Source organism: Clostridioides sp. ES-S-0108-01 (assembly GCF_020662285.1).
Lineage (GTDB): Bacteria > Bacillota > Clostridia > Peptostreptococcales > Peptostreptococcaceae > Clostridioides.
Genome location: NZ_JADGMN010000018.1, coordinates 1 through 57671, shown reverse-complemented (window position 1 = coordinate 57671; position 57671 = coordinate 1). Strand labels below are relative to the sequence as shown.

Below are 57671 nucleotides of genomic sequence, written 5' to 3'. Positions count from 1 at the left end.
TAATTTGCGCCTATTAATGCTTCTTTCAAATCTGTTGTCCAGCTTGTCTTGATTTCTGGACGATGTTCTTTCATATAAATTTTATTAAATTCTCCCATATGATATACACGATCGTGTTCAATATCATGCAAACACAATTCTGTCATATTCAATTCTTCTGACTTGTTTGCAAGTGCTGCTAAAATACCTGGTGTGTGTGTTGATCCTGCTCCAATAATTACAAATTTATTACCCATGTTCGTAGTCCTCCTTTTATACTAGTTTTCTAACATTTCTTTAAATTCTCTTGCTACTTTATTTACTTCTGTTCCAATAATAATCTGAATTGATGTTTCTCCAAATCTTACAACTCCTTTGGCTCCTGTTTTCTTAATATTTTCTTCATTTACCAAAGAACCATCTTTTAATTCAAGACGTAATCTTGTAACACAGTTTTCTACTTCTTCTACATTATCTTTACCACCAATGTTTTGTAATATTTTCTTGGCCATGTACTGATAATTTGTATGCTCTAATTTAATATTAATTTCCTCAGTAGATACTTCATTCTCATCAAATTTTAATTCTTCTTCTCTTCCTGGAGTTTTTAAATCCCATTTTTCAATCATAATCTTAAATCCAAAGTAATAAATAAAGAAGAAGACGATACCAATTGGAACAATCATCCAACCATTTGTACTTAACTTAAAGTTCAAAATATAGTCAATGACACAGAAATTAACTGACATACCAAAGTGAACATTAAGTAAATATAATATTGCCCCAGCAGTACCAGTTAATAATGCATGAAATGCATAAAGTCTAGGTGCAACAAACATAAATGAGAATTCAATTGGTTCTGTGATACCTGCAACAAAGGTTGTCAATGATGCAGAACTCATTAATGACTTCGTTTTCTCTTTATTCTTTTCTTTTGCAGTTTTATACATTGCTAAACATGCACCAGGAAGTCCAAACATCATTGGAATAAAGAACATTGCTAAGAACAAACCTGCTGTAGGATCTCCTGCTAAGAATCTTGGGATTTCTCCTTTTACAATTTCTCCACTTGCGGTAGTAAAACTTCCTAATTCGTAATAGATATAGGTGTTAACTACATGATGTAATCCAATTGGTATTAACAGACGATTTGTCAATCCGAAGACAAATACCCCTAATGCACCAGCACCAGCAATCCAAATACCAAAATTATTTAAACCTGCTTGGCAAGGCACCCAAAGAAAACTGAACAAAATAGCCAAAGGAATAGCTACAAGTGGTGCTAATGTAACTACAAACTTCTCCCCAGTAAAGAACGAGAACATCGCCGGAGTTTTCCACTCTTTACTATAATTAAATACAATGGCTGTCATAACACCAACTAAAATACCAGCAAATACTCCCATATTGACTGCTTCGTTCATATAGACCAAAACAGCTTTAAATACTGATAATGAGATAATTGCACCAATAATCGGTATTGATCTGTCTTTAGCTTTTGCATATGCTATAACAGCACCGATTGCAAAAAGCACATCCATCATACCAAATACTACCCATCCAGCAGTCTCTAGTACTGGCATATTCAACATATCTGCAGCACTTAAACGAGCAAGCAAACCAGCAACTGGAGTAGCAGCAATTGGAATCAACATCGCTTTTCCAAGCTTCGATAATTGCTTTAAAACTTTGTTAAACATATTCTTTCTCTCCTTTTCTATATATCTTGATAAGTACATAATTGAAAGTTTTCATTTAAGTACTTCATCAATTCTTCATTAAGAATCGCATCAGATTCTATTAGCCTAGGGTAGGCAAAGTTTGACTGAGTAATAATTTTATAGTCCAAATAAGCTGTATGCCACATAACTTCAATAACATCACTTTCAGTCTTTGCCTGTTTAATCAACTGTATAATTTCCTTAACCAAAGCACTTGCTTTATCTTCGTATGCATCAATCTTTCCTTCGATATTAATCCAAGGATCGATCAATACATCATTACATTTAATTCCTTCACTACGTAATATGGAAACGTCATTGAAGGAATTACGAACTGGTAATCCATACTCTTTCGATAATCTAATGACAATCTCAGGATTATTCTTAAAGATGTGTGTATGATGATGAGCATCTAGATGAGTTGGTTCAATCCCCGCTGCATATACTTTCTCTATTTGTGCTTTCCATTCGGCATATACTTCATCCTCATCTACAAATGTATTTTCTTCTTTATAGAAACTAAGATTTTTAAAATCTCTTTTTTCATCAACAAGTGTCTTGTGTGTAGTAAGTAAAGGTCTCCCACATGTTAATGTTAAGTGAACACCGATTCCAAAACCAGGATTTTGTTTGGCAAGCATGACTGCGTGATCAAAGCCTGGCATTCCTGCCATTAATGTTGTAGAAGTTAATACTCCTTTTTGATAGCTATCCACGATGCCATAGTTTACCGCATTAGAATAACCAAAGTCATCTGCATTATTAATTAATTTTTTCATAGGCTTATCCTCCTCATATTAATTTTATATATAAAAGGCCCAAAATATAAATCACACTTTGATTTACATTTCAGGCCTGCCTAATCGAATAGTCACACTCCTATTTTCCTAATATTTGTGTTAAATGTATCATCAGATATACAAGTTCTGATTTTGTTACATCATAATTAAGTTCATTTTTTATATACTGACTGATATAATTGATGCATGTTTTTAAATTTGGGTTTCTTTCTAAAAGGTATTGGTATAACACTTCGTTATCGTCATCTCTACTAACTTCTGATCCTATAATACGTCCAATAAAGAATCGAAGATGAGTAACCAGTCTGATATAACTTGAAGATGTTTTATCTAGACGGATTCGGAAACATTTTTCAATAATATTTACGATATCAGTTACTATTTGAACGATTTCCATTGATTTATTTGCTCTAGGCTCTCCGGTATCATTCACAAAATAGACAGCGATATATCCAGCTTCATCAATTGACATATTGATATGCATTTTCTCTTCGATATAAGATATTATCCATAAACTAAATTCAAATTCTTTTTTCCAAATCGTTTTTATTTCCATAAGTGATAAATTAGGTAATGAAATTCCACTTTTTGCCCGATCAATAGCTGCGACTAAATGATCTGTAAACGGAATAATCAAACTTAAATTTAAGCTGATATTTAATCTCTTTTTAGCCTCTTGTAATATATACTCGCTTAATTCAAAGTATTGTGGTTCTATACGTTCTAACAATCGTTCTATCTTTGCCTTTGTTTTCGTTTCTGCGAAGAATCTTTGTTCTACTTTAGTATCATCAACATAATCGCCTGAATGTTTTTTAAATCCAACGCCAGGACCAGTAAGGATATATTCTTCTCCTTTATTGTTAATACAGCGAACTATATTATTGTTATACACCTTAAGAATTTTCATTTGAACTACCCCTTTATATCCATTCAATTTACCTTAATTAATTCAGTTTCACCAGATTGACAATTACCTGATTTCAAGAGGATGTCACAAGGCTGTTCTGCTTCATTTAATAAGATCATTGGCGTTTCTAATGTCACGTTCATTTCTTTAAAGAAATCTAAATCTACTTCAACGATAGGAGTTCTTTTCTTGACATGATCTCCGATATTTACCAGCGTTTTAAAGCCTTCTCCTTTAAAATTCACTGTATTTAATCCAATGTGAACAAGAATCTCAACACCATTGTCCAGTTTCATCCCAAACGCATGTTTACTTTCGTGAATTAGTGTGACAACCCCATCTGCTGGAGCTTTAAATACCTTTTCTGATGGTATGATTGCTATTCCATTTCCCATCATACCACTTGAGAAAACTTCATCTTTTACTTCGGTTAAGTCCAATATAGATCCTGATACAGGTGCATAAATGAAACTCTTGTTTTTTTTCAAAAAGCCGAACATGTTTTATCCCTCCTTATATAAAAAATAAGCAAAGTACATGGAACGATATATTAATATCACTCTTCAGTACTTTGCCTAATTTAATAGTCACAAATTTTTTACACTCATATCATAACAAAGCGTTTACATTCTGTCAATACTATTTTTTAATTTTTGTATCTAACCTGAAATGAAAACTTAAATTCCATTCTAAAGGGTGACAAATAGAATTTACTCTTTCATTATTGCATGATTATTTCGTGACTGATGTCTGTTTTTTATTCTTTATTCAAGGAGGTTTCCACTATGTCTCATATTTAAACTAAAAATCAATAAAAAGTTTAATTCAATTTAGCAAATTTAGTGATATAATTAAAAAAGAAAAGAAATATGGACTTATTTGGAATAATTTTGACAATCTATTTACTACACGTGTAGAGTCGTATATAATTAAATTATACATAAAATAAAAAAATAATTTAGTAATACGTTAGGAGAAAGTATTATGATAAAGTCAAGCTTATTTTGGAATATTTTCATTATGATATCCTTTATGATAGAATGGTTTTTTTGTAAGAAAATGCTAGATTATACAAGTGAGCAAAAGGTTTCTAATAGAAAAATAAATTTTTATATGGTAGGTATTATTATTTTTGCTAATATAATTTATTTTTTTGATGTATCTCCAAATATAAGAGTAATTATATCTGGGATAATTACTGTTGTATTTTACAAAACCTCCTATGATGTGAGGTTTGCGAAGTCTATATTGATATCTTTAATCTATTGGATGTTATTAATTGCTACAGATGCTTTAAGTATATCTTTCACAGTCTGGCTTAATTCTATAGATGACATGAGTAAGATGGCGACAGGAGATATATACAGAATTGAGTCTATTGTATCGGGAAAGATACTTTTGATTTTGGCTTTATTTTTATATAAAACATTAAAGATAAAATTAAATATAGAAATAAATAAAAAGACATTATCGTATATAGCTATTCCAATAGTTGCTAATATATCATCTTTTTTTATCATTTTCAAATACATGTTTAATCCAGAGTCTGGTAGCATAATACATAATTGTAAATTAGTTGCAATTTCTATTATACTGCTTATATCAAGCATCATTTTAATTTTGATTGCTAAGAAATTACAGCAATATAATACTTTAGTGGTAGAAAACAATATGATTAAAAATATTTTGAAATGTGAAAATGAGTATTATGAAGATATGGAAAGTAAATATTTAAAGACTAGATTATTAAGTCATGATATGAAAAATCACATATTGTGCATAAGTGCTATGGTTAAAAAAGGTATTGATGTTACCTCATATTTAAATAACTTACAAGTAGAAATTCAGAGTAATGACTTATTATTTAGTACTGGTAATTTCATACTAGATACTATATTAAGTGAAAAGAAAGAAATCTGTGATAAGAATAAAATAGAACTAAAAGTAAGAATAAACTTTAGTTGTTGTGAAGCTATTGAATTAATAGATGTATGTCATATATTTTCAAATATTTTAGATAATGCAATTGAAGCTTGCAATAAAATAGATGATGGGAATAGAGTGATTTGTGTTAAAGGTGATGTTATTCAAAACTTTTATTTAATAAGAGTGGAAAATACTAAGGTAAATCAGATTATTACCAAAAACGGAGATATTCTAACAGATAAAAAAGGTTCTGTTCATGGATTTGGAATCAAAAGTATAAAAAACTCTGTAAATAAGTATGGTGGTAATGTCGTAATTGAATATGATGATAAAAAATTTGTAGTTAAAATTGCTATACCACTTAGAAATGTGAAGAAAGTAGTCAATCATGTAATCTAATGTATATAATTAATCTTGTAATGACGTGTATATATTGAAATTATTTATTACATATAAGAAATTTTTACTGTCAAAGAGTTTATGCCTGTTATGAGTTATACAGAGAATTTATGTCTGTTATAAGTTATACAGAGGACTTATGTTTGTTATGAGTTATACAGAGAATTTATGTCTGTTATAAGTTATACATATTATTTGTTGTATATGTTATAAATTGTATATAATAAATTTAGAATATTAGGATTTTTAGGCAATGTAAAATATAAAAAGAAGTTGCATCAAAAGGAGAAATGCTCTTAAAGATGTAACTTCTATGGTATATGTTTCTATGGTATATGTATGAGGGGCTATATCGCCATTTCTGGGATTAAGCTTCTCATAGCTTCTATAGTTGTTTGGATAAGTTTATCAAGTTCCCATCCAAGCATTTCTGCACCACTTCTTATAACGTCTCGAGAACAGCCAGCAGCAAATGATTTATCTTTAAATTTCTTCTTAACAGATTTTAATTCTAAATCAGAAACACTCTTTGAAGGACGCATTATTGCAGCTGCACCAATTAAACCAGTAAGTTCATCTACAGCAAACAATACTTTCTCCATAAATTGCTCTGGCTTAACATCTGAACCAGTTAATCCATATCCATGACTTATTGTAGAATCAATTATTGATTTATCTAAATCAAGTTCTGTCATTAATTCTCTTTGTTTAACACAATGTTCATCAGGATACATTTCAAAATCTAAATCATGTAGAAGTCCAACGATTTCCCAAAATTCTACTCTTTCAGGGTCGTACTCCTTTGCATAGTATCTCATAACTCCAGATACAATTTGAGCATGTTTTATATGAAATTCTTCCTTATTGTATTTTCTTAATATTTCCCATGCTTGTTCTAAAGTTGGCATGTAACTCATTTTTATCACTCCTATAGCTGAATATTTTGAATTTTTATAAAGCTTATTTTCCATTGATTATACCAATCAATTTTCAATACGTCAACATATTAATACACAATTTTGTATCCAAATTCAGAAATTAATGAAAATTAAGTTTTTATGTCTGCATTTTTTATATCTAAAGTTTTTCGTTCTTCAATGTTATCTTTGATGCAAATGATATAAGTAACGCAATAAATCCAACTCCTATTATAATAATGTACACTCTATCCGATAATAAATCGAAAAGTTTACCATATATACACCTACCTATCTAAGATTATCAAAATATTTATAATAATTGCTGTATATATGAAATTGTCCATTTATAAATTTGCCAAGTGATTTACATTATGAGACTTGTATTGAAGTTTGATTTATATATAAGTTTCAAGTGAGTATGTTATTAAATAGAAGAATGTAGAAAAAACGTTAACTTAAAAAAATTTTTCTAGGTAAACGTTTATGGAAAAAAGAAATGTTTACATAACGAATAAATGGCTATAATTTAAATACACAAAGTTATATCATAGAGAGGAATAAAAATATGTTTAATGAACTTAGAACAAAAGAAAATGTATATAAAAATTTAATAAATGGAAAATGGGTAGAATCTAATTCAAGAAAACCAATAGAAATTTACTCACCAATAGATAATTCTCTTGTTGGGAAAGTACAATCTATGACAAAACATGAAGTAGATGAGGCTATAAAAAATACAAAAGAGAGTATAAGGGTATGGGCTGAAATGCCTGTATATAAGAGAGCTAATATATTTCATAAGGCTGCTGATTTGCTGTTAGAAAATATGGATGAAATAGCTAATATACTAGTACTTGAAATAGCCAAAGACATAAAATCTGCAAGGGCAGAAGTTGAAAGAACGGCAGATTTTTTAAGATACACAGCTGATGTAGGAAAAAATATGGAAGGTGAAGCTATTAGTGGCGATAATTTCCCTGGAGGAACAAGAAATAAGATGTCTTATGTTTCAAGGGTTCCATTAGGTACTGTTTTAGCTATATCTCCTTTTAATTATCCTGTAAATTTATCAATGTCAAAGATTGCACCAGCACTTATTGGTGGAAATGCAGTCGTATTAAAACCCGCCACACAAGGGGCTATTAGTGCACTTCATGTAGTAGAAATTATGAGAAAAGCTGGGATACCAGATGGAGTACTTAATACTATTACAGGTAGGGGTAGTGAGATAGGGGATTATGTTGTAACACATAAAGGAATTAATTTTATCAACTTTACTGGTAGTACTGAAGTTGGTCAGCATATATCTAAAATATCTAGAATGGTACCATTATTATTGGAGCTTGGTGGAAAAGATGCGGCTATAGTATTAGAAGATGCAGACTTAGATTTTGCAGCTAAAAATATAGTGTCTGGAGCTTATTCGTATTCTGGGCAAAGATGTACAGCAGTAAAGAGAATTCTAGTACAAGAGAGTGTAGCTGATAAATTAGTAGAAAAAATAAAGCCATTAGTAGAGAAGTTAACAATTGGAAATCCAATGGAGGAAGTAGTTATCACGCCTCTTATAGATAATAAAGCAACTGATTTTGTTCAAGGTCTAGTTGATGATGCACTACATAAGGGAGCAAAATTAATAACAGGTAATGTTAGAAAAAATAATTTATTCTATCCAACATTATTGGATAATGTAAATGTTGATATGAAGATTGCTTGGGAGGAACCATTTGGTCCAGTACTTCCAATTATAAGAGTTAAAGATATAAATCAAGCAATTGAAATTGCTAATCAGTCAGAGTATGGTCTTCAATCGTCAGTATTTACAAGTGATATTGATAGGGCGTTTTATATTGCTGATAAGCTTGAGGTTGGTACTGTTCAAATAAATAATAAGACTGAAAGAGGACCAGACCACTTCCCATTTTTAGGTGTAAAGGCATCTGGTATGGGAACTCAAGGTGTTAAGTATTCAATTGAGGCTATGACTAGACCTAAGGCAGTAGTGGTAAATGTTAGAGAGATATAAGAATAACTAAAGTATAGAAAAATAGATGAAAATAAATATATGAAAATAGCTAGAAATATAACTAGAAAAATAGATAAAAATGACCCATTTATTTTAAAAAATAATTTCTTTTATCTAAATTTGGTATCTGATTGGTAAGAGAGTGGATTATTATATTTTGCCTTATAGAGTAAGTTGATACATGCTTACGCTATAAGGTATTTTATTGACTACTTGTATATAATATATTGAATATTAAGAAAATAAATACTACTTTATGAATAAATATAGATGAATACTACTTTATAAATAAATATATATGAATGAAGTTTTTTATATAAGTCTTCTTGTTGATAGCAAGAGACTTACCTGTAAGTGATGCTTAATTAACCATAGCTTCTCCTGATATTATAACTCCATCTAATGGAATCATATTTCCTATAGTAGAATTTTATAATGAATTAGATGGATATTAGTATGTGATGGAGTTATTATAGTATTTATCATTTTTAGTTTGGAAAGAAGCTAATATAATTTAAATATGTATTAGTTATTAATTACTTAAATTAGAATCACGATATTCCTTAGGAGTAGAATTAAAATGTTCCTTAAATTTTTTATAGAAAAAGGTCTCATTTTTGTATCCTATACACTCACAAATTTCATTTATGGTCAAATCGCTATTTTTTAATAAAGAACAAGCTTTATTTAATCTCTGCTTTTGAATTATTTCTTTAAACGTAAGCCCAGTACCTTGTTTAATGTATCTACTAAGGTAATTAGGATGGAATAAAAATTCCTTTGATACAGATTCTAAAGTACAATTACTATAATTTTTTTCTATGAATTGAAGAATTTCACCGATATATATTTTATTAGAAGATTTATATGAAGAAGTTTCATTTTCTTGGTGGCTTTTAAGTAATTCTATAAAAATTAAAATCATATAAGAATCTATAGTATCTTTTATACAAAATGAAGGATTATAGTATTCACAAAGTAAGTTTTCCACTAAATTTAAAAGTAGATTACTATTTTGACAATCGAAAATGATGTACTTATCATGTTTTTGTGTATTAGAGATTGCATCTAATAAAAAATTAGAGATAATACCGTTATTTGATAAACGACTAAGCATAGTTGTATCAAAATATTTTTTTTGTATTATTAAGTTTATTAGTATATCTTGTTCACCTAAAGGTTTTATAGTGTGAGGAACATTTGTATCTAAAATACATACGTTTCCTTTTTTAAATTTAATTTCTTTTCCTAAAATTAATGCTGTAGCTTCTCCTGAGTACATAATATTCATTTCTACAAAATCGTGAACATGCAAAGGTACATTTGAAAATCGTGTTTGACGACTAATTTGAAATTGAACACTTTGAGAAAGATTAGTTATATCTTTATTGTTATCTTGTTTTTCCTTTTCTGCATCAAAGGAAAATGAATAAACTTCTCCAAATGTTTTTATATTTCTTTTTTCTAATTTATCGTAAAAAGAAGAAATATGGTTTGGATTTTTTTTATAGTAAGTTTCTTTTTCAGATAAAGATGTTAGAAAATTAATTAATTGATTTTTATTCATAAGAAACCCCTTTCATAAAGGTTAAGTTTGGATAGTAAATAAGTTAAGTATTGAGATTTTATTTTATCATAGTATGAAATAAAATACAATTATAAGAATGAGTAAACGATTATTTCAAAGGTTATAACTAATGAATTAAATTGTAAAGGTAATAGAAGCTATTTTAAATTAAGTTAAATTAGGAGGGGTGGGTTAAATATGGATTATTCTATTTTAGCAGAAAACATTATAAGTCTTGTAGGTGGTAAAGAAAATATTAATACAGTTAACCATTGTATGACAAGGTTAAGAATTGTACTTGAAGATTTGGACAAGGTCAAAACTGAAGAAATAAAGTCACAAAAAGACGTGCTTGGAGTGGCTATATCTGGAGGACAATACCAAATAATAATAGGTCCAGAAGTTAAAAAAGTTTATGCAGAAATAACAAGTAAACTTAGTATACCAAATCAAGAAAAAATTCAGATAAAGAAAGAAAAAGAAAAAACAAGTATTTTTAATCAGTTTTTTAAGGCAATATCGGGAATTATACATCCAGTCCTTGGAGTTATGACTGCAGCGGGTATAACAAAAGGAATTCTGGCAGGATTAACATCTTTTGGTATTATAGGTACAGATAGCGGAACATATCAAGTATTATTTGCTTTTGCAGATGGTTTTTATTATTTCTTACCAATTATATTAGGATTTTCGGCTGCAAAAAAACTTGGCTCTAATCCGTATATAGGAGTAACAATAGGAGCAGCTTTAGTGTATCCAGCAATAGTAACAGCTTATAATGATGGATTTGCATTATCATTTTTAAATATACCAGTCGTATTAACTAGTTATGGTAACTCGGTTTTTCCAGTGTTAATAGCAACATATGTAGCATCTATAATTGAGCTTAAGATAAAAGATAAAATATATACTGCTATAACAGCATTTATCACACCACTTATTACATTAATTGTTGTAGTTCCTCTTACTTTCTTAGTTATAGGACCTATAGCTACTATGCTTAGTGATATATTAGCTTCATCAACTCAAAACATATATGCATTTAGCCCTATAGTAACAGGTGTAATTTTAGGAGCATTCTGGCAAGTAATAGTAATTTTTGGACTACATTATGCATTTATTCCAATTCTAATGAACAATGTAGCTACATTAGGAAAAGATCCAATAAATGCAATATTAAATGTAACTGTATTTGCTTTAGCTGGTGCGGCAATAGGATTTGGTTTAAGAACTAAAAATAAAGATGAAAGAGCACTAGGACTTTCTACAGGTGTAATAGGTTTATTAGGTGTTACAGAGCCTATAATATATGGAATTGCACTTCCAAATAAAAATGTATTTGTGTTAGCATTTATTGGAGGAGGTCTAGCTGGAGCAATCACTGCATCAATGAATGCTCATATGTTTAGCTTTGGAGGAAATGCACTTTTTGCAGCACCTATGTTTATAAATCCACAGGGTATAGATAGCAACTTTACAGCTTATATAATAGCATCTATAGTTGCATTTTTCGTACCTTTAGTATTAAGTTACCTATTTGGAGTTAAAAAATTAGTTAAGGAATTAGCATAAATTATATAAGAGGAGTAAGGTAAGTTTTAAAAACATATCTTACTCCATAATATCGTTATAAGAAAGGATGAAGGTATGAATAAAATAGAGATATTGTTAAACAATCAAGAGAAAAACTACATCTTTCCTTTTCTTTGGATGCATGGAGAAGATGAGAAAACAATAAGAAGTTATATAGATAAAATATATGAAAGTGGTATTAAAGAAGTTTGTGTAGAGCCAAGACCTCACCCAGATTTTGCCGGACCAAGGTGGTGGGGAGATTTAAGGGTTGTAATTGAGTCAGCTAAAGAAAAAAATATGAGAGTTTGGTTATTTGACGATTGCCATTTTCCCACTGGATATGCTAACGGTGCTATTAAGAATAAGTATCCAGAACTTAGAGAGAAGTATTTAAAAATAAATCAATTAGATTATCATGGTCCTCAAGAAGATGCAGGAATAATTGTTAAATGGCATGCAGGTGGAGAGCGTAACTCTATAATGAATGTTGGTACAGATAAGAATAAACTTAACATAAAAAAGGAAAATGAAGAAATTATAATAGGTGTCGTTGCTGCTAAATCTACAGGGTACAGCAGTATAGATTCATCTACATTAATTGATTTAACAGATAAGCTAGAAGATGGTGTAGTATATTGGGACATACCAGAGGGACAATGGCGTATATTCGTATTAGTACAAACTTATAATGGTGGAGAAGTTTCCACAGAGAATTACCTAAATCCAATAGATTCAAAAGCTACACAGGTACTTATAGATGAGGTTTATGAAACTCATTATGAACAGTTTGGTGAGTATTTTGGAAGTACAATAGCTGGATTCTTTTCAGATGAACCTAGGTTTGGAAATGTAAAGGGTTCAAATGCATCTATAGGTAGATTTGAAATGGTTTTACCTTGGAGAGCGGACTTAATGGAACTTTTATCTAAAGAAATTGATTCGGATATATGTAAATTACTACCATTGTTGATTTCAGATGGGCAAGGCAGTCAAAGAATACGATATGGATATATGAATATAATTTCTGATTTATACTCGAAAAACTTTACAGATAAATTAGCTAACTGGTGTGTAAAACATAATTTAGAATATGTAGGTCATGTAATTGAAGATAATAATGCTCATGCTAGATTGGGCTATGGAACAGGACACTTCTTTAGAGCAATAAGTGGGCAAACTATGTCAGGAATAGATGTTGTACTTCACCAGCTTCTTCCAGGAATGGATAAAGAATACTTCCGTACTTTTACATCTATTGGATGGGACGGAGAATTTTTTCACTATACACTAGCTAAATTAGGGAGTTCACTTGGACACTTGGATTCAAAGAAAAAGGGAAGAACATTATGTGAATTATATGGTGCTTATGGATGGTCTGAAGGATTAAATTTAATGAAATGGTTGACTGACCATATGTTAGTCCGTGGAGTTAATCACTTTATTCCTCATGCATTTTCAATGGCTCCATTCCCAGATTCTGACTGTGCACCACATTTTTATGCTCACGGGAACAATCCACAGTATAGGTATCTTTCACACTTAATGAATTACTCTAACCGTGTAAGTGAACTTATAAGTGACGGGATTCATATAGCATCAGCTTTAATACTTTATCATGCAGAAGCAGAGTGGTCAGGCAACTATATGTTAACGCAAAAGCCAGCAAAAGCTCTTACTCAAAATCAAATTGATTTTGATATAATTTCAGGAGATTTATTAAAAGATGCAAAACTTAATGATAATAAAATTATAGTTAATAAGGAAGAATTTAAAACGTTAATAATACCTTATTCGGAAGGGTTGCCAAAAGAGATTTTAGAAAGCATAAAGAGGTTAGTCGATAATAATATATCTGTGATATTTATAGATGAACTACCTTCTTATATTAGTAATTCTCTAGATACAGGGGTAGAGAAATATCTAAGTATAAATAATGAAAACTTATCGGTAGTTCAATTAGATAATCTAGTATCTTATCTAAAAGAAAAACAAATATATGATATTTTACCTGAAAGGTCAGAAGAATACTTAAGATATTATCACTATAAGCAAAAAGAAATGGATGTATATCTTTTCTTTAATGAATCACCTGATAGTACTATTATTAATAAGATAGCTACTAATAGTAATGGAATAATTTATCAGTATGATGCAATGGAAAATAAACTTATAAAGATTAAAAATAGACAAAAAGATATTGTAGTCGACTTAGTATTAGCTCCTCAAGAAGCGACCATATATATAATTAGTGACAAGGAATTTAAAGCAGATACTAAGGAACACTATTCATTATTAAAAGAAGAAATAATAAAAACAAAGTGGAATGTATCATTGACCGACAGTAATGGTTATCCCAATTTCAGCGATAAATTTGTAATGGAAAAGTTAACAAATATATCTTCACCTAAATTATATCCGGATTTCTCTGGAACTATAAAATATGAAACTGTATTTAGTATAGAAGATGAAAAACAAGAAATAGAAATTGACTTAGGTAATGTTTATGAAGTAGCAGAAGTGTTTTTAAATGGAGTTTCTCTAGGTGTTAAAATGAGTAAACCATATACATTTAAATTATATGATAAAGTAAAAAATGGAGAGAATAAGCTCACTGTAGAAGTAACTAATACACTAGGTACTTCGCAAAAGGATTTTTTGTCACAATACAGAAGTTTACAACCAAGTGGAATAATTGGGGATGTAAAAATAAAGTACTATAAGTAAAATATTAAATTGTATGTATAAGTATTAGATAAATATAGATTATCTAATACTTATTTATTTAGTAAAAAGGGAAAACAAATGAATAGATTTCTATCTGAAATCACTATTCTTTGATGTATATGATTTAATCTAATATCATTGAGTATATTGAGTATAATAAAGTAATCATGACAACAGTTTGTCATGTTTTTTATTTCTTATTTAAACAGTATGTATAAAATATAGAGTAGTCAATGTTAATTGATAGAAAAATATGTTATCTATATATGTTGGAAAAAAATGTAAAATGATATACATATATATTAGAAAAAAATGTAAAATAATGATAGAATATAGTTTATAATACAAAAGTATAATTTTATTATAATTATATGTGTTTAGTTGTATTTGTGTATTTAAGTAATGTATAATTTATGCTAATTACTGCTAAAAAGCATAATAATATTGCATTGTAAGGTTTCATAAACTTCTAGTTGAAAGGGGAGAATTCGAATGGATAAGAGATATTTAGAATCCGATGTATTTGAAGCTTTTCAAGAAAGACTTTCTTATCTTTTCAATGAATTTGATTATATCTATGTATCCTTTAGCGGAGGAAAAGATAGTGGTTTACTTCTAAACTTAATTTTGGATTTTAAGAGAAAGAATAATATAAGTTCCAAAATAGGAGTATTTCATCAAGATTTTGAGGCTCAATATAGTATGACTACTGAATATGTTGAAAAAGTGTTTGATGAGAATATTGAAGATATTGAACCATATTGGGTGTGTTTGCCAATGGCTACAAGAACTGCTGTAGGAAATTATGAAATGTTTTGGTATCCATGGGATGATGAGAAAGAAGAGTTATGGGTAAGAGAAATGCCGGTTAAAGAATACATAATAAATCAAAAAAATAATCCTTTTACTTATTATAAATATAAAATGAGACAAGAAAATTTGGCAAAACAATTTGGGAGATGGATTAGAGATATACACGAAGGTGCAAAAGTTGTTTGCTTATTGGGAACAAGAGCAGCAGAATCTCTGCAACGTTATTGTTCTATTGTAAATAAGCAGCATGGATATAAAGGAAAGTGTTGGATAACTAAGGAATTTAAAAATGTCTGGACAGCATCCCCTATATATGATTGGGAGATAGAAGATGTCTGGCTAGCTCACTATAAATTTAACTATGATTATAATAAAATTTATGATTTATTCTATAAAGCTGGAGTAGCTCCAAGAAAAATGAGAGTAGCATCTCCTTTTAATGATTCAGCTAAAGAGAGTTTAAATTTATATAGAGTATTAGACCCAGAGGTATGGATGAAATTGGTTGCTAGAGTACAAGGAGTTAATTTCACTTCTATTTATGGAAAAACAAAAGCTATGGGATATCGTAGTGTTAAGTTGCCATATGGACATACTTGGAAGAGTTTCACCTATTTTTTGCTTGATACCTTACCTGAAAATATAAGGAATAACTATATTAAAAAATTTTCAACATCTATTGATTTTTGGCATAATACAGGTGGTGGTTTGTCAGAAATCGTTATACGTGAATTGATAAGAAAGGGTTATAAAATAGAATTGAATGGAGTTTCAAATCATACAAAAGACAAAAAGAGTAGAGTCATATTTTTGGATGATATACCTGATGATACAGATGATATTAAATTCACCAAAGATATACCAAGTTGGAAAAGAATGTGCTATTGTATTTTAAAAAATGACCATATGTGTAAGTTTATGGGATTTGGTCCTACAAAAGACCAAAAAATTAGAACAGAGTATATTAAAAAAAAATATGAAAAAATTCATTAGATAGGAGTTAAGGTGCTATGGAATATAAAAGTCCTGTATATGGAATCATCGCAGTGCCAATTGAAAAGATAGAATCTAACGACTATAATCCAAATTCAGTAGCTCCACCAGAAATGCAGTTGTTGTATAGAAGTATAAAAGAAGATGGTTATACAATGCCAATTGTTTGCTATTATAATCAGGAAAAAGATAAGTATATTATTGTAGATGGTTTTCATCGTTATAGGATAATGCTTGAAAATAAGGATATATATGATAGAGAAAGTGGACTTCTTCCTGTTTCAGTAATTGATAAATCTCTTGATGAGAGAATGGCAAGTACTATTCGACATAATCGTGCAAGGGGTTCACATAATGTTGATTTAATGAGCAATATTATAACTGAACTTTGTGAAATTGGAAAATCTGATAAATGGATATCAAAGCATCTGGGTATGGAGATTGATGAAATTCTTAGATTAAAGCAAATAACTGGATTAGCTTATTTATTTAAAGATAAAGAGTTTGGTAATGCATGGATTCCCTTTAATTCTGATATAAAAGAAGAAAATTAAAGATATATATTAAAAATGAAGAGTGTTAATATTATATATAAATAAGAGAAGAGAGTAGGAAAAATGTCCTATTCTTTTTTTTATGACTATACTCTTGAATTAAATAAAATTATATAATAAAAAATATTTTAATATAAATTTATTTAATATAAAAAAGTATTAAAATGTATAATTATGTTATTTTTAATAAAATACAATCACACTTTCTTTAAAAATGAATAATATATAGTAAATAGTAATTAAATTATAAAAAATTGTATAAACTCTATATCAACTATTTAAAATAGATACTTATAAAATATTAGTTAATTAGGAAGATTTTTAAGAACAAAATAAGAACAAAAAAGATATTTATTCCTATTATTAAGGTCTATTAAAACTGCTGTTTATAATATAGAACAAGTATACAATTATTAAAAATAATACTATTTTAAGATTCTAAAAATTAAGGAGGATAATTAATGGAGTATTTAAAAAATGATAGAGAAGATTATTGTTGTGAATTTGCTAGACCATACATTAATCATCAAATTTATGATGACACATACAATCCAAAAACAGCATTAGAAAGAGGTACTTTATTTCCTGAATTGGATTTAATAGAGTCAAATAATTATAATGATTGGCTATATGCAAATCCTAAAAATAGAGTTAGAGCTAAAAAAGGGGGTAACATGTACTAATGTCATTAAATAGAAGAGAGCTTTTAGAGCGAATTTCAGAATATCAATTTGCATGTATAGAATTAAATTTATATTTAGATAACAATCCAAGAGATGAGAGAGCTCTTGATTCATATAGAAGATACTGCGACAAATTTACACAAGCTGTATGTGATTATGAATCTAGATATGGAGCATTAACTAATTTTGGATATGAATCAGGTTCATATCCTTGGTCATGGATATCTGAACCTTGGCCATGGGATAAGTCATTTTATAAATAGAATTATGCAGTTTTAAAATTAGATTTATTATTAAATATATATTAAGGAGGAGTAATATAATATGTGGATTTATCAAAAAACACTGGAACATCCAGTTAACATAAGACAGGCAGACCCAAGAATGGCAAAATATATAATGACTCAGTTGGGAGGACCTAATGGTGAGCTGGCAGCTGCAACTAGATATCTTCAACAAAGATATACTATGCCAACTGGAAAATCTCGCGCACTTTTAACTGATATAGGTACAGAAGAAATGGCTCATGTTGAGATAATTTCTTCAATGTTATATCAGTTAATAAGTAATTGTAGTCCAGAAGAGCTTAAGGATGCTGGGCTTGGAAGTAATTATGCTAATTTTGGACATGGTCTTCAGCCAGTAGATTCTAATGGAGTAAACTTTACTACAAGCTATATTAATGTCTTTGGTGATTCGGTAACTGATTTACATGAAGATATGGCTGCTGAACAAAAAGCATTGGCTACGTACTATCAATTAATAAATTTAACTGATGACCCTGATTTAAAAGATATATTGAGATTCTTAGGTCAAAGGGAAGTAGTACACTATCAAAGATTTGGTGAAGCACTAATGGATGTTTACGAATTTACAGAATGTAAACATCAGTTCTAATAAAATATTAAAAATAAGAGGTAAAGGCTTGGATTAATTTCCTTTATCTCTTATTTTTTATTGTTTAAATAGATTACCTTGCTATTTAAACATATTATTTTATCAAAGAAAATACTCTATTCTAAACGTAAGTATGCTGGAGATGTAAGAACTATGGTTATATAAAGCGATAGATACGGATTGTTGTATTATGTAAATAATTAATATATAATACCATTGTGGATAATAAGTATAAATCAAAATGAATTTTCACATCTAACAACTAAACTTACAATTTTATGGACAAATAGTTATCTTGTTTCTATTGTTGGCTAAGCACCTTTGTCAGTAATAAAGCAATACGTAGAAAGTCAAAAAACATCTCAAAGGAAGTGATAAATTTTTCTATATTTAGTAAATTAAAAGTTATCTTTGTTTATATTGTACAGAACTGTTGGGTTAAGGAGGAAAAGTATGAAAAAGGATACATCTTATATTATCAAACGGGCAGAGCATTTTCAAGTAATTTTAATTGGAGAAGGACTGATGGTAGGTGCTGTAGCTGGTTTGATTGTGCTTTTATATAGGATACTTTTGGGGCAGGCTGGTACTTGGCTTAGTCAAATTTTAAAGTTTGTAGAAGGCTCTACAATAAAAATAATAGCTTGGTTTGTAGTGCTTGCACTACTTGCTTGGATTGTATCAAAGTTGGTAGACTGGGAACCAATGATTTCTGGAAGTGGTATCCCTCAGCTTGAGGGGGAAATGACAGGAAAAATTAAGCAAGTATGGTGGCGTGTGTTGCCAGCAAAGTTTATAGGCGGATTTTTATCACTTATGGGTGGTCTTTCTTTAGGAAGAGAAGGTCCTTCTATTCAGCTTGGTGCTATGGCGGGGAAGGGTATTTCTAGAGCACTTGACCGAGGTAAGACAGAGGAAAAATTCCTGTTAACATGTGGGGCAAGTGCTGGATTATCAGCAGCCTTTCATGCACCACTAGCAGGTGTTATGTTTTCACTGGAAGAAGTACATAAAAACTTTTCAGTATCTGTTTTAATTTCTGTGATGACAGCATCTTTGACAGCAGACTATATTTCAGCTAATTTTCTAGGCTTGGAGTCTGTGTTCCAGTTTGATATTGGGAATGTATTGCCACAGGATTATTATGGGTTAATAGTGATTTTAGGTGTTATTCTTGGAGTTATGGGTGCATTTTATAATTGGTTTACTCTATATGTGCAGTCTTTATATAAGAAGATTTCTAAAATCGGTACATTTGGAAAACTGTTGATTCCATTTATAATGGCTGGTATTCTTGGGTTTGTAATGCCCGAAGTGTTGGGAAGTGGACACAATTTAGTTGAAGCACTTACAAGTCATGAATATATTTTTGGAATGGTCGTTTTGATTTTTGTTATACGTTTTATATTTTCGGCTGTTAGTTTTGGGTCAGGTGCACCAGGGGGAATCTTTTTTCCATTGCTTGTTTTAGGAGCATTTATAGGTGGAATATTTGGAATGATAGGTGTTAAAGTTTTTGGGATGAATCCAGATTATGTCAATAATTTTGTACTTTTGGCTATGGCAGGATATTTTACAGCTATTGTGCGTGCCCCTTTGACTGGAATTATATTGATTTTTGAAATGACAGGTTCTGTTAGTCAAATGCTTTCACTTTCTATAATTTCGATTGTGGCATACATTGTGGCTACTCTTATGAAGTCAAAACCTATTTATGAAAGTCTTTTGGAGCGATTACTTGAGAAAAATGGAGAACCTGTTCCTAAAGAGAGGGGAGAAAAGATATTAGACCAGTTTTCGGTTATGTTTGGCTCTCCTGTTGCAAACAAGAAAATTCAGGATATACAGTGGCCAGAGAATTGTCTTCTGGTAGCTATTCAAAGAGGTGGGGAAGAGATTATTCCTAGGGGTAAAACAGTTCTTAAACCAAGTGATATAATTGTGACCATGACAGATGAGAGAGACAGTGGTGTTGTGTATGATAAGATGGAAAGTTTGTGTAAAGAGTTTTAATACGCTAAAATATTACTATATTATGGTAAAGAAGCCAAAATAGTGAAAATCCTGTAATACTAAAAATCTACAATAATAAGAAGTTATAATAATAAAAACCACCATAACAAAGAGATTAATTTTTTACTAAAAAGGTTACTACAATTAACAGTGAAAAAGCGATTGAAAGTATTGAAAAAGTAAAGTGAGAATTCGAGTCATTATTGCGATTATTAAGTTTTATCCATAAACCACATATAATTGTACACAATAATAAAATTGCTGATATTGTTCCTATAAATGTAAAAAACATTAAAACTCCCCCTTATTTAATGTAAGTATATTTTAGTCAATGAGAATATTTTCAACCATTACCAGAGAATAACAAAGGTGTACGTGAAAAATGAATATATTATTATTTTGTAATATCTACTAAGAGTAAATCTAATTGAAAATCTATTAAACTATTTCTCTGTTCAACATTCAAAATATCAATACCACTATACTTAAAAAAAGCATCAGAACGGAGAAAAAGTAACTGAATTAATGAAGTTATTTGATATGCAATAGTTCTGTATTCAGCTTCAGTTTTTTGGTTGTTCTGATTTTCATTTTGAATTTGCTTTCATAGTTTTTCCTCTTAAAAATTTATCCATAAAAAAACTAAACGTGTTTAATACACGTTTAGATATTATCATGAAAATTTTGGGATGTCAATGGGTGTGGCTATCCCAAAATAGAGATGAGCGATTTCATGCAAAAAAGAGTATCTCATGAACTAAAAAGCTCACTTTGAGACAACCACCATTATACCTTTATAAGGGGGATTTGAATTTCTGTAAGATAATTTTCAGGATTTGTTTCATTATGTTTCCCCTTATGACTAATTTGTCTATTTATACTCGACATTTTATAATCATTATTTTTATCCAACCAATAACAGAAGGATTCATATGCACCAGCTATATTTTCGTAAGGACCATATACCATGGTACATGCCATTATATCAACTTCTTCTGTCTCACGATATATAAATCTAGATTTATTCTTTCCAATCTTCCTTACGACCATTCCAACCTCAATATCTACACCATTATCTCTAAGTTCTTCATCATAGTAAAAGGATATATTATTGTTGGATTGACGTGATACTTCTATATGTTCTTCTTTAACAAAGTTATATAATTTTTTCCAGAGTATACCTTCAGAGTAGTAATCCGGGATTACTTCTCTAAGTGATATGATTTTATAACTTGGAATTTTTTTAAATACAACATTATAATGAATTTCATCTTTATCATAGTTTATAGCTTCTATAAATTTATCAATTTTATTTATTCTCTGTTGTTCCTGCTTTATTTCATTTTGTATTTCATTCTTTTTTCGATTCAATTCCTTAATTACGAATTCATCATTCCAATTATGTACGATATTTGCTATTTCTGCGACACTAAATTTTGAATCTCTCAATAAGACAATTTTTTGTAGAGTTGAAATCTGTTCAACTGAGTATAGTCGATGACCTGTATATTTGTCTATTTCTGCGGGCTTTATAATACCAAGCTCATCATAATAACGTAACATACGAATAGAAATTTGTGTCAGTTTTGAAACCTCTCCAATTTTAAACATGAAAATATGACCTCCTTTTCACTTATAATCAGTATATATTTTGTTTTTATATACTTCAAGCGTTTAGGGAAATACCAATATTTTTCAGATGTTATTATAAACTATTAGTTACTGTATTTGAGTCATAATCGTATCAAATTACAGATTATCTTAAATTTTATAATTCATATTAAAATTGCCAGTCTAACTCAAATTCAAAATCATCCAACTTTATCTGTTCAATTTCAGAATTTACCTTCTGTTTAAATTTATTAGAAGAAATCATATATGTAAGAAATATTAGACCAAATATTATTTGTACATATTGAGCTATTATACATAATTTAATAGGGTAGTGTAAAAGTAATTGAACATTGAAGAAATTGTGTATCATATGAGTAAATCCAGCTGCTAAAATACTTCTATTCGTATTGATATATACAAAATTAATGATAAAGTTTAAAAGTATGATGCTTGGTATGAATAAAAAGGCATCAAATAGAGAGTATTGTGCTAGATTATACGGCATTTGATTAGGTGTAAAATACGACCCTAGATACCAAATTCCACAAATAAGCCCTAAAATCATTGAAGAACCTATAAATCCAAATCTGACTAACAGTTTGTCAATAGCGTACCCTCTCCATCCAGCTTCTTGACTAAGTATACTCAATATAAAACTTGCGAATAACATATAAGTTATTTGAGAAGGTCTAAATATTGCCATATATCCCCAATCTATACCAGAAGTCTTTACATTAAAGTAATTTCCGATTATTAAAGAAATAATAAAAGTTAAAGAAAAAAATAATATTGTTAATAATGACCATTTTATTCCCATTTTTTTAAAGCTGAGATACCTATAAATGAAATCTTGTTTTGCACTTTGTGGATAGATTGTAGAGATAAAAAATAGACCTACAATAGCTGGTGATGTATATGCAAGGTAAAAAATGATTTCTCCAAGTATCGTATTTGTAATTCCAAGTAATACGGGTATAAGACTAAATATCCAGTTCAATAATATAGTAAATGTAAAGAAATAGATTAAGTGTTTATTTGTGTTAAAAGGGGTGTTATATAGTTGCATTTTTTACTATCCTTTCGCTTTATAATAAACTTTAAATTTATATTAATTATTTATTTCTTTCTTATGTATTAAGTTGTCGTTTAATATTAGTTGCTGGATATAATAATATCTTATTTTTTATATTTTGGCTAATTATTTCTACACTAAATATAATCGGTTAGTACTTAATATCAAGTATATTATATTATTTTGACTATTAAATAGGTCAATAAATGTACAATTAGTGATATTAATAAAGTAATTTAGATTTTTATTAAATATTCAGTTTTTCTCTAATATTTTTTATGTAACGACGATTTATAATAACTTTTTCATTGTTTCTTAAAGTGGCTTGCATACGACTATGTGATATTATTTTTATACTTTTTATGTAGTCCATATTTAAAATCATGGACTTGGATATTCGTGAGAAGGATGTATTAGCTAATAATTTTGATAATTTATATATTTTTAAATCAATTTCAAACACATCATCTTCACAATAAGCAAAAGTTTTATTTCCAACTGTCTCAAAATATAAAATATCGCAGACATTAAGCTTATAAATCTCCCCTGATTTTTTACCTTTTATATTAAGTAACGGTGTACTTAATAATGAAATTATTTTTTCGATGTTATTATCTAGAGTAGAACATTTTATAGTTATTTCAATATCGTCGCAATTAATAGCTTGTTCGACATGTATTTTCATTAATCATCACCTCATTTTATTACTGTCATTAGAATAGCATTATATCTTATGGAGTCCAACTATATGCGTTATAAATTTCAAATTAAGTATAGTAAAATTCAAAAATAAAACAGTAAAATTCAAATTTTAGGTGGTAAAATTAAAAAAATACTATAGATATTTGGATAAATTATCCAAATATCCTAGTATTTTTTATAGAACATATCTAATTATTTTACAAATAAACCTATTTTATGATTTACATATATTGTCAAATTATTTCTTAAATAGCAAAATATTTTTGGATAGTGTATCAATACTGTTTGATAAAGTGTTTAGTTTGCTCTCGATTCTAACCAATAAATACATGGATAGAGCTATGGGAAAACCAACATTGGTTATTAACAGCTGTAAACTATCATCCATAAAATTAGCCCCCTATTCTATAACTAAGTCATAAGGAGTGGTATTTGTTTCCACAACCTTGGCTTCAACAACAGAAGCGAGGTCAAATCCTCCAACTGAAAAAATATTTTTAGATACTATCAAATCCATGACAGATTTTATATTTTCTTCAGTCAAGTCATCCTTTGGATTTTCTATAGAAAAAGAAACTTGTTTATCCTTTACATTTTTAAAACTCATGACTAATTTTTTCTTAATCTCCATACAATTACCTCCGATATAATAATTTATATTTTTAATTGTTAATATTAATTGTTTAATTGCTAATATTAATTGTTTAATTGTTGATACTAATTGTTGTTGGTATAGAAAATGCCTTGCTTTATTTCAATTAGTTTAGACTGAATGAAGTACGACAGCATTTAAAATAGCTAACATGTTTAAGTTGAAATATATCTAATATATTAATTTTTAAAGTATCAATATATCAAATTTATAATCCACATTGAAGTTATAACCTGCTAAATCTATAGCACATTAAGTGCATTATATAACTTAGTCTTTTACATAAAGAGTTAATTTATTTGTAAAGCAGATTATGTTTAAAAGACACTATTTAGATAGTGATGTACTGTCTAATTTTAAAATATCAACAATAGGTTTTTCTTGAAGACTTGCTATTGCTTCTGCAACAGCATAAACATCTTCATTTAATGCCTCTGCCTTTACATTTGCAAATGACTTGCTTTTAATAACTGCCTTACCCTTATCATCAAAACCAGCATCCAATTTTAGTTTTATACTAGATAAGTTTTTTGTTGAAACAACTTCCATAAAATTACCTCCTAAAAATTTAATTTCAAAGATTTGTCGACTTTCTTTGTTAACTATAATACTATCATCTAAAATAGTATCGGAGTTAAACAGTAATTTCTTAAGATTTTTTGTGTAAATTTCTACAGGAAAGATTTACCTGTATATAGTAAGTTTATAAGTTATTTAGGAAGATATATTTTTAGTATTTTGAAATAGTATTTATATATTTTCCTACTAGTTGAGTTATTTTATATGGAGTTTTATATATGTAGAGTTGAATATTATATGTTAAAGTTTATGTTAAAAATTTTATTAAATTTAATCTGTAAATAAAAAAGTTAAAAGTCCAATATTAACATTTTACTTTTAAACCATTAAAATCTTTATTAAAGCTAACAAAGTTACTAGGTTATGAAAAGTTTTATTAAAGTTAATACAGTTATCAGATTAAGAAAAATTATATTAGAGTTAATAAATGAATTGATTTAAAGGCTGATATATTTTTATTAGGGTCAAGAAAGGAATTGATTTAGAGTCTAATATATTTTTATTAGGGTCAAGAGAGAAATTGATTTAGAGTCTAATATATTTTTATTAGGGTCAAGAGAGAAATTGATTTTAAGATTAATATATTTTTATTAAGGTCAAGAAATGAATTGATTTAAAGGCTGATATATTTTTATTAAGGTCAAGAAATGAATTGATTTAAAGGCTAATATATTTTTATTAAGGTCAAGATAGTAATTAACTTTAAAGCTAATATATTTTTTATTAGGTCTAATAAAGCTAATAAATATAGTTTAGTTAATAATGTATTAAACAAAAACTCTGTTAAGGCTAGAAAAATATTTTAAAAGGAAGTGAAGCTTATGAAAATAAAAGTAGAAGATATACCAGTTCAGTTTCATGCAATGGTAGAAATAGTGGGAATTGATAAGTTTGTAGAGGTTACTAAGTTGTATGGAGGAACAAATACTTATATACCTACATATAAGGGGATTTTTAGATATGCTAGAAATAGGGAAATAGTAAAACAATTTAACGGAGTCAACTACAATGAATTGGCTATTAGATATAATATGTGTGTAGGCAATATTAAGCGAATACTCAATGAAAATAGTATATAAACATAATGTAAATAGTCTTATTAAATGTAAGTGTAAAGATAAAAAAGGCATTTTATAAAGTTTTTTCAGACAAATTAACTAAATTTATTACTTATTAATTTAAATACATTGTATATTCTATAAAAAAATTTGTTAGATACTGGAGATATATTTAGAATACAAAGAAAATAGTCGAAAATATTTGTTGGCTAAAAAATAGATAAAATGATACAATTGCTTGTATAAAGGGGAAAAATAAATAAATGAACTATATAAATAAAGAAATTTAAACTAATATGACATAATATATTTATAAATTTAAGAATATAAATAGATATTTTCAGAAATTAGTTATGAAATTAAAAAATATTAAAGAAAATATATATTTATATTTAAATTATTTTGTTGTTTATATAAAAATAATAATTATCTAGTTGATAGCAATTATTAGTAGAAATGGGGGAAATAGAGATGAATAATGGATTTTACAAGTTGAATTCAGTGGTATTGGGCTTTGATATAAGGAATGATATTAACAAAATAAGATTTAATCATTACATAATGAGAAAGGAAAATGTGCAAAGACTTCAAGGGACTCTGCCAAGAGGACAATTTTATATGACAGTTAGGAGAACTTCTACAGATTTACAACTTTCTATTTCTACTATAAGCAGGCTTGTAAAAGAGTTTTTGGATTTAGGGATAATAAGATTGGTATCTAAGGGTGTAAAAGGTAATCGTTCTGTATACAGTTATGTAAGTATAGAACTTAATGGAAGTCTATTTGATGATGATAGGTGTATGGAACTTGATTGTGTAGATAATGGTGATTGTGTTGACGGTAATGATATAGAAAGTGATTGTGTAGGTAACGGCGATTGTCTTGACAGTAGTGATATAGAAAGTGATTGTATAGGTAATGTCGATTGTGTTGATAGTAGTGATATAGAATTTTCTAGTATTAACACTAACCAAAACTATATCAATGAATCTTTTGATGTAAGAAAATTAAAAGAAGAAAATTCTAATCCACAATCAGAGTCAATAAATCTTAATTTTAATGATACACATAATGATATATATAAAAGAACTAATAATAGTATAGAAAATAGTCAAAATAAAAAGGTTATGAAATTAAGCAATAGCAAGGTATACAGTGATATAAGCGTTAAAAGTCAAAAGAATACTTTTAATGATACTCATGACATGCAAAAAAAGACTAAATGTGTAACAAAGAAAAAAGAGTCTTTAAATAAAATTAATAAAAAAAATATACAGCAAAGCATTATAAATATGCTAAACAAAAAATCAGGCAAGAATTTTAAAATCAATTCTCCAATAAGCATAAAACTTATCAATGAAAGGCTAAGGGAAGGTTATGTATTAGAAGATTTCTACAAAGTTATTGAGGTAAAAGTAGCTAAGTGGAAAGATACCATAATGGAAATGTATATAAGACCAGAAACCTTATTTAGTTATAAGTTTGAATCCTATGTAAATGAAAACATATCTATAAAAAGTCAAAGTAATGTTTACCAGTATAGAGAAGGCAACAATCGTGACAGTAGTAACTATATACATTCTGATTGTGCAACATATGATGATAGTGTCTGTGAGAGAAAAAAACATGAAAATGTAAGATACTGGAATCCAATATGTGAACTTTAATCAGTCCAAAGATGTATTCAAAATAAATAAGACATTCATAGTAGACAATGTATTATAACTAACAATTATTCATAGCGAATATTGTGTCATAATGGATAGTGTATTTATAACTAGTAGCATATTAAGAAGAATGATATATACACAATAACTAGTGTATCATAATAAATAGCGTATTCATGACTAGTAGTGTATCATAACTAAATAATGTATTTATAACTGATAACGTATTTAAAAATCAAAATATAAAAACTTATTGAGGAAAGAGAGATTAATTTATATGGTTAAATCAAAAGATGTTGAAATAGAACAATCTATTTTAGGTACAATTCTTTTAGACGATAAATTAAGCTATAAGCTAGATGAGTTAAATGAAAACATGTTTATGACTCCTATGTGTATTGAGATATTTAAAATTATGAAAGAACTTAAAAAAGAGAACATAGTGATTGATGTAGCCACTGTGAAATCAAAGATAGATAAAAAATCTCTAGCAATAAAAACTAGTGACTTAACTAGCATAATCACTTGGGGTAGAACTTTTGGGATTGATAGTTACATTAAAATCTTAAAAGAAAACCTAGCTAGAAGAAGTATAAATCAAAGCTGTCAAAGACTTTTACAAAGTCTAAATCTTGGAGAAAATATAGATACTTGTATTTACAAATTTGAAAGTAATATAAAAGAAATTTTGGATAAGGATACCTATGAAAATGATGATGTACATAGTATAGCAGAAAAGGTCCTCGATTTTTTAGAAAACAAAAAAGAGGTTGGATTTAAATTTGGTATAAAATTACTTGATACGACTATAGGGGGGCTTTTTAAAGGGGAGCTAACTACAATAGCAGCTAAATCAGGGGTTGGAAAAACTGCTTTGGCACTTCAAATAATGTTAAATTCATTTAAGCAAGGTAAAAAGACTTTATTTATAAGTAGAGAGATGACCAGCGAGCAAGTATTTATGAGAAATATATGTAGAGTAACTGGTGTAAGTACAAGGGATATGAAATCTAAAGAGATAAATGAAAATGATTGGAAACTTATTGTAAATGCAATAGGTGATTTAAGTGAGAATAACTTAATTTATATTAACGATAAGATAGATACAATTAGTGCAATTAGAAAGAGGATAAGACAGGTAAAGCCAGATTTATTAATAGTGGATTATGTGCAACTCCTTACATCACAGAAAAGCATGGATAAAAGAGAAAGGGAGGTAGCTACTTTTTCAAGAGAACTTAAAAATATGACTTTAGATTTTAATATACCCGTAATTCAATTAAGTCAGTTAAATGATGAAATGAAAGATTCAAGACCTTATGGAGATAGACCTATGAGGGATAGCAAAGCCATCTACCACGATAGCAACAATGTGGTTTATATACATCAATTAAAGGGGAGTGATTATGAAGAAGCAGTAAAAGATATAGGAGAAAGTGAGGAAGCAGTTAGAGAAGCAGAGTACAGGGGGATTAAGATAGTTGATTTAATAGTTGCGAAGTGTAGAGATGGACAGACTAGGCATAAGCATTTTTGTTACTTTGGGGATAAGTTACATTTTCAAGAGCTAAATTATTAGGTCAATAGGATAGCGATAACAAGTTTATTGAAAGTCAAGTAATAGCAAATATAGTATAAAATATGAGGTGAAGATATGTTAGATTTAGAAAAAGTAATAGAATTACTTGAAGAACACAATATACAAGTGAGTATTCCAAAAGAGTTGCATAAGTATAGTTTGTTGGAGTATCTTGAGTTGTGCCAACAAAGTGGGGGAACATATTTTTATATTAAGACAGTGGAGGGTGCTTTAAAAGAGGCTAGAAATGAGCTTATAATTAAATTATTTAATGGAAAAAATTATACAGAATTGGCAAGAATGTTTGATATGAGTGTTATTAATGTCAGATACATTGTTAGAAAAAAATAGATATATTGTGATTAAGTCACAGATAAAAAATAAATGCCATGATATAATTCTTATAGATTAATAATATAGGGAGGTTATTATGTCTAATAAAAAAAAGAGATATGCAAATATTTTAGAAAATGAGTGCGTAGCTTGTGGAAGCTGTATAAAGGCATGTCCAAGAGGTGCTATTTCAGTTCCATGTGGTATTAGTGCAAAAGTTGATATAGACCTATGTGTTGGATGTGGTATTTGTGAAAAGATATGTCCGGCATCTGTGATTGAGATTAGAACAATATTAAATGAGGAAGAAGGTAAGTGTCATGAATAATAAAAAACATTGGTATGACTATTTATGGATTTTTTCTTCAATATATTTGATATTGGGATTTGTAAATATTATTTTCGCTTGGATTGGATTAATTTGTTTCTTTGTGCCGCTAATTATTTCCATTGTTAAGGGAAATAAAGCGTACTGCAATAAGTATTGTGGAAGAGGGCAACTGTTTAATTTGCTTGGAAATAAATTAAAGCTATCAAGAAATAAAGATATTCCTAAATTTATTAGAAGTAAGTGGTTTAGATATGGTTTTTTGACATTTTTTATGGTGATGTTTGCCAACATGCTTTTTTCAACTTATTTGGTGTTTGAAGGGAGTAGAGGCTTTAAAGAGGTAGTGACTTTGTTGTGGACTATAAAAATGCCTTGGCAATGGGCGTATCATGGGACTTTAGTTTCTCCGTGGGTGGTACAATTTGCATTTGGTTTTTATAGTGTTATGCTTACATCTACTGTTCTTGGATTGATTACTATGATATTATTTAAGCCTCGTTCATGGTGCATTTATTGTCCTATGGGTACTATGACTCAGATGGTATGTAAGGCAAAGTGTAAGTCTGTATAGATAGAGTTTATGTTAAGATTTAAGGGGGTTAATGTTTAAAGACAAATTGTTATAAAATAAAGTTACGTGGTATTGAAATAAGATATTTAGTTGTAAGTAAGTTTGTATGAACTCAGAATTACTTGCAACTAAGTGTATTTATATTTATGTGGCTAAATTTTTTATTACTTAATATTACTAAGAATTTATAATTCTAGTAATATTTTTTTTATGAAAGCTTCTCATTTATGTATGATGATGCGTGGTGTACAAAAGCAAGGTTCAAAGACAATTACAAAATCAATAATTGGAAACGTATCTCAAGATAATATAAAAGATTTTTATAATTTATCAAGATAGTAAGCATGAGTATTTTTATTAAGAGTAAATTACATACTAGGAACTAGATGAGTACCAAAAATATTTAGATTACTAAATTTATAAACTTGTTAATATAAAGAAAACAAATATACTATGAGGAGGAACATGGCATAAATTTAAGTGCCATATGATATGAGATGATTAAATATGCAACTGTTATTTGTAACTTTGAAAGTGGTCATTTTTTAGCAATGGAAAAAAAGACGAGAGAAGAAAATAGTGATATTTATGGAAAATGTGTAAATATGCATGGGCATAATTATAAATTACATGTTACTGTAAGAGGTGACATATCAGAAGATGGAATGATAATAAATTTTTCGAAAATTAAAGAGATAATAAATAAAAAAATAGTACAAATTTTTGATCATAAAGTAATAAATGATGTGATAAATGAAATACCAACTGCAGAAAATATGTGTTATATTATTTGGAATATTCTAAATAAAGAATTTAATCTTTTAGGAATTGTTTTATCTGAGGTAATATTATTTGAAACAGATAAATCATATGTTACGTTTAAGGAGCAAATATAATGAGAACGACTCTTAATACTTTAATTGAAGACGTAAAAAAAAATTATAATAATGTTTTACTTAATCATAATGGTAATACATTGACAAATGAAGAATTAGATAAAATGTCGAATAAATTTGGCAATTTTTTATTAATGCATAATATAAAAAAGGGAGACAGGATTGGATTACTATTAGATTTGACTATTGATTCAATTATAGCTATTTTTGGAATATTAAAAATAGGAGCTATTTATGTACCAATTAATCCAAATCAATCAGTAAATAATATAAAATTCATTATTGAAGATACTGAATGTAAAATATTAATATCTGAGGAAGAATATTTGAATTCTTTATCTAGTTATAGAAACCAAATTATAGTTCATAATATATCAGACCAAGTGACAACGGATAAAATAGATTTTATGGAGTATAAGATTTCATCAACAAATAAAATTAAGCTGAAAATAATAGATAAAGATATTGTATATATTATGTATACCTCTGGAACTACAGGAACACCAAAAGGGGTAATGATAAATCATCAATGTATAATGACTTTTATGAACTATGCAGTTAATACATTTAAACATTCTACAAATACAAGGTCGTTATGCAGAACACCAATATATTTTGACCCGTTTTTAACCGAAATTATACCCAGTATAATGAGTGGTGGACAAGTATATATACAAAGCAAAAATGTGTCTATAACAAAATTATTAATGTTTATAGAGAAAAATAAAATTACTAATTTTGGGTGTGGACCTTCTTTATTATATTTGTTAGTTGATAATAGGCATATATTGAAAAAATATGATATGTCAAGCTTAGAAGAAATTTATATAGGTTATGAAAAATGTAATATAAAATTAGTTAAAAGTTTGCAAAAAATATTACCTAAGGTGGATTTTATAAATGGATATGGAACAACAGAAACATTTGCTGCAAGCACTTTTTATGTAATTCCAAATTTATTAGAAAATTCTATGACAGATATACCTATTGGTGAACCTATTGATGACGTTGATTTATTTGTAATCAATGATAATTACGAAAAAGTGGAATGTAATGAAGTAGGAGAAATAATATTAAGAGGAAAAACTTTGTTTAACGGATATTGGAATAATATTGAAGAAACGACTAAACATTTAAAGAAAAACCCATTATTTAAAGAAAGTAACGAACTTGTATACTACACTAGTGATTTAGCAAAAATAGATTCAGATGGAAATATTTTTTTTGTAGGAAGAAAAGATGATCAAATAAAAATAAGAGGTTTTAGAGTTGAATTAGGTGAAATCAAACATGTATTAGAAAATAGTTACTTTATTAAAGAGTGCTGTATATTAAAAATTAACAATAATTTAGTTTGTTTCTATAGCTCTTATATAGATATTGAAAAAAATTCAATAATTAATTTTTGTAAAGAGAGATTGGAAGATTATAAAATACCAAATAAATGGTTTATTATAGATGAACTACCAAGGAATGCAAATGGAAAAATAGATAAAAAAGAGCTAGAATCATATTATAATAAAAACATTAGTAAAATATATCAATAATAGGAGAATATTATTATGAGCAATGCTATATTGTTAAGAAATAAAGAAAATATTGATAATATATTACGTTCCATACCAGACTATAATATAGATTATGTAATTTATCTTGGTGATATTGATAGAAAAAATCTTTCTTTAAGTAATGATATAAAGTTATTTACAGCAAATATTAAGTATATAGAGAAATTAACTTTTTTTTCTCATTTTTCATTTGGTATAGGAATAGCAGAAGCTTTACAAATATCTAATTTAATTATAGATATTGAAGAGTTAGAAGTTAGTAAAATAACTTATGATGCAAATAAATATATACATAAATTACAGCAATTGGTTGATATTGGTACTATTAATAACATACATCTTTCTTTCCCACTAATTAAAAACTTTGATAATTTAGAAACAAAAATACATTGTAAAGAATATGAAAATAATAATTGTTTGATTTTATTTTCTGGAGGCATAGATTGCAGTGTTGTGTCATATATGTTAGCTGATAAATATAAAAAATTAGTTTTATTATTTATGAATTATGGACAAACAAATTACAATATTGAACATGAATGCTCTAAAAAAATTGAGAAAGAATTATTCAAGATTACAGATATATCTTATAATGAAGTATGTTTAAAAAACTATTATGAAAAAATAAATTTTTCTTCTGATTTATTAAAGCCAAATGTTAAGCTAGAGGAAATTAATAAAATATATGAATATGTTCCTTTTAGAAATACAATATTTATTGGAATATCTCTAGAATTTTGTAATATCTTTAATATAAATACAATTGCTACTGGAAGTCAAAGGGATGATAATATTTCACCAGATAATTCAATTAAGTATTATGAAATTATAAATGAAGTAATAAGTTTACAATATAGCACTTCAGAAATTAAAGTTGTTCCATTTCTTTTAAATATTGGTGGGAAAAAAGAAATTATAAAGTTAGGAAATTCATTAGGTATTAATTTTGTAAATTGTTGGACATGTCATAATGAAGAGGTTTATATTAATGGTAAGATTCATCAATGTGGAAAATGTTCTGACTGTAAAACTAGATTTTTTGCTTTTAAAGAACTCGGCTTGGAAGATCCTATTGAGTATCTAAATACACCAAACAAATATTAAGGAGATATTATAATGAGTATTGAAGAAGATTTACATGAAGACATCTTGTTATTAATGAGGGATATTTTAAATAGTCACAATCTAATAATTGAAAGTACAATTAAAATTTCAGATTATGGAATGGATTCTTTAGATTATATTAATTTGATAACAAAAATAGAAGACTGCTATTGTATTGAACTTCCAGACGAAATATTGATTGATATATATAAAATAACTATTGATGATATATCTAAAAAAGTATTGGAGTGTATTAATAATAAACTTTGATATATATATTTTCTATCTTAATATATCTATGTAAATATAGTATAATTATTTTATATAGTACACTTTAAAGTTTAACTATAAATATTAGACTATAAAAAGGGGATTTATATGATAAAACGAGATATTTACTCAGTACAGTTAGATTATATGTTAGCATAATGTACTGAGTAAAATATTAACTTGCTAACAAATAGAACTGTACTGCTAAAAATTTTAGATTTTGTTAACTTAAGATGATTAATAATCACATTAAATTTTAAAAATAAAGAAACATTTTATATATAAAATTATTCTAAGTTAATAAAGTAAAATAAATAAGGATAGGTGTACAGTTATGAAATATTTACTAGAGATAGCAAAAAAAGAGAAGTTATTAGTTATTATATATTTAGCATTAGGCATAAGTATAGAACTTTTAAATAGTTTTAGTGCCAATTATTATCAGAATCTAATAGACAGGTTTAATAATGGGACTATAAATTTTTGTATAATTTTTATTTATGGTGCTGTATTAATTACCTTATCTCTTTTAAGGTATATTGATGAATATCCAGGTAGGAAATTAGAACATAGTTTTTTTTTAGATTTGAAATTAAAAGCTTTAGAAAAAATGAGTAAAATAGATTACTTAGAATATCAAAAGCTAGGTACAGGAAAATTGATTCAAAAAATTGAAAATGGAGCTAATGCTGGCAGAAATATATTTTTTAACTTTTTATTAGCCGTTGTTAGAAAAATAATTCCATCAATTTTATTCAGTATGGTTTTTATTTATAGGATTGATAAAAAAGTTATGTTTACCATATTAATTGGATATTTTATAGTTTTTATTATTACTAATTTACTAATAAAAGCTCTATATCAAATCAAAGAGCATATATTAATTAATGAAGAGAAGATGAATCATTTTTTAGTTCGTGGATTTGTAGAAATGGTTGTATTTAGGATAAACAAAAGATTTGAGTGTGAAATTTGTCAGTCAAAATTTGCGAAAAAAGAAATTATTGATTCTAAGGTTAAAATGACACTGATTCATGAAGCTTTCTTCACGATTTTTTCATTAATAGTGACTTTTATAAAAATATTAATAATAGTTTATAGTTGGAAAACTAAAACAATAAGTATAGGTTCTATAATTGCCTTGATAACATTATTAGATAATGCATATACTCCTATAGCTATTTTTAATGTATTGTATATTCAATTTAAACTAGATAAAGCAGCATATAAGCGTTACACAGATATTTTAGAACTTAATAATGATAGTCAATTGTTATCTGGTAAAATAGTTGATTTAAAGCATGGGAATATTGATTTTAATAATATTGGATTTTTGTACAATAATAAAAGAAAGATATTCAATGAACTTACTTTAAGTATTAAAAGTGGAGAGAAAGTAGCAATTGTTGGAGAAAGTGGTTCTGGTAAATCAACTTTAATTAAACTATTAATTGGGTTATTAAAGCCGAGTGAAGGAACTATATTTATAGATGATTACAATCTGCTTGAGATGAATTTAAATAACTACTATAAGTATATTACATATATATCGCAAGATTCACCAATATTTGATGGAACTTTACGCGAGAATATTGTATTTGGAAAATCTATAAAAAGTAATGATATTATTGATGTATTAGAAAAAGTAGGTTTAAAAAAATTATATTTAAAATTAGAATATGGCTTGGATACTAAATTGGGAGAAAAGGGAACTACATTGTCGGGTGGAGAAAAACAGAGACTAGCATTAGCAAGAATTTGGTTTTCAGATGCTAAGATAATTATATTAGATGAAGCTACATCAGCTTTAGATAATATTACAGAAGAACAGGTTATGTTAAATGTTATGGAGTTTTTAAAATATAAAACAACTATTATGGTTGCTCATAGATTGAATTCAATTAAGAGTTTTGAAAATATAATTGTTCTTAAAGAGGGTAGCATAATAGGAAGTGGAAGTTTTAAAGAACTGTTAGATGATAACTCATATTTTAGAGAATTATACTATACAATATCATAATTATTGTGTAGATAAGCTGTAAGTAGATTTACGTAAAAGCAAATTTACCTACAGCTTTTTTAGTATAGATATCTGTGAAAGAGATATAATTGATGCTATGTCCTATGTAATTAGCTGGCATTTTTATTATTACTACTGCTATCCCAGATTTTCAACATAGACCTAAAGAAACACTACATTCTGCTATTATATAGGGTGCTATTTCAGATAAATATATGTACCTTATTTTTTTATCTTGCTGACCTCAAATACTTTTGCTATATTATTTGCTTCTCTGGATATGCTATTTATCCCATTTAGAATATTCCTATAGTCCACTGGCAAAAGATATAAAAATGGACAGGTTCTTTGAAGATATTCATATTAGAAGAGAGTATTATGAAGGAAGTTACTGGTATGGATTGTCTGTCAGTATCAAGGGTTCAATAAGTATCTTAAAATTTTGCTTACTATATGAAGATAACAATATATATTCAAAATTTTAAAGCGAACTATATCCATTGTCAAATTATTTTAATATTAAGAATGATATTAAATAATCACCTATATATTTTGATGAGAGATTGTTTCCATTTTTAGTTATACTATTAGTATTTTCTTATAACAAGAACTATAAGGGTTCAGCAAATTCCATAAACAATATAATTGATACTAATATAAAAACTATCATTGGAGGGATGAACAATTCTGGTGCAAAATCTATTGCTAAGACAATATGGAGTAAGTATGGAAAAGAGTATGTTAAAAGATTTTTATCTAATTCAACTATATTAATGGTTGTGTAAATCTATGTGTATTTTCAATACTATTGAGATAAGTGACCTATATTAGTATTATTGATTTAAAGTAATGTTTGAACAAAACTAAAATGCTAAAAATGTAAAACTATAAAAATAAAGTTAAATATAAATACAAAGAAAATATAGTATAAAGTTAAATATAAATAGTAAATAAGCAGAAGATATTCTAAAATAGAATCTTTTGTGCTTATAATGTCAAAGAACGAAGTTTATTTTTATCCAGTACTTTTATCCCACCACGAGATAAAGATACAATACTTTCACTAGCAAAATATTTTAACATCCTAGATACAACTTCTCTGGCACTACCCATATACTTAGCAATTTGCTCATGAGTTAGATTTATAGTGTTATTATCGTTTCTAGTTATCTCATCAATTAAAAAAGATGCCAAACGCTTATCAAAACTCATAAAGAGAATTTGTTGCATAGCCCACATAACATCAGAAAAACGTTCAGTAGCTAATTTATATGAGAATAACTCTGCATGAATATTTTCTGTAGATAATTTTGAAAAAACAGAGGAACTAATCTGTATAATTTCGCAGTCTGTTTCAGCATCTACATATACATCAAAAGTTATTGTTTTTAGAATACATGAAGCTGATAAAATACATACATCACCATTATCAAGACGGAAGAGTGTAACCTCACGACCTTCATCTGAAAGTATGTATGTACGTATTGTTCCAGACTTTATAATTAAAACACCAATACAGTCACTGTCTCCACAATGTATGGGATTTCCTTTTTTATAGTGGGAGATGTTTGCTGAAGTAATTAACAACTCTTTTTGTAAGTCAGTGAGTTTATCCCAAAACGGCAAACTGTGTGTAAGTATATCAATATCATTTTGTGAAATCATGTAATGACTCCTTTCTTAAAATATTATAATCCCATGATACAAGTGAATAGATAAAATGACAAGTAGTTTATTAGTAGGATTATTTAAGTGGATATTAATAGTATGATTTGTGTAGAAAAAATATGATAATATCTCTATTCTTGCCTATTAATTAGTAAATTATATAAATGGGTGAGTAGCTTACCTATAATAATATAATTATGGAATACTGTTACTATATAGAGTAAGAAATATATAAATTTAGGTATATATAGTAAGCAAAAAGGACTATATGATAATTTAATGTTTGATACAGCTAGCCAATAAATATTCTTTTAGATTTTAATGCTGTTATGGTAAATTTAAATAGTCTTACACCAGAAAAACAGAAATTATGTCTAAAAAACATTGAAGAAAAATTAAGGTTTGGATAAAGTTAGGAGAAGAATTTATGATAGAAATAAAAACTATAGAAATAAATAAAAAAGGTCATATTGACCTTTTGATGTTAGCAGACCCATGTGAAGAAATGATTGATAAATATCTTGATAAAGGTACTATGTACGCTTTGTATGATAATGAAGAACTTACTTGTATAGCAGTAGTAAATGAGATTTCCAAAGAAATATGTGAGTTAAAAAACATTGCTACATATGAGCATTTTCAAAATATGGGTTATGCATCAAAGATGATTTATCATCTTTTAGATATTTATAGTAAAAAATATTCATCAATAGTTGTTGGTACAGCTGAAAGTGGAGTTCCATTTTATGAGAAGTTTGGATTTGTTTATTCGCATAAAATCAAAAACTTTTTTGTAGATAATTACCCAGAACCAATCTTTGAGGGAGAATTACAATGTGTTGATATGCTGTATTTATCGTATAGCTTTTAGGTAGGATAATATTTTTAGGCAGATATAATTAATTTATTCATATAATTATTTGGATTATAATTCATAACTTATGTATAATAAGAGTATAACTTATTTAGAAGATGTTATATTGTTTTATACAAAATAAGATATATAATAATTTGTTTAGTTTGAATTTTGGAGGGGTAATTATGGATTCAAATAATAATGCTATAAAGTCAACTGTTAAAAAGGGTATTTCTTTTGGCTCTTGTTTAGCAATGATTATTTCTTATACTGCATGGAAATCTATCCCATGGGCTATTTTTCACGGCTTAATGAGTTGGATATATGTACTTTATTATTGGGTTAAATATGTGTAGATTAAAATAATAAATAAGTATGTAATATTGCGAAGTTTAAGAAACCAAATGTAATGGGGTGTCTCAAAATGAACTTTTTAGTTTATGGGACACTCTTTTTTATATGAGATAAAATATATTTTTATCACTTAAACAATGAAAAAGAGGATTATTTGTACTGAGACCTAAAAGTTGGCTTTATACAGGAATGGAATTTTCATTCCTGTTTTTTTACTTTGTGTAACTTTAGATTCATATTCAAATCTATATTTAACAGGGCTACGCCAATTTAATTTTTCTTTAATTATTTTGTTATTATAATAGTAAATATATTCTGTTATAGCTTTCTCTAATTTGTTGAAACTTTTATATGTTTTTCTATAATACATTTCTTGCTTCATTATTCCAAAGAAATTTTCCATAGGAGAATTATCAAGGCATGTACCCTTATGAGGCATAATTATGAAGTCAGAAGAATTTTTACAACCTAGTGCGGACCTAAATTGTGCAATATATCTGATACTAAAGCTTCTGTAATAGGTTGTATATCACTATATGTATTTCTATATCTGAGACCGGTTTTTATATATATTAATTGATTATTAAGTGTTGCAGTCCATTTGTATAACATACCCTTTGATGATGGATTTGCACCAAATGTACCATAGATGTCAAACTTTTTATTATCAATACTCAATAGTGTATATTTTTCCATAAGATAACCCTTTCTAGTATTAAAAGTATTTATTTTATTTTAACATAGAATTAAGTATGATTGCTTTCTAAAATAAAAAAGAGAAAATCTTAATTTAAAATTGTAGAATGGCTCTCTTATCTGATTATTTAATCTTCTTCATAAGAAATTACTATACCAAATATTTTTATAGATGTATTTATGCCAATGGCTGATGGATTATATGTCAAAATTTATTTATTAGCTTATAGACAAGCATGTGATGGAAACTCTAACCCTAATTTTAATAATAGCCCTATAGCTAAGAACTTAAATATACCCTTATCTGATATGTTAAATGCTTGGAAATTTTGGGAAGAAAATTATAAAAATACATAATGATAATGACGAAGACAATTTGAATTATTCAATAGAGTTTTTAGATTTAAAAAGCTTTTATCTTAATAATATATTGAATAGCAATCCTACGTCAAAACAGGAGCATACTGAAAATTTTCTTGAAACTGAGAACCAAGACATTAGAAATATGTTTATAGAAATCAACAATATTTTTAAAAAAGAAAGATATTCAAAACTCTATTGTAATCTAATTGTTTCTCTTTAAAGTTTTAAATTTAGTAATGATATATGAGTTTATCAGACTCTTATTTCAATAATGCAAATTTTTATTTAGAAGTGAAGACTTTGGTATGAAGAAATTGGTATAATAAAAAAGAGGTGTTGATATGAGAGAAAAATTAGAAGAAAAATCTAAGATTATTAAAACGTCAAAAGAGTATAAACGAACTATAGTTGAAGAAAAGGACAGAGAATGGACCAAAAAATTAAATGATATACTTAGTAGAGGTGATTTTTCTAATGAGAAGTTAGATAAAATCAAGGGTTTAATCCCAAAAGAAATATTGACTAGTGAAAATGTTGGTGAAGTTGTAACTGAAGATGGATATGCTAAGCCTGAGTATGATGAGGTATTTAAATCATTATTTACTCTAAATAATGATTACGATTTACTTGCAAATTTTATAAATGATATTCTCAAAGATGCTCCATATGCTAATAAGAATATCAAACCGTTTACTCAAATAAAAAGAATAATTAGAGTTGAAACTGACCCAACAATTAATTACATTGGAGAGAAAAGACCTAGACTTGATATTTTGGCTGAAGATGAAGAAAATAATCATATAAATATTGAAATGCAAAGAGCACTTGAAGATGATTATTTGGAAAGAGCTGAATATTATCTTAGTCGTGTACATGGTAGAAAATTAAAAGAAGGAAAAGGATATAAAGAGATTGGAAAAACTATTGGAATACATATACTAAATCATGTAAAATATAATCACATAGAAGATTATGTAAACTGTCTAAGATTAACAATGGATGGACATCCAGATATTTTTTCTAGTAAAACTGCATTATATTTTATAGAACTTCCAAAAATCCGTAAATCCAGTTGTATAGCAAACAGAGTTCTAATATGGGGTAAACTTATTGACAACCCTTCTCATATAGATATTAGAATACTATCTAAAACGGATTATGTTATTAAAAGAGCACTTGATAGATTAAAAGAGTTAGGAAGCAATGAAGAATATTTATTAAATTTAAAGAGAGGTGCATATATTATGAATAAAAGTAGAAATTTTAAAGAAGAAATTTTTAAAGAAGGCATTAAAGAAGGCATTGAAAAAGGTATCGCAAAAGGTATCGCAAAAGGTATCGCAAAAGGGAAAAGAGAAGAGAAATTTAACATCATTATAAAGTTAAAAAATAAAGGATATAATTTGAGTGAAATATGTGATATTATAGATGATTTAAATAAATCAGAGGTTGAAAAAGTCTATAATCAAAACTAATACTATAATTGAAATAGTACTAGATAAATTAATGTAATTATGTAATAATAAGGTGTTTGTATCTTTATTATAATAATTTGCCTCAAAGCTCCTTCCTTTAAGTGTCAATCAATATAAAAATTTGTTATTTAAATATGGTAAATACAAAGAGATATATAAGTAAAGGAGATGATTCAAGACAAAAATTTGAATTATCTCCTTTTTATAGAAAAAGAAAGGGTTTGACTTAATACCATATAGGGAGATATTTAATAGAATTTTCATACTTACTAGACATCAACTTCTTGAGTGTAAAAGATTCTAGTAAGTGTTTTTGACTAAGTATGGAAAGAGACATATTTTAATAATTGATATTTACATAAAAACTAAAAGTTAATATTAATTTTACTATATTTTTTGAAAGTAATTTCAATTTTAAGCATATAGATTATTTTTTGTAATAAAATATCGAAAGTTCTTTCTAATATGTCTGATTTTATTGTTTGCACATATATCGGGTGATATAATTGGCTTATTACAAAGGAGGGATACAATGTTACCAAAAGGATTGATAGTTTCATGTCAGGCACTAGATAATGAACCGCTTTATTCTTCATTTATTATGGGGAGAATGGCACTTGCAGCAAAGCAGGGAGGAGCAGTTGGGATACGTGCTAATTCTGTATCTGATATTGCCGAAATTAAACATATAGTATCATTGCCTATTATCGGGATTATTAAACGCGAAATAGATGGCAGTGATGTGTATATAACGCCAACAATGAAAGAAGTAGATTCGCTTGTAGAAGCAAATGTAGATGTGATTGCTATGGATGCAACATGTAATACACGCTATGGAGGTATGTCCATTGATAAATTTTTTAGTCTTGTTAAGAAGAAATATCCTAATCAGCAGTTTATGGCAGATTGTGCAAGTGTAGAAGAAGCATTAGTTGCTGATAAGCTTGGATTTGACTAGATTGGGACAACACTAGTAGGTTACACAAAACAAACAAGAGGTTTTAAAGTTGAAGAAAACGATTTCGAAATAATTCGTGAGATTTTATCCAAGGTTAAACATCCTGTTATAGCAGAAGGAAACATAGATACTCCAGAAAAGGCAAAACGTGTTCTTGAATTAGGATGTCATAGTGTGGTGGTAGGTTCTATAATTACTAGACCACAAGTGATAACAAAAAGATTTAGTGATGAAATTACATTGTTAGGAGGAGAATAAATTTATGGAAAAATTAGAACGATTATTACTTCCACTTGCCAATAAACTATCAGCAAATAAATATCTAGCGGTAATTCGTGACGGATTTGTTGCAATAATGCCAATTATGATTGTTGGCTCATTTTTTATACTTATTAATAATGTAATTATTGGTGAAAATGGTTTTACTAATAAATTATTTGGTATGCCTTTTACAGAACTAACAAAGTTTGGGGAAGCAATATCTCCAGCTACAATGTCAATTATGGCTATATTATTAACATTTACAACAGCTAAGGCCTTATGTGAACATTATAAAGAAGAAACAACTATTGTACCTGCCATTGCAGTTGTGTGTTTATTTATATTGATGCCTGTAACTTTTGATGCAAATCTTGGTATAGAATATATTAATACACAATATACAGGTGCTGCTGGTATGTTCATGTCTTTCATTTGTGCTATTTTTACGGTTGAAATAATAAGAAAATTATCATCAATTCGTCAATTAGTTATTAAGATGCCAGAGAGCGTTCCACCTTCAATTGCTCGCTCATTTAATAAATTAATTCCAGTAATGCTTGCAGTTATTGTTTTTGGTCTGGTTCGCATGATTACAAATTTATCAGGAGAACCATTAAATGATTTTGTATTCAAAATAATACAACAACCATTTACTAATATAGTAAGTTCTCCAGTTGGTTTAGCAATTATCTACTTCTTATATATGTTATTATGGGGTATGGGAGTACACTCTGCGTTCATTTTTAATCCAATTTTAGAACCTATTTATTTAGCAAGTCTCACAGCAAATGCAAATGCAGTTGTATCTAATCAAGCAATGACTTCTATTATGACAAAACCATTTCTTGATTCAGTTGTATTTATGGGAGGGGCAGGAAATATGCTTGCTCTTGTAGTAGCTATATTCCTTGTTAGTAAGCGGTCTGACCAAAAAGAAATTGCTAAACTTGGTTTTATTCCTGCTTTATTTAATATTTCAGAACCGATTATGTTTGGGCTTCCAGTTGTTATGAATCCTATTTTGATTATTCCGATGATTCTGACAAGTATGCTTGGTATTGGTATAGGAACGATTTCAACTATAGTTGGTTTTATGGGGCATACGTATGTTCTTATACCGTGGACAACTCCACCGATTATCAGTGCATATCTTGCTTCTGGAGCAAATATTGGTGCGATAATTACAACTTTAATAATTTTTATTATTTCTGTGTTAATTTATATACCATTTGTAAAATTATCTAATAAGCAGGTGAGTGAATGATGAATACTATATTAATGTTTGATCTTGACGGAACACTGATTGATTCTAATAATGAGGTTATTGGTGGTAAACGTACAATTAATTTGTTAAAAAAGTTACAAACATATGGTATACGCCTTATGGCGAATACAGGACGTTTGGACCATGATGCGCACTATATTGACCATAAGTATGGCTTAAAAATTGATTGTAGAATTTCTCAAAATGGAGCAGTAATTCAAAATGAACAAGAAATTCAGGCGAAACTGCTAAATAAAGAAGAAGCAAAAAAACTTTATAACGAATTACGTAATCTTAATATTCGTGTTGAATTAAATACTGTAAGTAATCGCTATTGGCATAGTGATAGAGATAAAGATTTTCCAAAAGAATACTATGATTCAAGTAAGATTGTTGAGGACTTTAAAAATATTATTGAATATCAGCCGATAGTATTATTTCTTATTATTGGTGAACTTTCTGAAATTGAAAAGTTACAAAGTCATGTTAATGAGAATTATAAGTATCTAGAGGCTGTTAAAACAAGCAATACATCATTAGAAATTTTACAAAAATATGTTAGTAAAGGTAATAAAATAAAAGAGATGTATCCAAATAGCAAAATTATATCTATTGGTGATTCAGAAAATGATTACTCTATGTTTGAAAAAAGCGATTTGGCTTATTATGTAGGGAATGAGAGTTATAGTGGACCTGCTCAAAAAATGACTTCTATATTAGAAGCATTAGAAGACATAGAAAGGAGAATTTTAAAATGAGTGAAGAATTAGAAATGAATGAAGAACAACATACTGCATTTGCTATTATATCCCAAGTAGGTGCAGCAAAGTCTTTGTATATGGAAATTATACAATTATGTGAACAAAGAAAGTTTAATAATATTGATAAACTTATGGAAGAAGCTGAAAGTTATTTGATTGCAGGGCATAAAGAACATACTAAATTAGTTCAAAAAGAGGCGCAAGGAAATATTGGTCAATATTCTTTATTGCTTGTGCATGCAGAAGACCAACTTATGAATGCAGAAACATTAAAGTTCATAGCACAAAAATTCATACATTTATATAAGGAGGAATTAAAACAATGAAAAAAATATTATTAGTATGCAATGCAGGTATGTCTACGTCTATACTCGTAGAAAAAATGAAAAAAGTTGCTCAACAAAGGGAACTAGACGTTAAAATATGGGCTTTATCGAATAGTGAAGCTGCTACTTTGGATGAAGAAGTTGATTGCGTTCTTATTGGACCACAATTAAAGTTTGCTCTTAACCAAGTAAAGGAGAATTTTCCAGGAAAACCAGTGGCTGTAATTGATATGAGAGTTTATGGAACAATTAATGGAGAGAAAGCACTAAATCAAGCGCTTGAATTAATGTAATGAAGATTCTGTATGTACCACTAGATGAGCGTCCTTGTAATATAAAGTTTCCATCACTAATAACTGCTTCTAGAAAAGATGTAGAGCTTATTATTCCTCCTCAGTCATTATTGCCCAAAAAGAAAAAGCCTGCAGACATAGGAGGATTATGGGAGTTTGTATTAGAGCAGTCAAAAAACTGTCAATACGCAGTGATTTCTTTAGATATGTTACTATATGGAGGATTATTACCATCTCGTATCCATACCGAGACAAAAGAAGCAGTTTATCAGCGTATTGAAAAATTAAAACAACTTAGAAAACTATATCCACAACTTGTTATATATGCATTTCAGTGTATAATGAGATGTCCACACTATGATTCTAGTGAGGAAGAACCAGATTATTATGGACAATATGGAGAAAATTTATTTACACGAGCATGGCTTTTAAATAAAAAAGAACGTATTGGAATCAATGAAGAAGAGGAAAATAAACTTCAAGGTATAGAAATACCATCAGAATATATTCGAGACTATGAAAATAGATGTGAATTCAATCTTTCTTATAATTTACACGTAGCAGGACTCGTAAAAGACAAATTTATTGATACTTTAGTTATTCCACAAGATGATTCTAGTGAATTTGGTTATACATCAATTGCTCAAAAAAAAGTAGTTTCATTTATAAATAAAGAAAAACTAGAAAGGCATATTTATGTATATCCAGGAGCAGATGAAGTAGGTAGTTCATTGATTGCTAAAGCTTGGAATCATTATAATAATCATACATTAAAAGTATATCCATTTTTTTCTTCGACTATGGGTAAATATATTACCCCTCTATATGAAGATAGACCTATCATGGAGAGTTTAAAGCATCATGTACGTGTTATAAATGGAGAACTTGTTGAAGATGAAAAGGAAGCAGATATCATTCTTGCGTATAATACGTGTGGAAAAATCATGCAAGAGTCATTTAATCAATTGGAGAGTCAAGATTTAACTTACACAAGTCACCGTAATCTTATGGATTTTGTGCAACGCATTGAATCTTACGTAAATCGTGGTATGAAAGTAGCACTTTGTGATAGTGCATTTTCCAATGGAAGTGATTTGACATTACTTAGATATCTAGATGAGCATGGTCTTATGGATAAATTATATGGATATGCTGGATGGAATACTAACTGCAATTCTTTAGGAACTGTTTTATCTACGGCAACATTTAGTCTTGATAGTATATCTAAAGAAACTTTGTATCATTTAGCTTATAGATATATAGAGGATGGTATCTACCAAGCATATGTAAGACAAATTATAGTTAATGATATACTTCCAACTATGGGACTTTCTTATTATGATTTTAAAGATAAACAAAAGTATGTAGAACAAGAAATTCGTAAACGATGTCAACAATATTTTGAATCGTTTGAGTTTTTTAATAAATATAAGTTTAAAATAGAAAGTATTTATATGCCATGGAAAAGAATGTTTGAAATTGGCATAGAATTGAAATAAATATCGAAAAAAAAAGCTCTGTCTGTTATATTATAGACATGAGCTTTTTTAGGAGGTTATCTTTAGTTAATGGAGGTATTATGAATCAATATAATAAAAGTATTGTTCCAATATTAGAATCTGTTTATACAGATTTATCACCAACAGAAAAAAGAATTGCAGATTTTTTTATTAAGAATAAGAAAAAACAAGACTTTAAAGCAAAAACAATATCGACTAAATTATATGTTTCAGAAGCAGCTTTATCACGATTTTCAAAGAAATGTGGATTTTCAGGATATCGTCAATTTATATTTGCATATGAAAATAATATAGTTGAGTATAATGAAAATATCGCTAGTATTACAAAAGAGGTATTTACTACTTATCAGGAGTTACTAAATAAAAGTTATTCGCTAATCAAGGATGAGCAAATGAATAGGATTGCATATATGATGGTACAAGCTAAATATGTGTACATATACGGAATTGGTAGCTCTGGAATGTGTGCACGTGATTTTAAAATCAGATTTATGAGACTTGGTCTGCGTGTGGAATATGTTACAGATGAACATATAATGAAGATGAATTCCGTAATTATTAATGAGCAATCTTTACTTATATGTATTAGCGTTAGTGGTGCTAATTTACAACAATATTTGAAGATGGCAAAAGAAAAAGGTGCAAAGACGGTATTAATAACTTGTAATTATAAATATAGAATGAAGGAATATTGTGATGAAGTCTTAAAAGCTGCTGTAACAAAAAATCTTGATGTAGGAGATGTTATATCCCCTCAGTTTGTAATTTTAGTGATTATTGATGTTTTGCATTCTCATTTTCTTAACCTCGATTATTCAGTGAAATATGCACTATTGAAAGATACACTTTCATTTGTTCATGAGGATATAGAAAATAGATAAAAATGTATATTTTTAGACTTAGATATTAATGCTCGCTATTTTAATTAAAATCCTAATTTTCCAGAATTATCTAAATATAGTACAGATATATCTATAAATAGTTTTATAGATATATACGACTTATTCTAAATAGTTTATTAATTCTAGAAAGTAATACTTGTAGGGTAAATATCTAATCTTCAATAATTTTAAAAAATTTTGAAGATTAAAATGTTTTATATAAATTATTCATGTATATAGATTATTATATTATACTCTGCAAATGGTTACAATATAAAAAATGGAAAGGAGAGTATAATTATGGAGATAGACTATAACGCATTAGGAAAAAGAATTAAAATTGCAAGGATTAAAAAAAATGTGACTCAGGAAGTAATTGCAGAAAAAATAGACATAACACCATCTCATATGAGTAACATTGAAACTGGAAAAACTAAATTAAGTTTGCATGTATTAATTAATATTGCCAATGTTCTTTCTGTTACAATAGATGAATTATTATGTGATAATGTATTAAATTCTAAAGTTATATTTGAGGGAGAAGCTAAAGAAATTTTTAACGACTGTGATGAGTATGAAGTTAGAATGCTTGTTGATGTTTTAAAACATATGAAAGAGGTAATGCGTAAAGATAGAGAAATAAGAAATTTATAAACTAAAAGTTTATGTATTTTTTTTGATATGAATTCATAATACTTATCTTCTTTAATTGAGATTGTATAATATGTACATTTGCTTGTTTCTTGGATATACAGAAATCTTTTATTTGATAATTTAGATAAAGTTTTTAAGGTTGTTTTTTCTGACCAGCTATATTTATCTTTCATATAATTAATAACCTCATATGATTTTACTTTTGTATTTAAATTCCAAATAAATTTCATTACAGTTAATTCTGACTTTGATAGTTTTCTTAAACACACAATTATCGCCCCAATCATTTGTTTATTTAACTAAATATTACAACAATAATTTCATGCAATCAAATCCAATTATTTCCATATATTTTTAGAACAATAATAAGTATATACTTACAAAGTTTGTGTTAATATTTTCAATTTGTAACATAATAAAAGCAAAGAAACATACTTTACTTAACTTTGAGTGATGTTTCCTTCAACAAATTATTTCATTCATACAGGATTCCTAATTCCTATTTCTTTTAGATATTCAATTCCTACTTTTAATAAATGTTTAATACATTCTATACTATGTGGTTTTAAGGAAGATATTTTTACTTATAACTATATCTTTTTTATTATTCAATAATATTTAGATAAGTCTCAAATAAGATATCTATAATAACTAGTATAGTAGACCTTGGAGTAGTGTCGTATCCAGAAATATTAAGCTTTTGAGAACATGTATTTATAGGTATGTCTACTAGCATAGATAGCGTAGAATTAGGGCTATTTATTATAGCTGCTGTGTTTAAGTTTTTGTATCTAAACTTTTCACATGCTGTAATTAGTGTGCGTGTTTCTCCACTATTAGATACAAATATTACTAAGTCTTGTTTTTTTGTTGTTTTATCTAACAGGTCAATCATATGAGATTCATATACATAAAAACTATTTTTATTAGCCTGCATTAGTAGTTTTGAAAAGTATTCTCCAATAGGCTTTGATAGTCCTACTGCAACTATTATTATTCTATTGGCAGATTTAATATTTTTAGCTAGTTTATTTATATTTGTTAAATTAAGATTTGATAGATTTTGATTTAAGTTATCTATTATATTACTAACATGATAGTCACCAGATATAGATGTATATTCCTTATCTAAATCTTTAAGTATATGCTTTAATTCAGAGTAACCTGATAATCCTATCTTAGAACACATTCTTATTATTGTGGTAGTGCTTACGTTATTTATATCAGCTAAAGCTGTAAGTGATAAATCCTTCACTGTATGTATACTCGAGTCTATATAATAAAATATATGTTTCTCAGCATGACTAAGATTATTTAATTTATGTGAAAATTTCATTATGAAACTACTAATATTAATCACCACCTTTGTATATAGTTAAAAAGTACAAATGTACTTTTTGTGTATAAGAAAATGTTTTTTATATAATATATAATAATATTATAAGATAAATAAGCATTTAAGTAAATGTATTAATAGGAGGGTGAGATATGAATTTAGCTAAAATGACCAACAAAAATTTAATAGTATTAGATGTAAATGTAGCTACAAAGGAAGACGCTATAAAGTTATTAATAGACAAGCTTTATAAAGAGAATACTATTAGTTCAAAAGAACAATTCTTTAATACCGTAATGGAAAGAGAAAAACATTCTCCAACTGGGCTAGAAAGAGGGCTAGCTATACCACATGGTAAATGTGACTCTGTAAATAAGGCAGCTTTTGCTGTAGCTAGATTAAACAATAAAATAAATGACTGGGAAAGTATAGATGAAAGTAATGAAGTGGATTTAGTATTCTTATTGGCTATACCTAAGTCTGAACAAGAGACTACCCACTTGAAGTTATTATCTGAATTATCTGTAGCTTTAATGGATGAGAATTTCTATAATGATTTAAGAACTTCTAAAAATGCTAATGAATTTTTGAAGAATTTAAATCGTGGAGATAAAGAAGAAAAAGATACAAATAAATATAATAAAACTGTATTGGTAGTAACTGCTTGTGCAGCTGGGATAGCTCATACATATATGTCTGCTGAAGCTTTAGAAAAAGCAGGTAAAGAAATGGGCATAAAAGTAATATCAGAAAAACAAGGTGCTAGTGGTATAGAAGATAGACATACAAAAGAGCAAATACAAAAAGCAGATGGAGTAATATTTGCTTGTGATGTTGCTGTTAAAAATATAGAAAGATACCAAGGGAAGTCATTCGTCAAGGTTAGAGTAGCAGAGCCTTTAAAACATTCTAAAGATTTACTTAACAAAGTACTTCAAAATCCAGATGGGAAAGTCGAAGTTTTAGATAATGAAGTAGCTGTTACGTCTACATCTGAGTCAAAACAGGGTATATTAAAAGAAATGATGGAAGCTGTAATGACAGGTATATCATATATGATTCCTGTAATAGTTTCAGCAGGTCTTATGATGGGGATAGCTAAGCTTACTGCTATGGCTATCGGTCAAATCGACAATATGGGAACTTTTATAGAAAGTGGAAATACATTTTATGAATTGTTAGGATATTTAGATATGTTTGGAGGTATGATATTTAAGTTTATATACCCAGTATTTTCAGCTTATGTAGCATACTCTATTGCTGATAGACCAGCTTTAGTACCAGGATTTATAGGTGGTGCATTTGCTGGAGGACTTCATTTTACTTTCTGGGGTGTAGAAGGTGGAGTACCATCAGGGTTTATAGGAGCTTTAATATTAGGCTTAGTTGCAGGTTATGTTACTAGATTCTTAAATGAAAACATAAAGTTAAACAAGAATTTACAAGCTATGAAGCCCATGTTCTTATTACCAGGTATAACAATGTTAGTAATATTCTTATTAAACTTCTATGCTGTAGACCCTGCATTTGGTAGAGTAAATGCATTTATAGCAAATATAATAGAATCTTTTGGTACTGCTAGTACAATAGCATTAACTGTAGTTATAGCAGCGTGTACTGCGTTTGACTTAGGTGGACCAGTAAACAAGGCAGCAGGTGCTATAGCTATAGGTCTTTCAGCTGATGGTGTATTCCCATTAACAGCTAGAGTATTATCTATAGTAATACCACCAATAGGATTAGGCTTAGCTACTGTTTTAGATAAGATTATAGTTAAGAGAAGAGTATTTGATGATAACTTAAGAGTGGTGGGTAACTCTTCTATAATACTTGGACTAATAGCTGTGAGTGAGGGGGCGATACCTTTCATGCTGAAAAATCCTCTAATAACAATACCTATAAATATATTAGGTGCAATAATAGGTTCTCTAACAGCAGTGATGTTGGGTGCTATTCAATGGAATCCATTGCCAGCTATATGGGGGTGGCCTTTAGTAGAAAATTTATGGGCATACCTAGTAGGTTTAATAGTAGGTACGTTATTTATAGCATTAGCTAATATATTTATAAGATTCAATATTATAAAAAGACAAGAGAAAAATGATATAGATAAAACAGCATAATAATAATTGGGAATTATTCGGATAAATTTAACTAGAATAATTCCCATTTACACAAGTAGATATTTAATAAAATTATTTAAAATTATTTAAAAATAGTTAAAAAAGATGATTTTATATGGAGGAAGATATGAATAGTAGGAAAAAAGTATATGTAGTACCTCACTCTCATTGGGATAGAGAATGGTACTTTACTATAGAAGATTCAAATATATTATTAAGTGAAAATATGCCTTATTTAATGGATGTACTTGAAAAGGATATGGATTATACTTCTTACACTTTTGATGCACAGTTATCTGTTGTTGAAGAATTAGTAAAGATATATCCTGAAGAAAAAGAAAGACTTAAGAAGTTAGTAAGTGACAAAAGAATATTTATAGGTCCTTGGTACACCCAAACAGATTCCATACTTGTGAACAAGGAATCTATAATAAGAAATCTTTTATATGGCACAAGACTTGGGAACAAGTATGGGCATAGTATGAAGGTAGGATATCTTCCTGATATATTTGGACAAAATGCATATTTACCATCCATATTCAACGGATTTGATATGGAATATAGTATATTACAAAGGGGAATATACATAGATGATTTAAGGGGAAATTTAAACTTCAAGTGGGTTTCTCCTGATAATGAAAGTGTTGGAGCTAACAATATATTCTTAGGATATGGACCAGGTAAGTTCTTATCATCTGATAATCAGTATATACAAGATAAGTTAATACCTATGCTTGAAAAATTAGAAAGTTTAAATAGGGATTGTGACAACTTACTTTTGCCATGTGGTGGAGACCAAGTCTTAGTAAGAAAGCATTTCCCACAAACTATAAAAGAATTAAATGAAAAGCAAGATAAGTATGAGTTTGTATTATCAGATTACGAAACTTTTATGAAGGATACTTGGACTAACGATTTTGATAATAAGATACATGGAGAGCTAATAGCATGTGAAAAATCTAGAATACACAATACTATAAAATCTCAAAGATACGATATAAAATACTTAAACACTTTAGTAGAAAATAAGATTCTTTATGTATTAGAGCCATTATCTGTAATAGGTAAATTTTCTGGAATAAGCTATAAATCTAGATGGTTAGATATTATGTGGAAGTTACTATTTGATGCACATGTACATGATAGTATAGGTGGGTGCAACTCGGATGAGACGAATAGAGACATAGTTACAAGACTCGAAAAAGTTAATGTAATGTGTGATGATATTATAAATATTGTTAAGAAACAAATAACAATAGCTATAAGTAAATATTTAAATAGAGATAATATATTAGTTGTATTTAACACTAAAAATAAATGTATGAATGAAATAATAGAGGCTGTAGTATTTACTAAGGAAAAAGACTTTACAATAAATACTATAGACAAAGAAACTGTAGAATTCACTATAAATAACCAAGAAGTTATAAGTGGTGGAAAGCAGATATTAGTAACTGCTGAAGGTGAAAAAGAAGTAGAATTACTTGGATACTATAGAACTGAAATCAGATTAGCTAATGTAAATGTTAAACCCATGGGATTTACTACATTAGTAATTAATCAAGATAGCAAAGAAACAGCTGATATGTTAGTTGTATCTAATGATATGAGTATAGAAAATGATTTATATGAATTAATATTCGATAACAATAACTTACTATTAGTTAATAAATCTACTAATAAAAGAATAGATAATATAGTTCATTTTGAAAATTGTGGTGACTATGGAGATTCATATGATTTTTCCCCATTAGGTAACGATAAAGATATATTAGCAACTAAAGCAGAGTTATTAGAAGTATCAAAGAGCAATTTAGTACAAACTATGAAGTTAAAACATAGTATAGAATTGCCTTTTGACATAGAAGCAAGAAAATTAAATAAAAAATCAACTATATTAGAAATAATAACTAAGATAGAAGTAAGAAATGGTGAAAATTTTATAAGAGTTTCACATGATATAGAAAATACTGTAAAAGACCACAGATTAAGAGTTGTGTACAACACAAATATAAAATCAAAAGTATCATTAAGTGACCAAGGATTCTCTGCCATAACAAGACAAAACTACAATATGTACTTAGATAATTGGAAAGAAAGAAAGTTTGCTGAAAAGCCAGTATGTATATATGGTTTAGAGAACTTTGTAGCTTTAAAAGATAATAGCAATACTTTTGCTTTGGTCACAAAAGGTATAAAAGAATATGAAATATTAGAAGATAGCAAAATAGCACTTACTTTATATAGAAGTGTTGGTTTACTGGGAAGAGATAACTTGGCTTGGAGACCAGGTAGAGCCTCTGGTATAAATAACAAGGTCGTGTATACTAAAGATGCACAACTTCTTAATAATAAATTAAAGTTTGAGTATGCCATATACTATGATGAGTCAGATGAAGATGTAGCAGAGTTATTTGATGTTACTGATAAATTTATAAATAAATATACTACTTACCAAAATCAAGATTTGAATTTATTTGAAGAAAGATTAGAAAGATTTGAAATACCTAAAGATAATACTATAAACTTATCAAGCTATAGCTTATTTAATATAGATAATGATGATGTATTTATGAGTGTGTGTAAAGAATCTTACGAAGAGGATGGAGTAATAGTAAGATTATTTAATCCGACAAGTGAAGCTAAAGAAGTAAGTATAAATAGCAAATATATAAAGGATATAAAGATAACCAATTTATATGAGAGGGAGTTGGATACTTTGGATTCTAATGTACAAATAAAAGCTAAAGGATACATAACTCTTAAATTATTAGGAGGAGAATACAATGAATAAGACGATACTGTTACAAGGTATAGAACAAAAACTTAAAAAAATATATAAAGAAAAGTACAAACCAAAGTTCTTTGATATTATGAAAGATACTATTGAGAAGTTTGAAGGTAAGGATTTTGACAAGGTGGATGCTATATCTGAAAAGAATGTATATTTAATAACTTACGGAGATAGTATATATGAAGAAGGTGTACCCACTATAGATACTTTAAAGAAATTCTTAAACAATAAAGTAGGAGATACTATAACTGATGTTCATATACTTCCTATGTTTGAATACACTTCAGATGATGGATTCTCTGTTGTTGATTATATGAAAATAGATAACAATCTTGGAAATTGGGAGAATATAAACAATTTGTCTAAAGATTATAGATTAATGTATGATTTTGTTGCAAATCATATATCAAAGAGTAGTAGATGGTTTAAGGGATACTTAAGTGGAGAAGAGAAGTATCAAAATTATTTTATACCAGGAGATAAAAATTTTGATTACTCAAATGTAGTAAGACCTAGAACTTCTCCAATAATACATAAGTACCAAGGAAAAGACAGTGTGAAGACTGCTTGGACTACATTTAGTGAAGACCAAATAGATATAAATGTTAAGCATTTCCCAGTACTTATAGAGATTACTGAAGTTTTGCTTAACTATGCATTAAATGGTGCAAATTCTATAAGACTTGATGCTATAGGATTCTTATGGAAGGAGTCTGGTACTACCTGTATACATTTACCACAAACTCACATGATAATACAACTATGGAGAATAATACTTGATTACTTTAAGAAAAATACTCAAATAATAACTGAGACTAACGTACCTCATTTAGAAAATATAAGCTATTTTGGTGATACTACAAATGAAGCACATATGGTATATCAATTTACATTACCACCATTAACGCTTCATACGTTCACTACACATGATTCTACTAAGCTTACAAAATGGGCTTCGACTATAGATAAGGTATCTGATAATGCTACATTCTTTAACTTCTTAGCAAGTCATGATGGAATAGGAATGAGACCTACAGAGGGTATACTTACAGAAGAAGAATGTAAAATGTTAGTAGATAAGACTATAGTTAATGGTGGTAGAGTATCATACAAGGATAATCCAGATGGAACTAAGTCTGTATATGAGTTAAATATAAATTATTTAGATGCTTTATTAAATAAAGATGAAGATATAGAGGAAGATGTCCAAATACAAAAGATATTATCGGCACATGCATTATTATTATCATTTATAGGTGTACCAGCTATATACTATCATTCTCTATTAGGCTCTAGAAACTATTATGAAGGAGTAGAAAAATCAGGTATAAACAGAAGAATAAACAGAGAAAAGTTAGAGTATAGTAGGATTTGTTATGAATTAGAAAATAATTCTAGAAGAAATAAGATATTTACTCAACTTAAAAATATGATAGATATAAGAAAAGGAGAGAGTGCATTCTCTCCATATGCAAATCAAAATGTATTGGATTTTGGAAGAGAAATATTTGCACTAGAGCGTGAGAATAAAGAAACTAATGAGAAGGTAGTATTTGTAACTAATGTTACATCTAATGAGAAGACTATAGACTGTGGTTTTAGTGGTGTAAATATATTGGAAAATACTAATATCAAAGGTAAGCTAACTTTAGGTGCATATAAATTTGCTTGGATAAAAATTAAATAAGAGTCTCTGCCTTCAGATATTACCTAAGGTAGTTAAGATGGAGTAGTTCAAAATTAGCTAGTTCATGATAAACAATTAATTAATAAGTAGTTAGTTCGTAATGAACAATTAGTTAATAGGTAATAAATAAGCAGTTGGTTCGTGATAAACAATTAGTTAATAGGTAATAAATAAGCAGTTGGTTCATTATAACTAATTAGCTAGTCTAGGATAAATAAATACTTAGTTTGCGACAAGTAAGAAGGGGCTGTAAGTAGATTTGTGTAAAAACAAATTTACCTATAGTCTTTTTGGTATACAAAATTGGTAAATTTGGAATAATATTCATATAAAAAATTTTGGAGGTTTTGAAAATGAAAGATATAATTGTTCCAGATGTTGATTATCAAACAGAAGTTAAAAAATGCAAGACAATGGAAGATGTGGTTGGGAAAAATGGCCTTATGCAAAAACTATTCAAAGATGTTATTCAGCAACTATTAGATGCAGAAATGGAGGAGCATTTAGGTAGAAATAAATATGAAAGAAAAGATATGTGTGATAAAAATTATCGAAATGGATATAGTTCTAAAAATGTAAGTAGCAGTTTTGGAGAGGTAAATTTAGATATACCAAGAGATAGAAATGCTGAGTTTGAGCCGAAGGTTGTAAAAAAATATGAAACGGTTTGCAATGAACTAGATAAAAAAATAATTGGTCTTTATGCATGTGGCATGAGTGTAAGAGATATTCAATCAGAAATGGAAGAGCTGTATGGAATAGATGTATCACCATCAATGATATCTAAAATAACCGACAAGGTTGTGGAGGCTGCCGCCGAATGGCAAAGTAGAACTTTAGAATCAGTTTATCCAATTGTATATATGGATGCTATGCATTTTAAG

Annotated in this window: 54 protein-coding genes and 5 pseudogenes (1 of these 59 running past the window's edge); 40 read left to right on the top strand and 19 right to left on the bottom strand. The window is 28.0% G+C overall.

Features of this window, described 5'->3' with window-relative positions:
- The 5 genes from IR152_RS15205 to IR152_RS15185 form a co-directional block, all read right to left on the bottom strand.
- A protein-coding gene (locus IR152_RS15205) for a 6-phospho-alpha-glucosidase (RefSeq protein ID WP_227452775.1) crosses the window boundary here: on the bottom strand, positions 1–236 show its 5' end (the start). It extends 1099 nt beyond the left edge of the window; the window shows 236 of its 1335 coding nt (coding positions 1–236); it begins with the start codon at positions 234–236; the stop codon falls past the left edge of the window.
- A 21-nt stretch (positions 237–257) separates the two neighbouring features.
- Positions 258–1718: a PTS transporter subunit EIIC gene (locus tag IR152_RS15200; RefSeq protein ID WP_227452774.1), complete on the bottom strand. Its 1461-nt coding sequence runs from the start codon at positions 1716–1718 to the stop codon at positions 258–260.
- Positions 1697–2479, bottom strand: a complete 783-nt coding sequence (locus IR152_RS15195) for a carbohydrate deacetylase (protein ID WP_227452773.1) — start codon at positions 2477–2479, stop codon at positions 1697–1699. The genes IR152_RS15200 and IR152_RS15195 overlap by 22 nt, the downstream gene beginning before the upstream one ends.
- 100 nt (positions 2480–2579) lie before the next feature.
- Positions 2580–3410 carry a PRD domain-containing protein gene (locus IR152_RS15190; RefSeq protein ID WP_227452772.1) on the bottom strand — a complete coding sequence of 277 codons (831 nt, stop codon included), beginning with the start codon at positions 3408–3410 and terminating at the stop codon, positions 2580–2582.
- A 23-nt stretch (positions 3411–3433) separates the two neighbouring features.
- A complete protein-coding gene (locus tag IR152_RS15185) occupies positions 3434–3910 on the bottom strand; it encodes a PTS glucose transporter subunit IIA (RefSeq protein WP_227452771.1) in 477 nt (158 codons plus the stop codon).
- A gap of 484 nt (positions 3911–4394) precedes the next feature.
- Here IR152_RS15185 and IR152_RS15180 point away from each other — a divergent pair, with 484 nt between their 5' ends.
- Entirely contained in the window at positions 4395–5735 is a 1341-nt protein-coding gene (locus tag IR152_RS15180) for an ATP-binding protein (protein WP_227452770.1), read from the top strand.
- Between the two features lie 347 nt (positions 5736–6082).
- Here the strand turns inward: IR152_RS15180 and IR152_RS15175 are convergent, their stop codons facing one another.
- Entirely contained in the window at positions 6083–6652 is a 570-nt protein-coding gene (locus tag IR152_RS15175) for a hydrolase (RefSeq protein WP_227452769.1), read from the bottom strand.
- Positions 6653–7220: 568 nt separating this feature from the next.
- Between IR152_RS15175 and IR152_RS15170 the strand changes: the two genes are divergently transcribed.
- Entirely contained in the window at positions 7221–8681 is a 1461-nt protein-coding gene (locus IR152_RS15170) for an NADP-dependent glyceraldehyde-3-phosphate dehydrogenase (protein WP_227452768.1), read from the top strand.
- Positions 8682–9213: 532 nt separating this feature from the next.
- On the opposite strand, the gene IR152_RS15165 is transcribed toward IR152_RS15170, so the two are convergent.
- Positions 9214–10248, bottom strand: coding sequence for an AraC family transcriptional regulator (locus IR152_RS15165; RefSeq protein ID WP_227452767.1), 1035 nt, complete (start codon positions 10246–10248; stop codon positions 9214–9216).
- A gap of 198 nt (positions 10249–10446) precedes the next feature.
- On the opposite strand from IR152_RS15165, the gene IR152_RS15160 reads away from it, so the two are divergent.
- From IR152_RS15160 to IR152_RS15120, 9 genes and pseudogenes are all read left to right on the top strand, one after another.
- The gene (locus tag IR152_RS15160; protein WP_227452766.1) at positions 10447–11820 is read left to right on the top strand and encodes a PTS transporter subunit EIIC; all 1374 of its coding nucleotides are present in this window, start codon (positions 10447–10449) and stop codon (positions 11818–11820) included.
- Positions 11821–11895: 75 nt separating this feature from the next.
- On the top strand, positions 11896–14547 hold the full coding sequence (locus tag IR152_RS15155) for a glycosylhydrolase-like jelly roll fold domain-containing protein (protein WP_227452765.1): 2652 nt from the start codon (positions 11896–11898) through the stop codon (positions 14545–14547).
- A gap of 492 nt (positions 14548–15039) precedes the next feature.
- Positions 15040–16353: a phosphoadenosine phosphosulfate reductase gene (locus IR152_RS15150; RefSeq protein WP_227452764.1), complete on the top strand. Its 1314-nt coding sequence runs from the start codon at positions 15040–15042 to the stop codon at positions 16351–16353.
- 17 nt (positions 16354–16370) lie between these two features.
- The gene (locus IR152_RS15145; protein WP_227452763.1) at positions 16371–16907 is read left to right on the top strand and encodes an IbrB-like domain-containing protein; all 537 of its coding nucleotides are present in this window, start codon (positions 16371–16373) and stop codon (positions 16905–16907) included.
- Positions 16908–17368: 461 nt separating this feature from the next.
- Complete coding sequence (locus IR152_RS15140) at positions 17369–17590, top strand: spore coat associated protein CotJA (protein WP_227452762.1); 222 nt, start codon at positions 17369–17371, stop codon at positions 17588–17590.
- Positions 17590–17853: a spore coat protein CotJB gene (locus IR152_RS15135; protein ID WP_227452761.1), complete on the top strand. Its 264-nt coding sequence runs from the start codon at positions 17590–17592 to the stop codon at positions 17851–17853. Before IR152_RS15140 ends, IR152_RS15135 begins: the two co-directional genes overlap by 1 nt.
- 61 nt (positions 17854–17914) lie before the next feature.
- Positions 17915–18487 (top strand): manganese catalase family protein, encoded by a 573-nt coding sequence (locus IR152_RS15130; protein WP_227452760.1) that lies wholly within the window; start codon positions 17915–17917, stop codon positions 18485–18487.
- A 237-nt stretch (positions 18488–18724) separates the two neighbouring features.
- Positions 18725–18802 (top strand): annotated as a pseudogene (locus tag IR152_RS15125) (IS200/IS605 family transposase); the annotation flags it as partial.
- 138 nt (positions 18803–18940) lie between these two features.
- Positions 18941–20500, top strand: coding sequence for a ClC family H(+)/Cl(-) exchange transporter (locus tag IR152_RS15120; RefSeq protein ID WP_227452759.1), 1560 nt, complete (start codon positions 18941–18943; stop codon positions 20498–20500).
- 115 nt (positions 20501–20615) lie between these two features.
- Here IR152_RS15120 and IR152_RS15115 read toward each other — a convergent pair whose 3' ends face one another.
- The 7 genes from IR152_RS15115 to IR152_RS15085 all read right to left on the bottom strand — a co-directional run bounded on the left by IR152_RS15115 (position 20616) and on the right by IR152_RS15085 (position 25089).
- Positions 20616–20792, bottom strand: coding sequence for a hypothetical protein (locus tag IR152_RS15115; RefSeq protein WP_227452758.1), 177 nt, complete (start codon positions 20790–20792; stop codon positions 20616–20618).
- 494 nt (positions 20793–21286) lie between these two features.
- A complete protein-coding gene (locus IR152_RS15110; RefSeq protein ID WP_227452757.1) occupies positions 21287–22111 on the bottom strand; it encodes a MerR family transcriptional regulator in 825 nt (274 codons plus the stop codon).
- 169 nt (positions 22112–22280) lie between these two features.
- Entirely contained in the window at positions 22281–23111 is an 831-nt protein-coding gene (locus tag IR152_RS15105; RefSeq protein ID WP_227452756.1) for a type II CAAX prenyl endopeptidase Rce1 family protein, read from the bottom strand.
- A 322-nt stretch (positions 23112–23433) separates the two neighbouring features.
- Positions 23434–23871: a LytTR family DNA-binding domain-containing protein gene (locus tag IR152_RS15100; RefSeq protein ID WP_227452755.1), complete on the bottom strand. Its 438-nt coding sequence runs from the start codon at positions 23869–23871 to the stop codon at positions 23434–23436.
- Between the two features lie 255 nt (positions 23872–24126).
- The gene (locus IR152_RS15095; protein ID WP_227452754.1) at positions 24127–24276 is read right to left on the bottom strand and encodes a YvrJ family protein; all 150 of its coding nucleotides are present in this window, start codon (positions 24274–24276) and stop codon (positions 24127–24129) included.
- Between the two features lie 12 nt (positions 24277–24288).
- Positions 24289–24519: a DUF2922 domain-containing protein gene (locus tag IR152_RS15090; protein WP_003437662.1), complete on the bottom strand. Its 231-nt coding sequence runs from the start codon at positions 24517–24519 to the stop codon at positions 24289–24291.
- A 348-nt stretch (positions 24520–24867) separates the two neighbouring features.
- Positions 24868–25089 carry a DUF1659 domain-containing protein gene (locus IR152_RS15085; RefSeq protein WP_003429509.1) on the bottom strand — a complete coding sequence of 74 codons (222 nt, stop codon included), beginning with the start codon at positions 25087–25089 and terminating at the stop codon, positions 24868–24870.
- 851 nt (positions 25090–25940) lie between these two features.
- Between IR152_RS15085 and IR152_RS15080 the strand changes: the two genes are divergently transcribed.
- The 12 genes from IR152_RS15080 to IR152_RS15025 all read left to right on the top strand — a co-directional run bounded on the left by IR152_RS15080 (position 25941) and on the right by IR152_RS15025 (position 36517).
- A complete protein-coding gene (locus tag IR152_RS15080; protein WP_227452753.1) occupies positions 25941–26198 on the top strand; it encodes a Mor transcription activator family protein in 258 nt (85 codons plus the stop codon).
- A 450-nt stretch (positions 26199–26648) separates the two neighbouring features.
- The gene (locus IR152_RS15075) at positions 26649–27845 is read left to right on the top strand and encodes a conserved phage C-terminal domain-containing protein (protein WP_227452752.1); all 1197 of its coding nucleotides are present in this window, start codon (positions 26649–26651) and stop codon (positions 27843–27845) included.
- Positions 27846–28122: 277 nt separating this feature from the next.
- The gene (locus IR152_RS15070) at positions 28123–29424 is read left to right on the top strand and encodes a replicative DNA helicase (protein ID WP_227452751.1); all 1302 of its coding nucleotides are present in this window, start codon (positions 28123–28125) and stop codon (positions 29422–29424) included.
- Between the two features lie 75 nt (positions 29425–29499).
- Positions 29500–29775 (top strand): Mor transcription activator family protein, encoded by a 276-nt coding sequence (locus IR152_RS15065; protein ID WP_227452750.1) that lies wholly within the window; start codon positions 29500–29502, stop codon positions 29773–29775.
- Positions 29776–29854: 79 nt separating this feature from the next.
- Complete coding sequence (locus IR152_RS15060; protein WP_227452749.1) at positions 29855–30085, top strand: 4Fe-4S dicluster domain-containing protein; 231 nt, start codon at positions 29855–29857, stop codon at positions 30083–30085.
- A complete protein-coding gene (locus IR152_RS15055; RefSeq protein WP_227452748.1) occupies positions 30078–30659 on the top strand; it encodes a 4Fe-4S binding protein in 582 nt (193 codons plus the stop codon). Before IR152_RS15060 ends, IR152_RS15055 begins: the two co-directional genes overlap by 8 nt.
- Before the next feature lie 210 nt (positions 30660–30869).
- Positions 30870–30998 carry a GTP cyclohydrolase I gene (locus IR152_RS15050; RefSeq protein ID WP_227452747.1) on the top strand — a complete coding sequence of 43 codons (129 nt, stop codon included), beginning with the start codon at positions 30870–30872 and terminating at the stop codon, positions 30996–30998.
- A gap of 158 nt (positions 30999–31156) precedes the next feature.
- Entirely contained in the window at positions 31157–31555 is a 399-nt protein-coding gene (locus IR152_RS15045) for a 6-carboxytetrahydropterin synthase (protein WP_227452746.1), read from the top strand.
- Positions 31555–33102 (top strand): amino acid adenylation domain-containing protein, encoded by a 1548-nt coding sequence (locus IR152_RS15040; protein ID WP_227452745.1) that lies wholly within the window; start codon positions 31555–31557, stop codon positions 33100–33102. The genes IR152_RS15045 and IR152_RS15040 overlap by 1 nt, the downstream gene beginning before the upstream one ends.
- 15 nt (positions 33103–33117) lie before the next feature.
- Positions 33118–34227: a 7-cyano-7-deazaguanine synthase gene (locus IR152_RS15035; protein WP_227452744.1), complete on the top strand. Its 1110-nt coding sequence runs from the start codon at positions 33118–33120 to the stop codon at positions 34225–34227.
- Between the two features lie 12 nt (positions 34228–34239).
- A complete protein-coding gene (locus IR152_RS15030; RefSeq protein WP_227452743.1) occupies positions 34240–34497 on the top strand; it encodes an acyl carrier protein in 258 nt (85 codons plus the stop codon).
- Between the two features lie 334 nt (positions 34498–34831).
- A complete protein-coding gene (locus IR152_RS15025; protein ID WP_227452742.1) occupies positions 34832–36517 on the top strand; it encodes an ABC transporter ATP-binding protein in 1686 nt (561 codons plus the stop codon).
- A 987-nt stretch (positions 36518–37504) separates the two neighbouring features.
- On the opposite strand, the gene IR152_RS15020 is transcribed toward IR152_RS15025, so the two are convergent.
- Entirely contained in the window at positions 37505–38182 is a 678-nt protein-coding gene (locus tag IR152_RS15020; RefSeq protein ID WP_227452741.1) for a Crp/Fnr family transcriptional regulator, read from the bottom strand.
- Positions 38183–38481: 299 nt separating this feature from the next.
- Here IR152_RS15020 and IR152_RS20505 point away from each other — a divergent pair.
- The 3 genes and pseudogenes from IR152_RS20505 to IR152_RS15010 form a co-directional block, all read left to right on the top strand.
- Positions 38482–38586: pseudogene (locus IR152_RS20505) on the top strand (PadR family transcriptional regulator); the annotation flags it as partial.
- 26 nt (positions 38587–38612) lie between these two features.
- Positions 38613–39056 carry a GNAT family N-acetyltransferase gene (locus IR152_RS15015; protein ID WP_227452740.1) on the top strand — a complete coding sequence of 148 codons (444 nt, stop codon included), beginning with the start codon at positions 38613–38615 and terminating at the stop codon, positions 39054–39056.
- Between the two features lie 170 nt (positions 39057–39226).
- Positions 39227–39397 (top strand): hypothetical protein, encoded by a 171-nt coding sequence (locus IR152_RS15010; protein WP_227452739.1) that lies wholly within the window; start codon positions 39227–39229, stop codon positions 39395–39397.
- Positions 39398–39561: 164 nt separating this feature from the next.
- Here the strand turns inward: IR152_RS15010 and IR152_RS15005 are convergent.
- Positions 39562–39843, bottom strand: a pseudogene (locus IR152_RS15005) (IS3 family transposase); the annotation flags it as partial.
- A 20-nt stretch (positions 39844–39863) separates the two neighbouring features.
- On the bottom strand, positions 39864–40091 hold the full coding sequence (locus IR152_RS15000) for a hypothetical protein (RefSeq protein ID WP_227452738.1): 228 nt from the start codon (positions 40089–40091) through the stop codon (positions 39864–39866).
- 186 nt (positions 40092–40277) lie between these two features.
- On the opposite strand from IR152_RS15000, the gene IR152_RS14995 reads away from it, so the two are divergent.
- The 10 genes and pseudogenes from IR152_RS14995 (at position 40278) to IR152_RS14950 (ending at position 48847) form a co-directional block, all read left to right on the top strand.
- Positions 40278–40448, top strand: a complete 171-nt coding sequence (locus IR152_RS14995) for a hypothetical protein (protein WP_227452737.1) — start codon at positions 40278–40280, stop codon at positions 40446–40448.
- A 347-nt stretch (positions 40449–40795) separates the two neighbouring features.
- Positions 40796–41929, top strand: a complete 1134-nt coding sequence (locus tag IR152_RS14990) for an Rpn family recombination-promoting nuclease/putative transposase (RefSeq protein WP_227452736.1) — start codon at positions 40796–40798, stop codon at positions 41927–41929.
- A gap of 532 nt (positions 41930–42461) precedes the next feature.
- Positions 42462–43145: pseudogene (locus tag IR152_RS14985) on the top strand (N-acetylmannosamine-6-phosphate 2-epimerase).
- Between the two features lie 4 nt (positions 43146–43149).
- Positions 43150–44412 carry a PTS sugar transporter subunit IIC gene (locus IR152_RS14980; RefSeq protein WP_227452735.1) on the top strand — a complete coding sequence of 421 codons (1263 nt, stop codon included), beginning with the start codon at positions 43150–43152 and terminating at the stop codon, positions 44410–44412.
- Positions 44409–45170 carry an HAD-IIB family hydrolase gene (locus IR152_RS14975; protein WP_227452734.1) on the top strand — a complete coding sequence of 254 codons (762 nt, stop codon included), beginning with the start codon at positions 44409–44411 and terminating at the stop codon, positions 45168–45170. Before IR152_RS14980 ends, IR152_RS14975 begins: the two co-directional genes overlap by 4 nt.
- Entirely contained in the window at positions 45167–45499 is a 333-nt protein-coding gene (locus tag IR152_RS14970) for a PTS lactose/cellobiose transporter subunit IIA (protein ID WP_227452733.1), read from the top strand. The genes IR152_RS14975 and IR152_RS14970 overlap by 4 nt, the downstream gene beginning before the upstream one ends.
- Positions 45496–45792 carry a PTS sugar transporter subunit IIB gene (locus IR152_RS14965; RefSeq protein WP_227452732.1) on the top strand — a complete coding sequence of 99 codons (297 nt, stop codon included), beginning with the start codon at positions 45496–45498 and terminating at the stop codon, positions 45790–45792. Before IR152_RS14970 ends, IR152_RS14965 begins: the two co-directional genes overlap by 4 nt.
- Positions 45792–47291, top strand: a complete 1500-nt coding sequence (locus IR152_RS14960) for a DUF4127 family protein (RefSeq protein ID WP_227452731.1) — start codon at positions 45792–45794, stop codon at positions 47289–47291. Before IR152_RS14965 ends, IR152_RS14960 begins: the two co-directional genes overlap by 1 nt.
- Before the next feature lie 80 nt (positions 47292–47371).
- The gene (locus tag IR152_RS14955; RefSeq protein WP_227452730.1) at positions 47372–48193 is read left to right on the top strand and encodes a MurR/RpiR family transcriptional regulator; all 822 of its coding nucleotides are present in this window, start codon (positions 47372–47374) and stop codon (positions 48191–48193) included.
- A 300-nt stretch (positions 48194–48493) separates the two neighbouring features.
- The gene (locus IR152_RS14950; RefSeq protein WP_227452729.1) at positions 48494–48847 is read left to right on the top strand and encodes a helix-turn-helix domain-containing protein; all 354 of its coding nucleotides are present in this window, start codon (positions 48494–48496) and stop codon (positions 48845–48847) included.
- A gap of 29 nt (positions 48848–48876) precedes the next feature.
- On the opposite strand, the pseudogene IR152_RS14945 reads toward IR152_RS14950, so the two are convergent.
- Both IR152_RS14945 and IR152_RS14940 read right to left on the bottom strand, forming a co-directional pair.
- Positions 48877–49134 (bottom strand): annotated as a pseudogene (locus IR152_RS14945) (BlaI/MecI/CopY family transcriptional regulator); the annotation flags it as partial.
- 317 nt (positions 49135–49451) lie between these two features.
- Complete coding sequence (locus IR152_RS14940) at positions 49452–50183, bottom strand: MurR/RpiR family transcriptional regulator (protein WP_227452728.1); 732 nt, start codon at positions 50181–50183, stop codon at positions 49452–49454.
- A 152-nt stretch (positions 50184–50335) separates the two neighbouring features.
- Between IR152_RS14940 and IR152_RS14935 the strand changes: the two genes are divergently transcribed.
- The 4 genes from IR152_RS14935 to IR152_RS14920 form a co-directional block, all read left to right on the top strand.
- On the top strand, positions 50336–52306 hold the full coding sequence (locus IR152_RS14935) for a fructose-specific PTS transporter subunit EIIC (protein ID WP_227452727.1): 1971 nt from the start codon (positions 50336–50338) through the stop codon (positions 52304–52306).
- A gap of 127 nt (positions 52307–52433) precedes the next feature.
- Positions 52434–55100, top strand: a complete 2667-nt coding sequence (locus IR152_RS14930) for a glycoside hydrolase family 38 C-terminal domain-containing protein (protein ID WP_227452726.1) — start codon at positions 52434–52436, stop codon at positions 55098–55100.
- Positions 55093–56787 (top strand): sugar phosphorylase, encoded by a 1695-nt coding sequence (locus tag IR152_RS14925; protein ID WP_227452725.1) that lies wholly within the window; start codon positions 55093–55095, stop codon positions 56785–56787. The genes IR152_RS14930 and IR152_RS14925 overlap by 8 nt, the downstream gene beginning before the upstream one ends.
- A gap of 353 nt (positions 56788–57140) precedes the next feature.
- Positions 57141–57671, top strand: a 531-nt coding sequence (locus IR152_RS14920) for an IS256 family transposase (RefSeq protein WP_227452724.1), incomplete at its 3' end; no start/stop codon positions are given.

Excerpts from the sequence above, each read along its gene's own strand:
- IR152_RS15200 (WP_227452774.1), bottom strand. The coding sequence starts at position 1,718 with ATGTACTTATCAAGATATATAGAAAAGGAGAGAAAGAATATGTTTAAC.
- IR152_RS15195 (WP_227452773.1), bottom strand. The coding sequence starts at position 2,479 with ATGAAAAAATTAATTAATAATGCAGATGACTTTGGTTATTCTAATGCG.
- IR152_RS15190 (WP_227452772.1), bottom strand. The coding sequence starts at position 3,410 with ATGAAAATTCTTAAGGTGTATAACAATAATATAGTTCGCTGTATTAAC.
- IR152_RS15185 (WP_227452771.1), bottom strand. The coding sequence starts at position 3,910 with ATGTTCGGCTTTTTGAAAAAAAACAAGAGTTTCATTTATGCACCTGTA.
- IR152_RS15180 (WP_227452770.1), top strand. The coding sequence starts at position 4,395 with ATGATAAAGTCAAGCTTATTTTGGAATATTTTCATTATGATATCCTTT.
- IR152_RS15175 (WP_227452769.1), bottom strand. The coding sequence starts at position 6,652 with ATGAGTTACATGCCAACTTTAGAACAAGCATGGGAAATATTAAGAAAA.
- IR152_RS15170 (WP_227452768.1), top strand. The coding sequence starts at position 7,221 with ATGTTTAATGAACTTAGAACAAAAGAAAATGTATATAAAAATTTAATA.
- IR152_RS15165 (WP_227452767.1), bottom strand. The coding sequence starts at position 10,248 with ATGAATAAAAATCAATTAATTAATTTTCTAACATCTTTATCTGAAAAA.
- IR152_RS15160 (WP_227452766.1), top strand. The coding sequence starts at position 10,447 with ATGGATTATTCTATTTTAGCAGAAAACATTATAAGTCTTGTAGGTGGT.
- IR152_RS15155 (WP_227452765.1), top strand. The coding sequence starts at position 11,896 with ATGAATAAAATAGAGATATTGTTAAACAATCAAGAGAAAAACTACATC.
- IR152_RS15150 (WP_227452764.1), top strand. The coding sequence starts at position 15,040 with ATGGATAAGAGATATTTAGAATCCGATGTATTTGAAGCTTTTCAAGAA.
- IR152_RS15145 (WP_227452763.1), top strand. The coding sequence starts at position 16,371 with ATGGAATATAAAAGTCCTGTATATGGAATCATCGCAGTGCCAATTGAA.
- IR152_RS15140 (WP_227452762.1), top strand. The coding sequence starts at position 17,369 with ATGGAGTATTTAAAAAATGATAGAGAAGATTATTGTTGTGAATTTGCT.
- IR152_RS15135 (WP_227452761.1), top strand. The coding sequence starts at position 17,590 with ATGTCATTAAATAGAAGAGAGCTTTTAGAGCGAATTTCAGAATATCAA.
- IR152_RS15130 (WP_227452760.1), top strand. The coding sequence starts at position 17,915 with ATGTGGATTTATCAAAAAACACTGGAACATCCAGTTAACATAAGACAG.
- IR152_RS15120 (WP_227452759.1), top strand. The coding sequence starts at position 18,941 with ATGAAAAAGGATACATCTTATATTATCAAACGGGCAGAGCATTTTCAA.
- IR152_RS15115 (WP_227452758.1), bottom strand. The coding sequence starts at position 20,792 with ATGTTTTTTACATTTATAGGAACAATATCAGCAATTTTATTATTGTGT.
- IR152_RS15110 (WP_227452757.1), bottom strand. The coding sequence starts at position 22,111 with ATGTTTAAAATTGGAGAGGTTTCAAAACTGACACAAATTTCTATTCGT.
- IR152_RS15100 (WP_227452755.1), bottom strand. The coding sequence starts at position 23,871 with ATGAAAATACATGTCGAACAAGCTATTAATTGCGACGATATTGAAATA.
- IR152_RS15095 (WP_227452754.1), bottom strand. The coding sequence starts at position 24,276 with ATGGATGATAGTTTACAGCTGTTAATAACCAATGTTGGTTTTCCCATA.
- IR152_RS15090 (WP_003437662.1), bottom strand. The coding sequence starts at position 24,519 with ATGGAGATTAAGAAAAAATTAGTCATGAGTTTTAAAAATGTAAAGGAT.
- IR152_RS15085 (WP_003429509.1), bottom strand. The coding sequence starts at position 25,089 with ATGGAAGTTGTTTCAACAAAAAACTTATCTAGTATAAAACTAAAATTG.
- IR152_RS15080 (WP_227452753.1), top strand. The coding sequence starts at position 25,941 with ATGAAAATAAAAGTAGAAGATATACCAGTTCAGTTTCATGCAATGGTA.
- IR152_RS15075 (WP_227452752.1), top strand. The coding sequence starts at position 26,649 with ATGAATAATGGATTTTACAAGTTGAATTCAGTGGTATTGGGCTTTGAT.
- IR152_RS15070 (WP_227452751.1), top strand. The coding sequence starts at position 28,123 with ATGGTTAAATCAAAAGATGTTGAAATAGAACAATCTATTTTAGGTACA.
- IR152_RS15065 (WP_227452750.1), top strand. The coding sequence starts at position 29,500 with ATGTTAGATTTAGAAAAAGTAATAGAATTACTTGAAGAACACAATATA.
- IR152_RS15060 (WP_227452749.1), top strand. The coding sequence starts at position 29,855 with ATGTCTAATAAAAAAAAGAGATATGCAAATATTTTAGAAAATGAGTGC.
- IR152_RS15055 (WP_227452748.1), top strand. The coding sequence starts at position 30,078 with ATGAATAATAAAAAACATTGGTATGACTATTTATGGATTTTTTCTTCA.
- IR152_RS15050 (WP_227452747.1), top strand. The coding sequence starts at position 30,870 with ATGAAAGCTTCTCATTTATGTATGATGATGCGTGGTGTACAAAAGCAA.
- IR152_RS15045 (WP_227452746.1), top strand. The coding sequence starts at position 31,157 with ATGATTAAATATGCAACTGTTATTTGTAACTTTGAAAGTGGTCATTTT.
- IR152_RS15040 (WP_227452745.1), top strand. The coding sequence starts at position 31,555 with ATGAGAACGACTCTTAATACTTTAATTGAAGACGTAAAAAAAAATTAT.
- IR152_RS15035 (WP_227452744.1), top strand. The coding sequence starts at position 33,118 with ATGAGCAATGCTATATTGTTAAGAAATAAAGAAAATATTGATAATATA.
- IR152_RS15030 (WP_227452743.1), top strand. The coding sequence starts at position 34,240 with ATGAGTATTGAAGAAGATTTACATGAAGACATCTTGTTATTAATGAGG.
- IR152_RS15025 (WP_227452742.1), top strand. The coding sequence starts at position 34,832 with ATGAAATATTTACTAGAGATAGCAAAAAAAGAGAAGTTATTAGTTATT.
- IR152_RS15020 (WP_227452741.1), bottom strand. The coding sequence starts at position 38,182 with ATGATTTCACAAAATGATATTGATATACTTACACACAGTTTGCCGTTT.
- IR152_RS15015 (WP_227452740.1), top strand. The coding sequence starts at position 38,613 with ATGATAGAAATAAAAACTATAGAAATAAATAAAAAAGGTCATATTGAC.
- IR152_RS15010 (WP_227452739.1), top strand. The coding sequence starts at position 39,227 with ATGGATTCAAATAATAATGCTATAAAGTCAACTGTTAAAAAGGGTATT.
- IR152_RS15000 (WP_227452738.1), bottom strand. The coding sequence starts at position 40,091 with ATGGAAAAATATACACTATTGAGTATTGATAATAAAAAGTTTGACATC.
- IR152_RS14995 (WP_227452737.1), top strand. The coding sequence starts at position 40,278 with ATGGCTGATGGATTATATGTCAAAATTTATTTATTAGCTTATAGACAA.
- IR152_RS14990 (WP_227452736.1), top strand. The coding sequence starts at position 40,796 with ATGAGAGAAAAATTAGAAGAAAAATCTAAGATTATTAAAACGTCAAAA.
- IR152_RS14980 (WP_227452735.1), top strand. The coding sequence starts at position 43,150 with ATGGAAAAATTAGAACGATTATTACTTCCACTTGCCAATAAACTATCA.
- IR152_RS14975 (WP_227452734.1), top strand. The coding sequence starts at position 44,409 with ATGATGAATACTATATTAATGTTTGATCTTGACGGAACACTGATTGAT.
- IR152_RS14970 (WP_227452733.1), top strand. The coding sequence starts at position 45,167 with ATGAGTGAAGAATTAGAAATGAATGAAGAACAACATACTGCATTTGCT.
- IR152_RS14965 (WP_227452732.1), top strand. The coding sequence starts at position 45,496 with ATGAAAAAAATATTATTAGTATGCAATGCAGGTATGTCTACGTCTATA.
- IR152_RS14960 (WP_227452731.1), top strand. The coding sequence starts at position 45,792 with ATGAAGATTCTGTATGTACCACTAGATGAGCGTCCTTGTAATATAAAG.
- IR152_RS14955 (WP_227452730.1), top strand. The coding sequence starts at position 47,372 with ATGAATCAATATAATAAAAGTATTGTTCCAATATTAGAATCTGTTTAT.
- IR152_RS14950 (WP_227452729.1), top strand. The coding sequence starts at position 48,494 with ATGGAGATAGACTATAACGCATTAGGAAAAAGAATTAAAATTGCAAGG.
- IR152_RS14940 (WP_227452728.1), bottom strand. The coding sequence starts at position 50,183 with ATGAAATTTTCACATAAATTAAATAATCTTAGTCATGCTGAGAAACAT.
- IR152_RS14935 (WP_227452727.1), top strand. The coding sequence starts at position 50,336 with ATGAATTTAGCTAAAATGACCAACAAAAATTTAATAGTATTAGATGTA.
- IR152_RS14930 (WP_227452726.1), top strand. The coding sequence starts at position 52,434 with ATGAATAGTAGGAAAAAAGTATATGTAGTACCTCACTCTCATTGGGAT.
- IR152_RS14925 (WP_227452725.1), top strand. The coding sequence starts at position 55,093 with ATGAATAAGACGATACTGTTACAAGGTATAGAACAAAAACTTAAAAAA.